The organism is Salinivibrio sp. KP-1 (assembly GCF_000968645.1).
Classification (GTDB): Bacteria; Pseudomonadota; Gammaproteobacteria; order Enterobacterales; family Vibrionaceae; genus Salinivibrio; species Salinivibrio siamensis.
The window spans coordinates 921298-965640 of the sequence record NZ_LAQR01000001.1 but is presented as its reverse complement, the minus strand read 5'-3'; the positions used below and the strand labels follow the sequence as shown (position 1 = coordinate 965640).

The 44343-nt window shown below is 50.5% G+C and carries 44 protein-coding genes, 2 tRNA genes and 2 rRNA genes (1 of these 48 only partly in view); 29 read left to right on the top strand and 19 right to left on the bottom strand.

Annotated elements, in window-relative coordinates; all coding sequences use genetic code 11:
• From WN56_RS04420 to WN56_RS04405, 4 genes are all read left to right on the top strand, one after another.
• A 23S ribosomal RNA gene (locus WN56_RS04420) occupies positions 1-297 on the top strand; the annotation flags it as partial.
• Positions 298-461: 164 nt separating this feature from the next.
• Positions 462-577: ribosomal RNA gene (gene rrf / locus WN56_RS04415) — 5S ribosomal RNA — on the top strand.
• Positions 578-737: 160 nt separating this feature from the next.
• A tRNA-Asp gene (locus WN56_RS04410) sits at positions 738-814 on the top strand.
• A gap of 8 nt (positions 815-822) precedes the next feature.
• Positions 823-899 (top strand) — tRNA-Trp (locus WN56_RS04405).
• 56 nt (positions 900-955) lie between these two features.
• Here the strand turns inward: WN56_RS04405 and WN56_RS04400 are convergent.
• Positions 956-1354: a gamma-glutamylcyclotransferase family protein gene (locus WN56_RS04400; protein WP_046073782.1), complete on the bottom strand. Its 399-nt coding sequence runs from the start codon at positions 1352-1354 to the stop codon at positions 956-958.
• A 184-nt stretch (positions 1355-1538) separates the two neighbouring features.
• Here WN56_RS04400 and WN56_RS04395 point away from each other — a divergent pair, with 184 nt between their 5' ends.
• Positions 1539-2381 (top strand): endonuclease/exonuclease/phosphatase family protein, encoded by an 843-nt coding sequence (locus WN56_RS04395; protein ID WP_046073781.1) that lies wholly within the window; start codon positions 1539-1541, stop codon positions 2379-2381.
• A 33-nt stretch (positions 2382-2414) separates the two neighbouring features.
• On the opposite strand, the gene WN56_RS04390 is transcribed toward WN56_RS04395, so the two are convergent.
• The 3 genes from WN56_RS04390 to gloB form a co-directional block, all read right to left on the bottom strand.
• Positions 2415-3104, bottom strand: coding sequence for a YIP1 family protein (locus WN56_RS04390; protein ID WP_338012964.1), 690 nt, complete (start codon positions 3102-3104; stop codon positions 2415-2417).
• A complete protein-coding gene (locus WN56_RS04385; RefSeq protein ID WP_046073780.1) occupies positions 3101-4678 on the bottom strand; it encodes a LysM peptidoglycan-binding domain-containing protein in 1578 nt (525 codons plus the stop codon). The genes WN56_RS04390 and WN56_RS04385 overlap by 4 nt, the downstream gene beginning before the upstream one ends.
• 70 nt (positions 4679-4748) lie before the next feature.
• Entirely contained in the window at positions 4749-5507 is a 759-nt protein-coding gene (gene gloB, locus WN56_RS04380; protein WP_046073779.1) for a hydroxyacylglutathione hydrolase, read from the bottom strand.
• A 33-nt stretch (positions 5508-5540) separates the two neighbouring features.
• On the opposite strand from gloB, the gene WN56_RS04375 reads away from it, so the two are divergent.
• Positions 5541-6266 carry a methyltransferase domain-containing protein gene (locus WN56_RS04375; protein WP_046073778.1) on the top strand — a complete coding sequence of 242 codons (726 nt, stop codon included), beginning with the start codon at positions 5541-5543 and terminating at the stop codon, positions 6264-6266.
• Positions 6267-6274: 8 nt separating this feature from the next.
• Here WN56_RS04375 and rnhA read toward each other — a convergent pair whose 3' ends face one another.
• Positions 6275-6742: a ribonuclease HI gene (rnhA, locus tag WN56_RS04370; RefSeq protein ID WP_046073777.1), complete on the bottom strand. Its 468-nt coding sequence runs from the start codon at positions 6740-6742 to the stop codon at positions 6275-6277.
• Between the two features lie 51 nt (positions 6743-6793).
• Here rnhA and dnaQ point away from each other — a divergent pair, with 51 nt between their 5' ends.
• Together dnaQ and WN56_RS04360 are read left to right on the top strand one after the other, a co-directional pair.
• Positions 6794-7516, top strand: coding sequence for a DNA polymerase III subunit epsilon (gene dnaQ, locus WN56_RS04365; RefSeq protein WP_046073776.1), 723 nt, complete (start codon positions 6794-6796; stop codon positions 7514-7516).
• Between the two features lie 8 nt (positions 7517-7524).
• Positions 7525-8829, top strand: a complete 1305-nt coding sequence (locus WN56_RS04360) for a TIGR03503 family protein (RefSeq protein ID WP_046073775.1) — start codon at positions 7525-7527, stop codon at positions 8827-8829.
• Between the two features lie 94 nt (positions 8830-8923).
• On the opposite strand, the gene fadE is transcribed toward WN56_RS04360, so the two are convergent.
• On the bottom strand, positions 8924-11368 hold the full coding sequence (gene fadE / locus WN56_RS04355) for an acyl-CoA dehydrogenase FadE (RefSeq protein ID WP_046073774.1): 2445 nt from the start codon (positions 11366-11368) through the stop codon (positions 8924-8926).
• 310 nt (positions 11369-11678) lie between these two features.
• Between fadE and lpcA the strand changes: the two genes are divergently transcribed.
• Together lpcA and WN56_RS04345 are read left to right on the top strand one after the other, a co-directional pair.
• Positions 11679-12257, top strand: a complete 579-nt coding sequence (gene lpcA / locus WN56_RS04350; protein WP_046073773.1) for a D-sedoheptulose 7-phosphate isomerase — start codon at positions 11679-11681, stop codon at positions 12255-12257.
• A gap of 22 nt (positions 12258-12279) precedes the next feature.
• Complete coding sequence (locus WN56_RS04345; RefSeq protein WP_046073772.1) at positions 12280-13068, top strand: class II glutamine amidotransferase; 789 nt, start codon at positions 12280-12282, stop codon at positions 13066-13068.
• 54 nt (positions 13069-13122) lie between these two features.
• On the opposite strand, the gene purN is transcribed toward WN56_RS04345, so the two are convergent.
• A complete protein-coding gene (gene purN / locus WN56_RS04340) occupies positions 13123-13758 on the bottom strand; it encodes a phosphoribosylglycinamide formyltransferase (RefSeq protein ID WP_046073771.1) in 636 nt (211 codons plus the stop codon).
• Positions 13755-14798, bottom strand: coding sequence for a phosphoribosylformylglycinamidine cyclo-ligase (gene purM, locus WN56_RS04335; protein WP_046073770.1), 1044 nt, complete (start codon positions 14796-14798; stop codon positions 13755-13757). The genes purN and purM overlap by 4 nt, the downstream gene beginning before the upstream one ends.
• 184 nt (positions 14799-14982) lie before the next feature.
• On the opposite strand from purM, the gene upp reads away from it, so the two are divergent.
• A complete protein-coding gene (gene upp / locus WN56_RS04330; protein WP_046073769.1) occupies positions 14983-15609 on the top strand; it encodes a uracil phosphoribosyltransferase in 627 nt (208 codons plus the stop codon).
• A 141-nt stretch (positions 15610-15750) separates the two neighbouring features.
• Here the strand turns inward: upp and dxs are convergent, their stop codons facing one another.
• The 3 genes from dxs to xseB are packed head-to-tail and all read right to left on the bottom strand — an operon-like array spanning position 15751 to position 18790.
• Positions 15751-17625 (bottom strand): 1-deoxy-D-xylulose-5-phosphate synthase, encoded by a 1875-nt coding sequence (gene dxs, locus WN56_RS04325; protein ID WP_046073768.1) that lies wholly within the window; start codon positions 17623-17625, stop codon positions 15751-15753.
• A 27-nt stretch (positions 17626-17652) separates the two neighbouring features.
• Positions 17653-18552, bottom strand: coding sequence for a (2E,6E)-farnesyl diphosphate synthase (ispA, locus tag WN56_RS04320; protein WP_046073767.1), 900 nt, complete (start codon positions 18550-18552; stop codon positions 17653-17655).
• Positions 18545-18790, bottom strand: coding sequence for an exodeoxyribonuclease VII small subunit (xseB, locus tag WN56_RS04315; RefSeq protein WP_046073766.1), 246 nt, complete (start codon positions 18788-18790; stop codon positions 18545-18547). Before xseB ends, ispA begins: the two co-directional genes overlap by 8 nt.
• A 223-nt stretch (positions 18791-19013) precedes the next feature.
• Between xseB and pomA the strand changes: the two genes are divergently transcribed.
• From pomA to thiI, 3 genes are all read left to right on the top strand, one after another.
• A complete protein-coding gene (gene pomA / locus WN56_RS04310; RefSeq protein WP_046073765.1) occupies positions 19014-19775 on the top strand; it encodes a flagellar motor protein PomA in 762 nt (253 codons plus the stop codon).
• A gap of 46 nt (positions 19776-19821) precedes the next feature.
• Entirely contained in the window at positions 19822-20760 is a 939-nt protein-coding gene (locus WN56_RS04305; RefSeq protein ID WP_046073764.1) for a flagellar motor protein MotB, read from the top strand.
• Positions 20761-20908: 148 nt separating this feature from the next.
• Positions 20909-22357: a tRNA uracil 4-sulfurtransferase ThiI gene (thiI, locus tag WN56_RS04300; protein ID WP_046073763.1), complete on the top strand. Its 1449-nt coding sequence runs from the start codon at positions 20909-20911 to the stop codon at positions 22355-22357.
• Between the two features lie 69 nt (positions 22358-22426).
• Here the strand turns inward: thiI and WN56_RS04295 are convergent, their stop codons facing one another.
• From WN56_RS04295 to WN56_RS04265, 7 genes are all read right to left on the bottom strand, one after another.
• Positions 22427-23032 (bottom strand): DJ-1 family glyoxalase III, encoded by a 606-nt coding sequence (locus WN56_RS04295; protein WP_046073762.1) that lies wholly within the window; start codon positions 23030-23032, stop codon positions 22427-22429.
• Entirely contained in the window at positions 23029-23919 is an 891-nt protein-coding gene (locus WN56_RS04290; protein WP_046073761.1) for a 2-dehydropantoate 2-reductase, read from the bottom strand. Before WN56_RS04290 ends, WN56_RS04295 begins: the two co-directional genes overlap by 4 nt.
• Before the next feature lie 88 nt (positions 23920-24007).
• Positions 24008-24823, bottom strand: a complete 816-nt coding sequence (locus WN56_RS04285; protein ID WP_046073870.1) for an outer membrane protein OmpK — start codon at positions 24821-24823, stop codon at positions 24008-24010.
• Between the two features lie 221 nt (positions 24824-25044).
• Positions 25045-26439 carry an MFS transporter gene (locus WN56_RS04280; RefSeq protein WP_046073760.1) on the bottom strand — a complete coding sequence of 465 codons (1395 nt, stop codon included), beginning with the start codon at positions 26437-26439 and terminating at the stop codon, positions 25045-25047.
• Positions 26440-26460: 21 nt separating this feature from the next.
• A complete protein-coding gene (locus WN56_RS04275; protein WP_046073759.1) occupies positions 26461-27021 on the bottom strand; it encodes a peptidylprolyl isomerase in 561 nt (186 codons plus the stop codon).
• Positions 27022-27023: 2 nt separating this feature from the next.
• On the bottom strand, positions 27024-27593 hold the full coding sequence (locus WN56_RS04270; RefSeq protein ID WP_046073758.1) for a YajG family lipoprotein: 570 nt from the start codon (positions 27591-27593) through the stop codon (positions 27024-27026).
• A gap of 19 nt (positions 27594-27612) precedes the next feature.
• The gene (locus tag WN56_RS04265) at positions 27613-28755 is read right to left on the bottom strand and encodes a methyltransferase (RefSeq protein ID WP_046073757.1); all 1143 of its coding nucleotides are present in this window, start codon (positions 28753-28755) and stop codon (positions 27613-27615) included.
• Positions 28756-28930: 175 nt separating this feature from the next.
• Between WN56_RS04265 and bolA the strand changes: the two genes are divergently transcribed.
• From bolA to dinB, 10 genes are all read left to right on the top strand, one after another.
• Positions 28931-29242 carry a transcriptional regulator BolA gene (gene bolA / locus WN56_RS04260; protein WP_046073756.1) on the top strand — a complete coding sequence of 104 codons (312 nt, stop codon included), beginning with the start codon at positions 28931-28933 and terminating at the stop codon, positions 29240-29242.
• Positions 29243-29661: 419 nt separating this feature from the next.
• A complete protein-coding gene (locus tag WN56_RS16865; protein WP_046073869.1) occupies positions 29662-31002 on the top strand; it encodes a Na(+)-translocating NADH-quinone reductase subunit A in 1341 nt (446 codons plus the stop codon).
• Between the two features lie 3 nt (positions 31003-31005).
• Positions 31006-32247 (top strand): NADH:ubiquinone reductase (Na(+)-transporting) subunit B, encoded by a 1242-nt coding sequence (locus WN56_RS16860; protein WP_046073755.1) that lies wholly within the window; start codon positions 31006-31008, stop codon positions 32245-32247.
• A complete protein-coding gene (locus WN56_RS04245) occupies positions 32237-33040 on the top strand; it encodes a Na(+)-translocating NADH-quinone reductase subunit C (protein WP_046073754.1) in 804 nt (267 codons plus the stop codon). Before WN56_RS16860 ends, WN56_RS04245 begins: the two co-directional genes overlap by 11 nt.
• The gene (locus tag WN56_RS04240) at positions 33033-33665 is read left to right on the top strand and encodes an NADH:ubiquinone reductase (Na(+)-transporting) subunit D (RefSeq protein WP_046073753.1); all 633 of its coding nucleotides are present in this window, start codon (positions 33033-33035) and stop codon (positions 33663-33665) included. Before WN56_RS04245 ends, WN56_RS04240 begins: the two co-directional genes overlap by 8 nt.
• Before the next feature lie 6 nt (positions 33666-33671).
• Positions 33672-34268 (top strand): NADH:ubiquinone reductase (Na(+)-transporting) subunit E, encoded by a 597-nt coding sequence (nqrE, locus tag WN56_RS04235; protein ID WP_046073752.1) that lies wholly within the window; start codon positions 33672-33674, stop codon positions 34266-34268.
• Positions 34269-34299: 31 nt separating this feature from the next.
• Positions 34300-35523, top strand: a complete 1224-nt coding sequence (gene nqrF / locus WN56_RS04230) for an NADH:ubiquinone reductase (Na(+)-transporting) subunit F (protein ID WP_046073751.1) — start codon at positions 34300-34302, stop codon at positions 35521-35523.
• Between the two features lie 84 nt (positions 35524-35607).
• The gene (locus tag WN56_RS04225) at positions 35608-36624 is read left to right on the top strand and encodes an FAD:protein FMN transferase (protein ID WP_046073750.1); all 1017 of its coding nucleotides are present in this window, start codon (positions 35608-35610) and stop codon (positions 36622-36624) included.
• A gap of 98 nt (positions 36625-36722) precedes the next feature.
• Complete coding sequence (nqrM, locus tag WN56_RS04220) at positions 36723-36944, top strand: (Na+)-NQR maturation NqrM (protein ID WP_046073749.1); 222 nt, start codon at positions 36723-36725, stop codon at positions 36942-36944.
• Between the two features lie 54 nt (positions 36945-36998).
• Positions 36999-38075: a DNA polymerase IV gene (gene dinB, locus WN56_RS04215; RefSeq protein ID WP_082084416.1), complete on the top strand. Its 1077-nt coding sequence runs from the start codon at positions 36999-37001 to the stop codon at positions 38073-38075.
• On the opposite strand, the gene WN56_RS04210 is transcribed toward dinB, so the two are convergent.
• A complete protein-coding gene (locus tag WN56_RS04210; protein WP_197075731.1) occupies positions 38072-39547 on the bottom strand; it encodes an aminoacyl-histidine dipeptidase in 1476 nt (491 codons plus the stop codon). The two genes, dinB and WN56_RS04210, sit on opposite strands and share 4 nt — an antisense overlap.
• A gap of 704 nt (positions 39548-40251) precedes the next feature.
• Between WN56_RS04210 and WN56_RS04205 the strand changes: the two genes are divergently transcribed.
• The 5 genes from WN56_RS04205 to proB all read left to right on the top strand — a co-directional run.
• Complete coding sequence (locus tag WN56_RS04205; RefSeq protein ID WP_046073747.1) at positions 40252-41544, top strand: NCS2 family permease; 1293 nt, start codon at positions 40252-40254, stop codon at positions 41542-41544.
• A gap of 56 nt (positions 41545-41600) precedes the next feature.
• Positions 41601-42056 (top strand): xanthine phosphoribosyltransferase, encoded by a 456-nt coding sequence (gene gpt / locus WN56_RS04200; RefSeq protein WP_046073746.1) that lies wholly within the window; start codon positions 41601-41603, stop codon positions 42054-42056.
• Between the two features lie 165 nt (positions 42057-42221).
• Positions 42222-43475 (top strand): esterase FrsA, encoded by a 1254-nt coding sequence (gene frsA, locus WN56_RS04195; RefSeq protein WP_046073745.1) that lies wholly within the window; start codon positions 42222-42224, stop codon positions 43473-43475.
• 157 nt (positions 43476-43632) lie between these two features.
• Positions 43633-44034: a sigma factor-binding protein Crl gene (gene crl, locus WN56_RS04190; protein ID WP_046073744.1), complete on the top strand. Its 402-nt coding sequence runs from the start codon at positions 43633-43635 to the stop codon at positions 44032-44034.
• A gap of 85 nt (positions 44035-44119) precedes the next feature.
• On the top strand, positions 44120-44343 hold the 5' end (the start) of the coding sequence (gene proB, locus WN56_RS04185; protein WP_046073743.1) for a glutamate 5-kinase. Its footprint extends 931 nt past the window's final position; 224 of the gene's 1155 nt are visible here — the first part of the coding sequence; the start codon lies at positions 44120-44122; its stop codon lies beyond the right edge, outside the window.

Here is a 44343-nt window from a genome sequence, read left to right as displayed (position 1 = left end):
GTCCCTATCTGCCGTGGGCGTTGGATGATTGAGGGGAGCTGCTCCTAGTACGAGAGGACCGGAGTGGACGAACCGCTGGTGTTCGGGTTGTGTCGCCAGACGCATTGCCCGGTAGCTAAGTTCGGCACAGATAAGCGCTGAAAGCATCTAAGCGCGAAGCTGGCCCCGAGATGAGTCATCCCTAGAGCTTCGAGCTCTCTAAAGGGTTGTTCTAGACTAGAACGTTGATAGGCAGGGTGTGTAAGCGCTGTGAGGCGTTGAGCTAACCTGTACTAATTGCCCGTGAGGCTTAACCATACAACACCCAAGAGGTTTTGGGTTGGACTCGAATAAAGCCAGTTGATTGTGGCGAGAACGAACAGCTTTCTAGATTTAGGAACGAATTTATCAAATACATCCTTGTATTTGACCCTGACGGGCCGCACTGAAGTGCGTTAAATTTTGTTCCAGACAAAATTTTGCTTGGCGACCATAGCGCTTTGGACCCACCTGACTCCATGCCGAACTCAGTAGTGAAACGAAGCAGCGCCGATGGTAGTGTGGGGTCTCCCCATGTGAGAGTAGGACATCGCCAGGCTTTGATTATAAATTGCGCCTATTGCTTGCGATTTTTGATAGCTGCGATGCTCATGTATTGGCATACACTGTGCGTCTCGCTTCAAAACTCACTGCGCATAGCTCGCAATTTAAGCATCAAAGCTGATATGCGTAAGACTTTGATGAGACAGAATTGGTGCGGAGTGGTAGTTCAGTTGGTTAGAATACCGGCCTGTCACGCCGGGGGTCGCGGGTTCGAGTCCCGTCCACTCCGCCACTACTTATAGGGGTATAGCTCCAATTGGCAGAGCAGCGGATTCCAAATCCGCGTGTTGGGGGTTCGAATCCCTCTACCCCTGCCACTCGAAAAGCACTGACATCCGTCAGTGCTTTTTTTTGATCTATTCAAACAAGTCTTCTAATAGTTTTTGGCCACAAATTGGCTTGGACCTGTTGCATCGGGCTGGTGACTGAAACAAAGCTCATAAGCAAATGCCGTGGTATGCATTGACTCTGTTCGGCTCTCACTGTGATATTCGACTTCCACAATCACTCTCTGATACCCCGACCCCTCAAATGCATCAAGTTTAGGTAGAAAATGGGATAAGTCCTCTGCTTTTAAAAGCCAACCCTCAACGCGATCATTGACAGAATCGCTGAGCTCAATGCCGGGATAACCTGAGGCCGATCCCCAACCACGGTCGGTGCGTATTGCTTGTATACTCGCAGGGAACCACTGACCATGGACGTCCGCGAGCACATGGTGATTTGTGCCTTCTGGACACAGGGTTCCGTATACGAAGAGGTTGTTAAGCATAGGCGTCGCTCCATGAATGCACTTTGTTATTATTTCTTTTCTATCCTATCTCTGAGTTGAAGCAAGCAGCAAGTAATAAGTCAGTGCAACCACTTGTATTTCAGCCTTCATGATCGCAAAATCGGCGCCCATTCTAGTAACAACCTATACTCACACTGGCAAGCGTTATGGTGGTGATCAAGCAATGAAAAAACGTATTGGCAAGGTAGTGGCATGGGGCAGTGCTATTTTTGTCCCTGCTGCGGTGATTGGTGTCAATGGCTACTTCACCGTGCCTGACAGCACCCAGCTCCATACAGTGTCTGGTATACATCGCCAGTGCGTTGATTACACACATTCTTCGCCGCTTGACGAACAAGGCCGTTTTTCTTTGTTGGTGTGGAATATCTATAAACAGCAGCGCCCTCAGTGGGACACGGCGTTAAACCAGTATCATCAACCTCACCGTTTGATGTTGTTGCAAGAGGCAAGCTTTGGTCCACAATTGGCGCGTTGGATCACGCAAGCATCATTGCACTATGACCAAGCTTATGCGTTTGCGATGCAAGATGCTGTTGCAGGGGTGATGAACCTTTCCAAAGTGAACCCTTTGCACAGTTGTGCGTATACTGCGGTCGAGCCTTACCTGCGCCTTCCTAAAAGTGCTTTGTATAGTGAGTACCAGCTCTCCAATGGACAGCGCCTTGCGGTGGTGAATATTCATAGCATTAACTTTACTTATGCAATGGCCGCTTATAAGAAACAGTTGGCGGCATTGGAGCAAGCTTTGGCGCGTGTCGAAGGGCCTATTATTTTAGCCGGTGATTTTAATACTTGGTCTCAACGGCGGTTAGACGCGGTGAGAGCGATGGTTACGCGCTTGTCATTACAAGAAATGAGTTATCACCCCGATGAGCGAATGACTAAATTTGGGTTGCCGTTGGATCATGTTTTCTACCGTGGGTTATCGGTAGAAAAGGCAAGTGCGATAGATAATGGTGCCTCCGATCACGCAGCGATAGAGGCACAACTGAAAGTGACAGGATAGAGGCAACGAGGGGAGCCCCCTCGCTGAACTTTCCTAGCTTAGTGCTATAACGATGGCCCAACTGGCAAAAACGGCAACCCAAGGCAGGGTAGCGACGACAATCGCTTTGCCATGATTGAGAGGTGTCCAAGTGCCGATAACCGTAATGCTTAATACCCAGTACCACGGGAGCAGTAGTGGTAAGCTTGCTGCCCATGCACTCCATGAGGAGGCGAGCGGCAATTTTAGCAAGCCATTAAGACTATTTAAGTCCGCATGAGCCGGCAAAATAAAACCGGATGATAAAGTCATATTGGTATAGCTTGCTAAATCGCCTACGACGGCGGGCAAAAAGATAAAGCAAGAAGCCGCGAGCCAGTGACGATAGCCAAAGTTAGGGGCTTCTTGTTTGGTGGCTAACCGAAACCACAATGCCAAGGCAAAAATGACCGCCGCTCGGCCAAACCAATCTCCGAGCACTTCAGAGGCAAGAAGTGTTTCACGTTGTAACCACTTTTCAGCGTCTGCAGGTGGCATCGATAATTGTTGCGCGAGTGCTTGCTGAAGCGCGGCAAGGTTGGTGTGATCAAAATAAGCACTCCAAAATGCAATAGCGCTTAGGCACATGAGCAAATAAGCCAACCAACCCCATACCGGGCGCTGGCTTAATGCAGCAAAGCACGCACTGGGACGAAGGACGATGTCTCTTAAGGCGAACAATGGATTGGCTGAAGCTTGCATCATGAGCCGCTACTCCGAGAAATGTCGATATGCAGTGTTAGCTTTTGACCTGGTTGGATATACGCGTTTTGGCGTAACTGGTTCCATTTAACCAGCTCGGCGACTGATACATTGTAGCGTTGTGCAATACTGCTCAACGAATCACCTTGTCGAATTCGGTAGGTAATCGTGCGGATGCGACGTGCATCCCCCTCTTTATCCCAAACGACCAACTTCTGGCCAATGCTGAGGGTGTCGCGAGGACTCATGCCGTTCCACTTAGCGAGCTGACGATAATCAACGTTATAACGACGGGCGATTGTCCAAAAGCTGTCGCCTTGGCGAACTGTGTGGGTGCGCTTGTGGCCGTCTCGCTCCGCCGCTTGCAATGCTGCGAGGCGCTGTGGTGCGCTTAGCGTATATTGTGATTCATCTTTCAGCGAAACAGGGATCATCAGGCGCTGACCCACGCGAATACGTGAGGAGTGGAGTTGGTTAGCACGTTTTAATACTTTGACGGTGGTGTTGTACTCAGCCGCGATTTCACTCAGGCTATCACCTGACTTCACCGCATAACGTTCCACACGAAGCCCTTGGTTGTCATTTTTAGCCAACTCAGTATTAAAGCGTTCCACATTTTCGTTGGGCAACAATAAGTGGGTGGGGCCTGATGGTGACGTTGCCCAATGGTTATACGCAGGGTTAAGGCTTTGTAGCTCAGAAACACTTAAACCGGCATAGTTAGCCGCGAGAGCGAGATCCATTTGCATCTTAGGATCGACCAAGGTCAGTGCTGGCTGGTTAGGGATCGCAGGGACCTCTAAGCCATATTGATCTTGATGGCGTAGTACATCGCCAAGTGCAATCAGCTTAGGCACATAACTGCTGGTTTCTTTGGGGAGATCCAAATGCCAAAAATCGGTGGGTTGGCCGCGTTGCTTGTTGCGATGAATAGCACGAGCCACGCGTCCCTCGCCGGAGTTATATGCAGCGATTGCGTGTAACCAATTACCATCAAACATGCCATGCAAGTACTCGAGGTAATCGAGCGCTGCATCGGTTGATTGCACCACATCACGTCGGCCGTCGTACCACCAATTTTGTTCCAGGCCAAAACGGCGGCCGGTTGCTGGGACAAATTGCCAAAGGCCAGCAGCCCGGCCATGCGAGTAAGCAAATTGATCAAACGAGCTTTCTACGACTGGAAGCAATGCCAGCTCGAGTGGCATGTTGCGTGCTTCGACTTTCTCTACGATCAGGTGCAAAAATGGCGTGGCGCGCTCAGCGACCGTGGCAAGGTGATTAGGGTACTTTAAGTACCAATTACGATAACGGCGCACCGAGGCGTTATCAGGTACTGGAAGCGAAAGCTGCATACTGATGCGTTGCCACACATCACTCTGTTTTTGCGGGGAAAGTACCGTAGGCGTCGCGGGGGTGGCTTTCTTGGGCGTCTCTGTGGCTTTATCAGGCGAGCGCGTTGTTTCTTTTGCGACAACGGGCGGTGCCTCGGAGGCGATATCCGTATTTTGAGCGTCGCCGATAGACTGACAGCCGCTCAGCAACAGCGTGCTCAATATAATAAAACGGTACTTCATTGCATAAAACCTTCGTCCAAAATAGCCGATGATGATAGGGGCTGGCCTCATTGATGACAAGAGACTCAGCTCAAAATTCGTCCTTCCACTGACGCAGCGCACGGAAAACGGCAAGCTCATCGTCGGCAGTGGTGCGACCTACGACCGCTTGAATGACCGTCGGCTCTTGAGTGCGCAAAAATGGATTAATGCGCTTTTCTCGCTCTATGGTACTGGGGAGCGTTTGCTTACCTTGGGCGCGTAAGCGGTTCACTTCTTCCCGGTATAGATGTAATGCATCGTTTTCAGGCTCCACAGTCAGCGCAAACGCGACATTGGCGGCGGTATACTCATGGGCACAATACACTTGGGTTTCGATGGGGAGCGATGCCAGTTTTTTCAATGAGTTGAGTGATTGTTCAGCGGTGCCACCGAGTAAACGGCCACAACCGGCTGAAAACAATGCATCGCCACAGAACAGCTTACCATCGCCGACAAATGCAATGTGATCGTCGGTGTGGCCTTCGACACCGACGACCAAAAAGCGATGGTCAAAGACATCAATTTGGTCACCGTCACCAACCGCCATTGAACGTTGAGGTATCGGGTGAACATCTGGGCCGATCACTTTGGCGCTTGGGGCATAGCGTACAAGATCGTCAATGCCATTGGTGTGATCCCAATGGTGGTGTGTGATAAGAATGCACGATAAAGTCAATGAATTCGCTTTGAGGTAGTCAATAACCTGACTTGCCTCACCCGGATCGACCACGGCGCAGCGATTATCTTCACTAATAATGAGCCATATGTAATTATCGTTAAATGCAGGTATGCTTTTTACATGAAGCATTGGGTTCTCCAGCGATAGAATGAGCCTTAATCAATGAAACCAGCGCGCATAGAACATCAGTTTGACTATCCCTATACGTGGGACCAAGTTGCTTACGGTGATTGGGCGCGCACCCAATTGCAAACTCGGCTGGATGAATGGTTGCCGACCTTATTTGGCTACCATTTGCTGAAATTGGGCGGCTTAAGCTGCGAGCTAGTCAGTGAACAGTGTAACATTCAACACCAAGTCTGTGTCGACCAACATAACCCAATGCGCAATGTGACCGCGACACATTATGCCTTGCCATTTATCGAGAAATCTTTTGATGCGTGTGTATTAGCGCACCAACTTGATTATAGCGATGATCCGCACCGTTTATTACGAGAGGTTGATCGTGTGATGATTGATGACGGTTGCTTGATCATATCGGGTGTTAACCCCGCAAGCTTTTTGGGCGTAAAAAAAGTGCTACGTGGCAGGCATCAACGGCTTCCGTGGGGGGGACGGATGTTTTCACCTCTTCGCGTTAAAGATTGGTTGAGTGTCATGAACTATGAGGTGGTTGAGGCGCACCAGATGGGACTGTGGCCGACTCATCGACCCAGTGCCCGCCATGCTTGGGTAGAGAGTAGCGCCAGTATGGTGACACCTGCGCTTGGGTCCATTTATTTGATCATTGCGCGTAAGCGTAGCTACCCACTAAAACCCATTAAGCCTCGTTGGAAACTCAAGCAAGCGGTCTCACCGCTGGGCGGCGTTGTTCCCAACGGCGGCTAGAAATAGGATTAGTCTGCAGGCTGATAGCCTTCATCGATCTCGGTAGGGTGGTTGGCAGCGTTGCGCGCGAGCTCGTCACAACGCTCATTTTCCGGGTGTCCAGCGTGGCCTTTCACCCAGTTCCAGGTGATTTGGTGCTTAGATGCCGCTTGATCAAGCTGTTGCCATAAATCGGCATTTTTCACCGGTTTCTTATCCGCCGTCTTCCATTGGCGTTTTTTCCAATTATGGATCCATTGGGTGATCCCTTGTCGAACGTATTGGCTGTCTGTAGTGAGAACCACGTTACAGCTTGTATTAAGCGCATTTAAGCCGACAATTGCCGCCATTAGTTCCATGCGATTGTTGGTGGTGAGGGTGAAACCGGCACTCAAGGTTTTTTCATGTTGTTTGTAGCGCATCACCACACCATACCCGCCCGGCCCCGGGTTGCCGAGACAAGAACCGTCTGTGAAAATTTCTACCTGCTTGGTCATCTTTGATACTATTGGCTATTCATCTGAGCCAAGTTTGACACAGTTATTGCCATGAAAGCGAATTACGATCGCCTCGTTGTGCTTGATACCGAAACCACCGGTATGAACCGCGAAGGGGGGCCACATTACCAAGGCCACAATATTATTGAAATCGGTGCGGTTGAGATTATCAACCGTAAGCTGACGGGGCGGCACTTTCATGCCTACATTCAGCCTACACGCGCGATCGATCCTGAGGCGATTTCGGTACACGGTATCACCGATGCCTTTTTGGCCGACAAGCCGCGATACGCGCAAATCCATCAAGCCTTTGTTGATTTTATTCAAGGGGCGGAGCTGATCGCCCATAACGCGCCCTTTGATGTGGGGTTTATGGATTATGAATTCAAAAACCTAGGTGTCTCGCTGCAAACCACTGAGCTTTGCACCATCACAGACACCTTAGCGATGGCGAAGAAAATCTTCCCTGGAAAGCGTAACAACCTTGATGTGTTGTGCGATCGCTACGGTATTGATAACTCTCGGCGAACGCTTCACGGCGCTTTGTTGGATGCGGAGATCCTTGCTGACGTATACCTATTAATGACCGGGGGACAAACTAACTTGTCATTTAATGCGGGTACTGAGACGGATAATGCGAGTCCAATGGCACCAAGAACCGTTAAGCGTCAGAAATCGCTAAAGGTTATTCCCGCATCGGCCGATGAAATGAGTGCGCACGAAGCGCGTTTAGACTTTATTGAGCAAAACGGTAGCTGTCTTTGGCGGCAGTAGGAGAAGGCATGAAGAAGCGATGGTGGGCGGTGTGTGTTTGTTTTCCCTTGTTGGCACACGCTAACGAGCAAGAAATTCGTCTGCTGGAAAATCGCTTCCGTGTTGATCCAACCATTGAACGTGCGGCCTTCGTGATTTATCGAGAAAAGCCAAGCATGCCAGTGGTGTTGGTACGCCCGGACGGCACCAAATATTATGCATGGCGCCACCCAGACAAAGTATCCTGGCATCAAGAATCAGACATGGACATCGTGTCGATTACCGACCCCATGCCAGGACCATGGCAAGCGATTGGCCGAGTGAGCCCTGACAACAAAGTCCGTGTTTTAAGTGACTTGCGTATGCAGGTTGAAGACTTACCCAGTCGTCTTTATCAAGGCGAGGCGGTGAAGTTTACCGCACAGCTCATGCTGGGCGATAAGCCCCTTAACTTGCGTGACTTCATTGAGCGTGTCGATTTGACCGTACACTTTACTGAGTTCATCGAAGATCCGGAGTCGCTTAATCCCGATCAGCGGCCACAGCCCAAAGCATTAGGGCAATTTAGTGACGACGGCTCGGGGCTTGATGAAGCACCCAATGACGGCGTTTTCACCGTGTCTTTGCCGATTAACGTCATGCCAGGAAAATACCGCGCACGCGTGACCTCGGGTAACGGTATTTTTTTCCGTACTTTAGAGCAACAAGTCTTAGTTTACCCGACACCGTTAATGGCCACATTTAAACAAAGCCAAGGAGAGGGCGAACCGCATCAATTGGTTGTTGAGTCCGAGCAGGCCAGTATTGAGCCAGGTAGCGTGTCTGTTCACGCCAAATTCACCGATACCGAAGGAAAAACGACGGTCTACCAAACAACCGCTGAGGAAGAGCAGCAAACGATTACGCTCGATATTCCTTATGCCAGTACACCTGGACAATACAAATGGCGGACAACCTTGTATGCGACGGATCAGTTATCGGGACGACCCTTGGTTTTTCCTCTTCCAGAACAAACCTTTGCGGTCACCGATTACGCGGCGCTGGAAGAAGCCGAAGCAGAGCGTGAAGCGCGTGAAAAAGCCATGATGGAAGCGGCGGAGGCGCGCCGCCAACAACGAGAGCGAGAAGAAGCACGAACCACTTCCCTGTTGATCATTGGATTAGGTAATTTACTGGTGATGCTGATAGGTGCCGCCACTTGGTTTGTCTTGCGAAAACGCAAAGCACGCAAATTGGCTGAAGCGGCGCAAGAGCTGGAAGCCCCTCCACTGGACAGCGACGGAGACGACCAAGCCAGTGAGCTTGACATGGATAGGCCGGATAAAAACGACTAGCACTGTGGTGCGGGTAAGCCCATCTATACGGGCAATAAAAAAGAGAGGGAAGCCCTCTCTTTTTTCGTTACGCCATTGATGCAAGAAAATACGGTTAAGCCGCGTTATGCATCTTGCTCTCCTTGACCGAGGCGGCGGGCAGCTCTGACGGGTCAAAGTCATCCACATTGATCGTTTCAAGGCGGCCTTGCTCGGCTTCTCGCAATAGTGCAGCTTCTTGCTCGGTAATTACGCCGGCGCTCAAGCCTTTATCCGCGACTTGGTCGAGGAACATAAACGGCAGCTTCTCACCGATGCCATCACACACTTTTTTATGAATAGGCTCGGCATTCAAAATGTCATGCAGTGCCTTTTCAATATTACCAATCGCATTACCTGGCTCGAAGTACTGACCTCGGCCGAGGCGATCACGCGTTGCACTGGGTGATTGTAAAATGACAGCCAGTTTGCCATCGAGGCGATCGCCAGGCTGACGGCGTCCTTTACCCAGCGGGAATACCAGTACGCGCACCAAGCCAGCAACCACTCGATTCGGGAAGTTAGCGATAAAGCCATCCAGTGCTTGTTCAGCTTGGTACATGGCGTCTTGCATGCCCCAATGCACCAGAGGGAGATCCTCTTTCTGATAGCCTTCATCGGCATAGCGTTTCATGGTGGCTGACGCAAGATAAAGCTGGCTCAGCACATCGCCAAGGCGCGCTGACAAGCGCTCTTTACGCTTGAGGTTGCCGCCTAATACTGCCATAGAGACATCGGCGAGTAGCGCGAGCGCGGCACTGTAGCGATTCATCTGCTGGTAATAACGACGTGTCGCGTCTTTGCGGGGAGCTTTAGACAAACGACCATCGGTAAGACCAAGCCAGAAAGCACGTGCAACATTGCTAAACACAAAGCCAACATGACCAAATAAGGCCTTATCAAACGCTGCGAGGGCGGCTTGCTGATCGCTATTTTCGCTGGCACGAATCTCATCCAACACGAATGGATGGCAACGAATCGCACCTTGACCGAAGATGATCATTGAACGCGTCAGGATGTTAGCGCCTTCCACCGTGATGGCGATCGGCGACCCTTGATAGTTGCGTCCCAGGAAGTTTTTTGGTCCCAGGCAGATGCCTTTACCGCCTACCACATCCATCGCATCAATCACACCTTGTTGACTGCGGTGGGTACAGTGATATTTAACGATGGCAGAAATGACCGAGGGCTTCTCGCCGATATCGATACCCGTCACCGTCAGCGCGCTGGCGGCATCCATCACGTAGGCGTTGCCAGCAATACGCGCGAGAGGCTCTTCAATCCCTTCCATTTTACCAATGGGGAGTTTGAACTGACGGCGAATGCGTGCGTAAGCCCCTGTTGCTAGGGCGGCTGACTTTAGTCCTCCCGTGGTATTGGAGGGTAGGGTAATGCCGCGACCAATTGACAGGCACTCCATCAGCATACGCCAGCCTTGGCCTGCCATTTTCTGGCCACCAATAATAAAGTCCATCGGTACGAAGACGTCGTTGCCTTGAGTTGGACCGTTTTGGAAAGGCACGTTAAGCGGGAAATGGCGACGGCCAATCTCAACCCCTTCGAGGTCCGTAGGGATCAACGCACAGGTAATGCCAAGTTCATCCTGATCGCCTAATAGGTGTTCAGGATCGCGTAGCTTAAACGCCAGACCCAACACAGTGGCAACTGGGGCGAGGGTAATATAACGTTTGTTCCAGGTGATTTTCATCCCCAGCACTTCTTTACCTTGCCACATACCTTTGGTGACCACACCATAATCAGGAATCGAGCCTGCATCAGAGCCCGCCTCTGGGCTGGTCAACGCAAAACAAGGGATTTCTTTACCTTGGGCCAAACGAGGGAGGTAATGGTCTTTTTGCTCTGTGGTGCCGTAATGTTGGAGCAATTCACCTGGGCCTAGTGAGTTAGGGACCCCCACGGTGGATGACAGCACACCAGAGACGCCTGACAATTTTTGCAGCACCAAGGATTGCGCGTAGGCAGAAAATTCCAAGCCACCATATTGCTTTTTGATGATCATGGCGAAGAATTTGTTGTCTTTCAAATATTGCCAAACATCCTCGGGCAGGTCAGCGAGTTCATGCGTGACTTGGTAGTCATCGACCATGCGGCAGACTTCGTTGACCGGTCCATCTAAAAATGCTTGCTCTTCCGCACTCAGCGTCGGGGCGGGAATGTCATGCAGTTTGTTCCAATCCGGCGCGCCGCGGAATAGATCGGCTTCCCACCAGACTGTTCCCGCATCAATCGCTTCTTTTTCCGTCGCTGACATTTCTGGCATCACGGATTTAAATGCTTTGAAAGCGGGCTTGCTGAGCCAGTTGCGACGAAACGTCACGATATTGAGGGGCAATGCGATCACGGCAAAGATCAACCAAGTGATCTCCCCGACGCTGCCCATGATTGTCCCTACAACTAGTCCGGCTGCGAGCACGGCAGTCGATACCAGCAGCTTAGCACGATGGTATGCGAGTACACCGGCCAGTATTAGCATGGCGGCGATATATAACCCTGTTGCCATCACGTCATCTCCTTAGGTTTTGGTTTGCCCTTACTGTCGTGGTAAGAGGTCGTACCACTCAATGTAAGCAAATAATTAACGAATTGTAAAATGATACGGTGTGACCTAGCTTGCAAGGTGAGAAAATCACCACTTGAGGATGAGGACAACTGGCAAGATAGGTTGCCATTCAAGCAAACGTGACCTGGCTCGCTTGTCGGAAGGGCGCGGCAGTCGACAGCCCTAAAACGATGCGGGTACACTGGCAGTCATGTGACGTTATGCCTGTCAGGTGAGAACGTCAGATATTTGTTAACAGTGGGAAGGTGCCATGTACCAAGATATTATTCGCGGTGAGCTGACAGAAGCTGCCGATGTGTTAACAGCGTTTTTAAGTGATGACAATAACATTCAGCAAATCGAGAAAGCCGCGAAACTGTTGGCCGATAGTTTTAAGGCCAGTGGCAAGGTGCTCTCTTGTGGCAATGGCGGCTCGCATTGTGATGCCATGCATTTTGCTGAAGAATTGACCGGTCGCTACCGAGAAAACCGTCCTGGTTATCCCGCGATTGCCATTTCAGATCCAAGCCATATTTCGTGCGTGTCGAATGACTTTGGCTACGAGTATGTTTTCTCGCGTTATCTTGAGGCGGTGGGCATGAAAGGCGACGTGTTGTTTGGGCTATCTACATCGGGCAATTCGGGGAATATCCTCAATGCCATTGATGTCGCCAAACAAAAAGGCATGAAGACCATTATGCTTACGGGAAAAGACGGCGGCAAAATGGCAGGTCTCGCTGATATTGAAATCCGTGTGCCTCACTTTGGTTATGCGGATCGTATTCAGGAAGTCCATATCAAAATTATCCATATTCTTATCCAGCTAGTGGAAAAGGAAATGGCAGCGTAACCCCGCGGAGGTAGATGAAAGAATGTGCGAGCTGCTTGGCATGAGTGCCAACGTCCCAACCGATATTTGTTTTAGCTTTACTGGCTTGATTCAGCGCGGCGGTAAAACGGGCCCGCATCGCGATGGCTGGGGGATCACCTTTTATGAAGGCAAAGGGTTTCGCACCTTTAAAGATCCGGCACCCAGTAGCCAATCCAAGGTCGCAGAGCTGGTCACCAGTTATCCGATAAAAAGCTGTGCGGTGGTTAGCCATATTCGCCAAGCAAATCGAGGTGGGATCAGCTTAGAAAACACACATCCTTTCACTCGTGAGATCTGGGGGCGTTATTGGACGTTTGCTCACAATGGGCAGTTATCTGGGTTTGAGAGCCTGGATACTGGCCACTTTAAGCCTGTCGGGGAAACGGACAGTGAGAAAGCGTTTTGTTGGTTATTGAATGAGTTGTTTAAGCACTATCCGCAACAGCCAGACAATATGTGTGAGGTGTTTGACTTTATCGCTTCACGCTGTGATCGCCTGCGCGCGTTGGGTGTCTACAACATGCTGTTTAGCGATGGCGACTATGTCATGGCGTATTGTACCAATAACCTCCATTGGATCACGCGTCGCGCTCCGTTTGGAAAAGCTAGCCTGATCGACCAAGAGATGACGGTCGATTTTCATGAGCAAACCACGCCTAACGATGTGGTGACCGTGATTGCCACGCAACCTCTTACCAACAACGAGCGCTGGCATAAAATGGCTGAAGGGGAATATTGTGTGTTTCACTTTGGCGAGGTGTATTGCGCCAATCACACATCGGTATCTTAGCGAATAAAAAAGGCGCGAATGCGCCTTATTTTATGTTGTTAGTGTCTATACGGGCTACGCGTCTGCGGCATAGCCGGCGGGGCCGAGTGCCTGACCATCAAGCCAAGCGTGATCTTCCATCATCTTCAGGCGGCCATCGACAAACCACTTGACCACCAGTGGGTAGATCCTGTGCTCTTGTTGTTGGACGCGCGCGGCGACAGACTCTGCGTCGTCGTCCTCAAAAATAGGTACACGAGCTTGGAGTATCACGGGGCCACCGTCGAGCTCTTCAGTGACAAAATGCACCGATGTACCATGCTCGGTATCGCCAGCATCAATCGCACGCTGGTGGGTATGCAGTCCTGTGTACTTGGGGAGCAGGGAGGGGTGAATGTTGAGCATTCGCCCCGCATAGTGGGCAACGAAACCTGGGGTTAAAATACGCATAAAACCCGCCAGTACGACGAGGTCGGGCTGATAGGCATCTAGCGCTCGAATAAGCGCCGCATCATACTCTTCTCGGCTAGCATAATCGGTGTTGGCAACCACTTGAGCCGGTATCCCGGCGTGCTCGGCACGCGTGAGCCCATAGGCGTCAGCTTTATTGGCAATCACGGCGACAATGTTCGCGTGCTGCGCGTGAATGTTATCAATCAATGCTTGCAAATTGGAACCGCTGCCGGAAATCAAGACGACAATGCGCTTCATGCTTTCAGCTCCACCTGTGCGTCTTCGCCCGTCGCGTGAGCAATATGGCCCAGTTGCCAGGCGGTTTCGCCCGCTTGATTTAACAGGGTAATCGCTTTGTCAGCTTCAGCCTGAGGGAGTGCAATCACAAGTCCCACACCACAGTTAAAGGTGCGTAGCATTTCATAGTCACTGACGTTGCCTTTTTCTTGCAACCAGTTAAATACAGGCGGCCATTGCCAACTGGTGTTGTCGATCACCGCCTTGGTTCCAGCGGGCAATACGCGGGGGATGTTCTCCCAAAAGCCGCCACCTGTGATATGAGAAATCGCATGGATGGGCGTTTGCTCAAGCAGGGCTAATACCGATTTGACGTAAATGCGGGTCGGGGCTAGCAAGTGATCGATGAGTGGTTGGCCTTCTAGGTCGTCACTCAGGTTTGCTTGACTGACTTCGAGGATCTTTCGGATCAGCGAGTAGCCGTTTGAATGCGGGCCACTAGACGCAAGGCCAATCAAGGCGTCGCCATCGCTGACTTGGCTCCCATCAATGATGGCAGACTTCTCGGCAACACCGACACAAAAACCAGCCACATCGTAATCATCGCCGCTGTACATGCCAGGCATTTCCGCGGTCTCGCCGCCGATAAGGGCGCAACCTGCTTGCTGACAGCCTTGGGCGATACCCGTCACAACGTCCGCCGCGACGTCAACATCCAACTTGCCTGTTGCATAGTAGTCGAGGAAAAAGAGAGGCTCAGCACCTTGCACGATCAGATCGTTAACGCACATTGCAACCAGATCGATGCCGATAGTATCGTGTTTATTCGCATCCAGCGCTAAGCGCAGCTTGGTACCCACGCCGTCTGTACCAGAGACCAATACCGGTTCTTTGTATTTGGTTGGCAATGAACAAAGCGCGCCAAAGCCTCCTAGGCCTCCCATGACTTCGGGCCGGTGCGTTTGTTTTACTACCCCTTTAATGCGGTCGACTAGTGCGTTACCAGCGTCAATATCGACACCAGCGTCCTTATAGCTAAGAGATGATTGTTTACCGCTCACTGCAATTCCTCGCCGGAGTTGGAAGTCAAAAGTCGGCGCTATTCTATCAGTGGATTCAGAGAAAGGAAAACGTTTGCGTAGGCTGTTTGGCGAGAATCTGGGCGATATGTCAAGCCCTAAGCCTACGCTAGCAAAAACCTTTCATGTATACTACCGAGAATTTGTTTTTTGTAAGGAGTCTAAGATGAAGGTCGTGGAAGTAAGGCACCCGTTAGTCAAACATAAAATCGGCTTGATGCGCGAGCGAGATATTAGCACCAAACGGTTTCGCGAGCTTGCGACCGAAGTGGGCAGTCTGCTGACTTATGAAGCGACGTCTGACTTCGATACAGAAACAGTAACGATTGATGGCTGGGATGGCCCAGTTAATGTCGATCAAATCAAAGGCAAAAAAGTCACCGTGGTGCCTATTTTGCGTGCAGGCTTGGGCATGATGGATGGGGTGCTTGAGCATGTCCCAGGTGCGCGCATCAGTGTCGTCGGTGTGTATCGCGATGAAGAAACCCTAGAGCCTGTCCCTTACTTTCATAAACTAGCCAGTAATATCGACGAGCGCATGGCCTTGGTTGTGGATCCGATGTTGGCCACGGGGGGGTCGATGATTGCGACTATCGATTTGCTCAAAGAGCAGGGGTGTCAGCAGATCAAAGTCTTGGTATTGGTCTCTGCCCCAGAAGGGATTGAGGCATTGAAAAAAGCGCATCCTGATATTGAGCTTTATACGGCGGCTATCGATGAAAAGCTGGATGACAAAGGGTACATTGTACCTGGGCTTGGTGATGCCGGTGATAAGATTTTTGGTACCAAGTAAGCGTGCGTGAGCGGGCTAAGCCACTGCGTCAATGTCCGCTGAAGCATAAAAAAACCCGCTCATTGGTAGCGGGTTTTTTCATACCAGAAGATAGCGCCTGACTCGTGGTGCAAAAACGACGCCTCTACGCAGTCAACGCCCCTATTCAGCCAACGTGGCCAAGTAACGCTGAATTTGAGCCTTAATGCCGGGGCCATCGAGCTCAAGCTCGGCGTGCACTTCTTGTTGGGTGCCTTGAGAGATAAAGCGATCGGGTAAACCGATTTGCCGTACAGGCTTGATAACCCCATGGCGCATCATCGCTTCAATCACCCCGGAGCCTGCACCACCTGCGATCGCATTTTCTTCCACGGTGACCAGGCAGTCATGCGTCTTGGCCATGTCGAGTAGCAGCGCTTCATCTAAAGGTTTGGCAAAGCGCATATCAACCAAGGTGGCATCCAGCTCGTCTGCTGCTTCCTGAGCATGCGGCAATAAGGTACCAAAGTTGAGGATGGCTAACCGTGTTCCCCGACGTTTGATCACGCCTTTGCCAATCGGCATCGCTTGCATCTTCTGTTCAATCTCTGCACCGATACCACTGCCGCGAGGATAGCGCACCGCCGCTGGTCCATTATGAATATGGCCGGTATACAGCATTTGGCGACACTCGTTTTCATCACTTGGCGTCATCACCACCAAGTTGGGGACACAGCGTAAATAGCTTAAATCAAAAGCGCCTTGGTGGGTTTGGCCATCTGCGCCAACAATCCCGCCACGGTCAATGGCAAACAGCACGGGTAAATTCATGATCGCGACATCGTGAATGACTTGATCATAGGCGCGCTGTAGGAAGGTCGAATAAATGGCCACCACAGGGTGGTAGGTACCGATTGCCATGCCTGCAGCCAGCGTCACTGAGTGCTGCTCAGCAATGGCGACATCAAAATATTTGTCTGGATGCGTTTTAGAAAAGCGCACCATGCCGGAGCCTTCGCGCATGGCTGGCGTAATCGCGAGTAACTTGTCATCTTGCGCCGCCATATCACATAGCCAGTCGCCGAACACATTAGAAAACGTTGGGCTCGCTGGCTTGGATTTAGGCAGCGTGTGTACACTGGGGTCAAACTTAGGCACGGCATGGTACCCAATCGGATCTTTTTCCGCCGGCTCGTACCCTTTGCCTTTTTTGGTCATGACGTGCAAAAACTGCGGCCCTTTTAAATGGCGCATGTTTTTGAGGGTTTTGACTAACTCTTCGACATCGTGGCCATCAATTGGGCCAATGTAGTTAAAGCCCAGCTCTTCAAACATGGTGCCTGGGACAACCATGCCTTTAAGGTGCTCTTCCGCGCGGCGCACTAACTCTTTAATTGGTGGCGCGCCCGACAATACTTTCTTACCGCCTTCACGAATACTGGTATAGACATTGCCAGAGAGGAGTTGGGCAAAGTGATTATTCAGCGCGCCGACGTTTTCAGAAATGGACATCTCGTTGTCGTTGAGTACCACGAGCATATCGGGTTTGATATCGCCGGCATGGTTCATGGCTTCAAATGCCATCCCAGCGGTGATTGCGCCATCGCCTATCACACTGACTACACGTCGATTCTGCCCCTCTTTTTGCGCACTAATGGCCATACCGAGCGCGGCACTGATGGACGTTGAGGAATGACCAACCGACAGCACATCGTAGGGGCTTTCTCCGCGCCACGGAAAGGGGTGCAAACCGTCTTTTTTCCGGATAGTTTGCATGCGCTCACGTCGTCCAGTCAGGATCTTGTGCGGATAGGCTTGGTGTCCTACGTCCCAAACGAGGTGATCGAAGGGCGTGTTATACACATAGTGCAGCGCCACAGTCAGCTCCACGGTACCTAGCCCAGAGGCAAAGTGGCCACTTGAGTGACTGACCGTGTTGAGTAAATAGGTACGTAACTCTTCACAAAGCTGCGGCAGATGATCGCGTGGCAGGGTACGCAACTCTTCCGGCGTATCAGCAAGAGCGAGAGTGGGGTATTTTGATATATCCAGTGTCATAATGGTTCGGCGCTTTTATTAATCATGCTAGTTGTTGCGCTCGATGATATATCGGGCAAAAACTTCCAATTGTTCGGTATTGTAGGGGATTGCCTCCAAGGCGTGTAGTGCCTCTCGGTAAAGTTGTTCGGCTTTTTCTTGTGCACCGGCCAGCCCCAGCAATGCCGGGTAGGTACTTTTATCTGCGTTTACGTCTGACCCTTGTGGCTTACCCAGTGTTTGGGTATCGCTGGTAATGTCCAAAATGTCGTCTTGAACTTGAAACGCGAGACCGATGGCGTCAGCAAAGCGATCAAGCGCACTTAAATGGCGCACGCCGGACTCGCCAGCGGCATAAGCACCGAGCCTCACCGCCCCTTTGATCAATGCACCGGTTTTATTGTGGTGAATGCGTTTGAGTGCTTCAAGATCAACAGCACGTCCCTCCGCGGCTAAATCCAATGATTGTCCTAGGCACATACCCGCCGCACCGCTGGCCGTAGCCAAGGTTTTCACCATATGTATACGGTAAGGTTCGGCCGCTGGATTGAGTTCGCCTTCAGCCAGCACGGTAAAGGCCAGTGTTTGTAACGCGTCACCGGCCAAAATCGCGGTCGCTTCATCAAAGGCGACATGACAGGTTGGCTGCCCGCGTCGCAAGCTGTCGTTATCCATGGCAGGCAAATCATCATGAATCAACGAGTAGGCGTGAATACACTCCACGGCGACAGCCGGTGTATCAATTTGCGCAAGTGGCACACCAAACAACTGCCCCGTGGCATAGGTTAGAAAGGGGCGAATGCGTTTACCACCCAAGAGCAAACCATGGCGCATTGCCTGGATAAGCGGTTGATCTTGAGAGGATAAGGTATCAAGCCACGCTTCGAGTTGTTGATTACTTCGGGTTTGCGTTTCGCGCAGCGCATCGTGTACAACAGTGTTAATCATCGTCTTGAGGAGAAAACTCAGTCAGTGGCCCATCATCTTCTTGCGAAAGCAAGATCTCGACGCGTTGCTCTGCGTCTGCAAGGGTTTTTTGTCCTTGACGCGTCAGTGCAATGCCGCGTTCAAAACGTTTCATCGCGGTATCGAGGGGGAGTTCGCCGGACTCTAGCGCACCGACAATGCTATCTAACTCTTTGAGCGTGTCCTCAAAGGTCATATTTTCTGGTTTCTTCACAGCCATGATGCCATAAAATTAGAAAAGAGAGGCTAGACGGTAACTCAGTGGTTAAGGGCGGTCAAACCACTCGGCGTGTTTTTGTGTGCTTGGCGCCACCGTAGTAAAAGGCATGTTATCCTTGTTGGTATCGGCGTATTTACGCTAAACCTATAGGGTTGGTTGCCGATATAATCAATACCCTAAAAAATGAAAAACAATGACTTGATGTAATTTAAGGGAGACTGACGTGGATATAGCGACGCTCATCGGCATTATCGGCTCGTTCGCATTCGTAATAATGGCGATGCTGTTGGGCGGCACCATGAACATGTATTTTGATGTGCCATCGGTGCTTATCGTCATTGGCGGGAGTTTATTTGTTGTTCTCACCAAATACACCGTAGGACAGTTTTTTGCCTGTTTTAAAATTGCAGGCAAGGCGTTCATGTTCAAATCTGATGACCCCGAGGATCTGATTGCCAAAATCATTGAGATGGCTGACGCCGCCCGTAAGGGTGGCTTCCTCGCGCTCGAAGAGATGGAGGTCAGTAACTCGTTTATGCAAAAAGGCGTGGACTTGCTCGTCGATGGTCATGATGCCGACGTGGTTCGCGCCACGCTTCACAAAGATATTAACCTTACCGAGGAGCGCCACGATCATGGCATCGGTTTTTACAGTGCCTTGGCTGATGTGGCGCCAGCGATGGGGATGATAGGGACCTTGATAGGGCTGGTGGCCATGCTATCGAACATGGATGATCCGAAGGCGATTGGCCCTGCAATGGCGGTTGCTTTGTTGACCACCATGTACGGTGCGATGTTGGCCAACATGGTGGCGACCCCCATCGCCAATAAACTTGCCTTGCGCAAGGAGCAAGAGAAACTGAATCGACGCTTGATTATGGACGGCTTACTTGCGATTCAAGATGGACAAAACCCGCGTGTCATTGATGGCTTTTTGAAAAACTATCTCAATGAGGGTAAGCGTGAGGTTGATGTCGATAATTAATCGGACTGAGGTTTTGGCTTCAGCGATCGCCAATTAAGGAGTCTTCATGGCACAACAACAAGAAGAAGAGGAATGTAAATGTCCGCCTCCCGGCTTACCGCCGTGGATGGGGACGTTTGCGGACTTGATGTCGCTTCTTATGTGCTTTTTCGTCCTTCTGTTGTCATTTTCAGAGATGGATGTGCTTAAGTTTAAGCAAATTGCCGGTTCGATGAAGTTCGCTTTCGGGGTACAAAATGTCCTTGAGGTGAAAGACATTCCCAAAGGAACCAGTGTGATTGCCCAAGAGTTCCGTCCGGGACGCCCAGAGCCGACACCGATTGAAGTCATCATGCAGCAAACCATTGATATGACGCAGCGCACCTTGGACTTTCAAGAGGGCGAAGATGATCGGTCGGGCGGCTCCCAACGCAATACATCAGATAAGGAAGGCGGCACCAGCGCCCAAGTGGCGTCACAATTGGAGCAGCAGCGAATGCAGCAGCAACTTGAGCAGCTGCAAAAGGCGTTGATGCAGGCGTTGCAACGCGAAATCGATGAAGGCGCGGTTGAAGTAGAGAATTTAGGGCAACAGTTGGTGATAAGGATCCGCGAAAAAGGGGCGTTTCCACAAAACTCGGCGTTTCTGCAGCCTAAGTTCCGCCCCATGGTGCGTCAAATCGCGCAACTGGTAAAAGACGTGCCGGGGGAAATAAAAGTCTCAGGACATACCGACAGCACACCTTTGGAGTCAGAGCTGTACCGATCCAATTGGGATCTCTCCGCACAGCGTGCGGTGTCAGTGGCACAAGAGATGGAGAAAGTGCCTGGTTTTAACCATTTAAGGATGAAAGTGGAAGGCCTGGCGGATACCAAGCCGCGTGCCCCGAACAACTCACCGGAAAACCGTGCATCTAACCGACGCGTGGAAATTGCTGTGATCCAAGGAAAACCCACCTATTCGGATGAAATCTCTACCGAGAACGCGGCTCCCAATGCCCCCTAGCGGCCTATCCCGGTGATAACTGACTGTCTGATAAGGCAAGTTATCACCGGTCACTCCCACTTTTTAGCGACGCAAAAATACCCGGTTTCAGCGGCAGCCTGGTTATTGTATAATCCGCGGCCTTGTTTCCAGCTGTATCGAACCGGTTATGAAGTTTATCGTTAAAATTCACCCTGAGGTGATCGTCAAAAGTGAGTCAGTCAGAAAGCGTTTTACAAAAATCCTCGAGTGCAATATTCGTAATATTTTAAAGCGTCGGACTGATAATACGGCGGTATATAACCGTCGGGATCACATTGAGGTGACGTTAAAACAACCTAACGAGCGCCAATTGGTTTTGGATGTGCTGACCAACACACCAGGCGTGCAAACCGTGCTTGAGGTTGAGCAAACCCTGTTTAACGATTTACATCATATCTATGAGCTCACTTTGGCGGGCGTACGTCATCAAATCGAAGGCAAAACCTTTTGTGTGCGCGCTAAGCGTCGTGGGCAGCATGACTTTACCTCTATCGATCTTGAGCGCTATGTCGGTGGCGGATTAAACCAAGCCGTCCCGTCGGCCAGCGTGCAACTGAAAAAACCGGATATCACCGTGATGATGGAAGTGGACCACGACAAGCTCAACGTAGTGAAACATCGTCACGCAGGCTTGGGGGGCTTTCCGCTCGGTACACAGGAAGATGTATTGAGCTTGATCTCTGGCGGATTCGATTCAGGCGTTTCCAGTTATTTGCACATTAAACGCGGCAGTAAAGTGCACTACTGTTTCTTTAATCTAGGCGGAAAATCGCATGAAACGGGTGTGCAGCAGGTGTCTCATTACCTATGGAATAAATTTGGCTCGTCGGCCAAAGTGAAGTTTATTTCGATTGATTTTGAGCCAGTTGTTAACAACATCCTGGAAAATATCGATAACGCGCAAATGGGCGTGGTGCTTAAGCGTATGTTTATGCGTGCGGCGGCCATGGTGGCCAAACGGTTTGGTATTCAGGCACTGGTGACCGGTGAGGCGTTAGGACAGGTGTCGAGCCAAACACTGACCAACCTTCGCATGATTGATAATGTCACCGATAGCTTGATTTTGCGTCCACTGATTAATTGGGACAAAGAAGACATTATTCAAACGGCGCGTAAAATTGGTACGGAAGATTTCGCCAAGACCATGCCTGAGTATTGTGGCGTGATTTCCAAAAAGCCAACGGTGAAAGCCGAAAAAGCTAAGCTGGAACACGAAGAAACCAAATTTGATTTTAGCTTGCTAGAACAAGTGGTTGATAACGCCACTGTGATGGATATCCGTGATATCGAAGCATTGAGCCAAGAAAAAGCGCCGGAAGCGGAGCTGGTTAATGAGGTAGAGAACGGCGCGGTAGTGCTTGATATTCGCAGCCGTGAAGAGCAAGAAGATAAGCCTCTTGAGCTTGAAGGCGTCGATGTCGTGCATATTCCCTTCTTTAAACTGGCGACCCAGTTTGGCGACCTTGACCAAACGAAAACCTATTTGCTCTATTGCGAGCGAGGCGTGATGAGTCGCTTGCAGGCGCTGTATCTTAAAGATATGGGCTTTGAGAATGTCAAAGTGTATCGGGTGTAACGCAGGTTTTGCCGCAATAAAAACAGGCAGCCATTTGGCTGCCTGTTTACGTTTGAGCCTTGCATGAGCCTAGCCTTCTGTAAACTTTTTCTCATAATGCAGTTGAGGCAGAGGTATCATCGGCTCCGCGACTTGCCATGCCAAGGCTTTGCCGCCGAGCACGTGAACGATTTCAATCGCGAACTCCATTGCCGAGCCTGGCCCCTGACTGGTAATTAAACGGTGGTCATAATCGGTCATCACGCGGCGGCGGCTTAGCCATTGCTCTGGGATCTGATCGCTAACGCTCGGGTGACAACTCATGTGTGACTGTGGGAATAGCTGGTGGCGTTGTAGCACCAAAGCTGGTGCGGCACAAATGGCTGCCACCCACGCATTGTCGCTCTGTTGTTGTTTAACCATTTCAGTCACAAGGTTGCTATCCCCCAAACACTGCGCGCCTTCAACCCCTCCGGGTAAGATCACACAGTCAAATGGTTGATCGGCCACCATCGCCAACGTGGCGTCGCAAACTAGCTTCACGCCACGCGAGCAGGTTAGCGTCAGCGCGCCATCCGGATCAGCACTGGCGACAGTGACGTTAAAGCCGGCGCGCTTCATGACATCAATGGCGGTCACGGCTTCCATTTCTTCAGTGCCGTTAGCAATACAAATCAGGATGCGTTTGTCACTCATGATGATTCCTTATTCCTTTGTGCTTGTTGCATGGCTTGATAAAGCTGCTGGTGATGTGGGGTTGAGATCTGGTGTGCCTGTGCGCGTTGTAACACATAGCCTGTAATGTATTCCAGCTCTGTGGAACGCTGATAAAACACATCCCGATTCATTGAAGAGTAGTTGTCTGCGGTTGCCTTGGCGACCGTTTCCACGCGTTGACGCACTTCGGTGGCAGAGGCAAGGATCCGCTCTGCTCGCATTACCGTGGCCAACTCTTGGCACAGCGCATCAATGATTGGCTCATAATCAAGCTTGAGCAACTCACCATTTTTTATCCCGTGTAAAGCGGTGAGCGGGTTGATGACGCTATTGACTGCCAGTTTATACCATAGCGATTCAATGATATTGGTTTGCCAGGTTGCTGTCGGCAAGGCATGATCCAACACATCGGCGAAAAACTGGCAGGCTTCACCGGCTTTGTTACCTGCCCCGAGCGCCGTGGGGCCATTGCCCGTATGTTGATACTCGCCTGTTTCAGCACGAAATACACCTTGTGAGGTGGTTGCGAGTAGCAGCGGTTGGCTGGCTGGTAGAGAATCAATGAGCCATTGATGCGGTCCCATGCCGTTATGCATCAACATCACCATGGTCTCCGGCTCAAGATGAGTAAAACACGGGGTTAAGGCTGCTTGCACGTCATAGGCTTTGGTGCATACCAGCCAAAGATCACTGTATCGAAGTACGTCTGGTTGATTGGCGGGCAAGGTAAGGGAGGCGCCGTCCAGGTTGAGCTCTCGCTGATGAGCGCTATCGCGGGTGATAAGATGAACGTGATGACCCGCTTGGCTTAATTTTACCGCCCATAAGGTGCCGATCGCACCAGCGCCTATCAAGGTGATCCGCATGACACTTGCCTATCGATGAAAAGGCCAGTGTATCACAGACAATATAGAGCAGGGAGCAACGCGCCGGCAGGGACCGGCGCTGGATAGATTAGAACTTGTAGGTCGCGCTAAGGTAGTGAGAAATACCCGAGCTTTCAGTTGTACCGGCATCTTCAATTAAGTAGACGTCATTGTACGCTTTTAGGCCGTAACCAAGGGCGTAGTTATCTGAGTGCCAGTACAGGCCGTTAAACATCGCACCGCCATGGGTCGCCTGACTGCTGCCTTTAAAGGTATCGTCGGCACCGAATTGGTAATCGATATAACCTTGGTACGACAGGAAGCTGCCATTGTCGAAAAAGTGGAAAGGTTTAAACCAGTTAGTCGAGAACTGATAGCCATTCCAATCTTTTTTATTGATGTCATACAAGCCATAAAGGTTCATGCCCACTTTGCCAAACCAAGGTAGCTCAACATCGGCACCGATACCCCAGAATGAATTATTTGTGTCTGACTTACCGCCCCCCCAGTTAAACAAGGTCGAGAAGTAGACTTCTTGTACAGGGCCAAACGACAAGTCTTGTCCGGTGATGCCATCAATCGAGAAGCGTGGCGCCAATTTCATGAAGGACTTAGCGGCGTCTTTCTTATTGTTGTTGTCGCTGTCGCTTTCTGCCAAGTCAAAAATATCCACATAACCATAGAGATCGACCACGCCTTTACGGCCGCCAAACTCCATTTCTAGATAGTTGTGGTCTTTATCGGTGTCATCACCAAATTGCGGCTTTTCGTTAATGGCATACATGGCATTAAACTGAAGCCATTTATGATCATTTTTGTAAATGTCATCCGAGTAATCGGCGGCGTTGGCAACGGATACACCGCTGGCGGCGATAACGGCGAGTGCGAGTAGGGATTTTTTCATAGTGACTGCCTCTGCTGGGTCTTGTTGTTGCGCAGTGCGCATTGGACAGAGGCAGTATATTGATTAAGTTCACTATAAAGAATGTAATAAACATAGACACAAAAAAAGGCTGTGATCCGCGGCAAGTTGTAAAGCGTTGCATGACAGTTTTATGTGATCTTTGTTACTAAAACAATCACAGCGTCGCACAAAATTTTGCACTCCACTGTGATATGTCAGGGTTAGTCGCGACGGGAATCTAGGCAGTGTCCAGCACGCTTATCATTTTGTGACGGAGGTTGGCGAAAGTGCCTGCCAATATAGATCAGCATGACCAGTCCCGGGATCACCATTAACGCAGTTATTACGAAAAATGTTGACCAGCTATCGAGCCAGTCGACCATCATGCCACTGAATGACGCGACTGTGGTGCGGCCTAAATTCCCCAAGGACGCGAGCAGCGCATATTGGGTGGCTGAGAACGCGCGACCGGTTAAGAAGGTTAAAAAGGAGACAAACGCAATGGTGGCAAACGCTGAGGTAAAGTTGTCTACCAAAATCGCCCCCAGTAGCAGATGCTCGTTGGGGCCGACCATCGCAATCCACGCGAACATTAAGTTGCTGGATGCCATGGCGACACCGCCAATAAATAGGCCTTTAATCACGCCAAAACGCAGATTAATGTAGCTGCCAATCAGGGTGTAGACCACGGTGAGTCCCCAGCCGACCAGCTTGGAGTAATAGCCAATTTGCTCATTAGTAAAGCCGACATCTTTGTAAAACACAATCGACATACGGCCGAGAAAGGCTTCGCCCAATTTGAATAAAAACACAAACAACAACAGCGTGAGGGCTACATTGATACCGTTGCGACGAAAGAACTCGGCAAAAGGTTCCACGACGGTGACGGCAAACCAAGCTTGGAAGCCACTATAGCCTTGATTGAGGTAATGTTTGGTGGCCTTGTCTTGGCGCTGTTCGCGATCACTGACAGGCTCTTTGACATACAGGGTAGCCAAGATCATTAAGCCGACAAAGCCGGCCATAATCACATAAACTTGGTTCCACCCCATGACATCGGCATTAATAAAACCGATATAGCCAGGCACGGAATAACCTGTCCACCAACCAATGACCGACATGGCCGAGGCGAGCGGAAACTTCTCGGTTTCGTGCTCGGCGAAGTTATCGATACGGAAGGCATCAATGGCGATATCTTGCGTGGCTGATGCGAGGGCGATGGAAAAAATCAATGACGAAAGAACCAGAGTGGTGACCCATGGGTCGATCGCTTGCAGGCCTTGCATGTTAACGCGAGACAAGGCCAAGGTGGCTAAAAGCATCAATGATTGTGTCACCACAATCCAGCTGCGGCGATGGCCGAGCTTCTCATTCAATACCGGGATCTTAAGCCTATCGAGCAGGGGGGCCCACAAAAAGTTGACGGCGTAAAGGACAAACACAGAGCCAAAAAGGCCAATGGCCGTGCGCGATAACCCCTCATCGGCGAGCCAACCATTTAAGTTGGAGCCAATTAATACCCAAGGGAAACCACTGCAGCACCCCATTAAAAAAACAAAGAGCAGGCGACGGTCGGCGTAGGCCGCCAAGGTCGTTTTTAGCTTGGATGACTGCATAGCAAAGGGCCTACATGAATACTAGGGTGACGACACACGGTCGATAGCGGTAATAATAATCGGTTGTTGAGGGACGTCCTGCATCCGTTTGCTGGGGATAGTAACGGTTGGCTGCTCGGTCATGGTCAAGATAGTGTTAAATCCTTCCACCACGCGGCCAAACACGGCATACCCCAGCTTGTTGGGGGGTGCATCTAAAAAGCCATTATCACTGACATTGATGTAAAACTGGCGGGTGGCAGAGTCCGGATCTTGGGTTCTGGCCATCGCGATAGTCGCGCGACGGTTACGCAGGCCATTACGCGACTCATTATCGACTGGCTCATAGGATGGACGGCGATTGAGGTCTTTATCAAATCCGCCTCCTTGTACGACAAAACGTGGGATCACCCGATGAAATTGGGTGCCGATGTAACTGCCATCCTCGACATAGCGTAAAAAGTTGCTGACCGTCTTGGGGGCTTTGTCCTCATTAAGTTGCAAGACAAAGTCTCCTTGGGTTGTTTCAACGGCTACCATCACATTGGCTTGCACTGGCGCAACCGCCAGTGCAAGTACCCATAAAAGTGCGCGTACCTTCATGATTAAAAGTGCGCTTTCATGTGATCAAGCAGTTGCTCATCATTGGCGATGTCTTGTAAGACAGCTTCCAGCAGGTTGTTTAATGCCATTTCGATATCATCAGGCGAGGCGCTGCTAACGCCGCTTTGGGTTGATTTGCCGGTATAACGTTTTACAAAGCGGCCATCGGGCGATTCAGCGACCAGTTGCAGCTGTACGGACGCTTCCATATCGTGCTTAAACACCGTGTGTTTTACACGAACTAACGCGTCGAGAATATCTAAACGTAGCATGCCAGGGCCGTTCGCCACGACGCGGAACCCTTGTGCAGAAAGCTGGCGTGAAAGTGTGTCTTCAAGAACCACGCGCAAGTTTTGGCTGGCATGTAAAGGTTTGACATTGGAGCGACCGCTATCAATCACCGCGACGAACTGAGCCGTCCGTAAGTCCTTACTCTTTACCACCACAGGAAGATTGTTGACCTGTTGCTGATTGGATGACGCTGGAGACGGTGCAATCGTTAGTTGTGGCTCGCGAGGTGTTGAGCAGCCCGCTAGGACTAGCACAGCGGCGGCAATAATCAGTTTCTTCATGGGGTTCAGCATCCTTTTGTTAAAATTGGGCGTTGACTGCCTTGAGAATAACGAATTTTTTATTTGACGCAACGACAGTCACGTTACCAAAAAGACGTTTTAGCTTAGTATGATAGCCAAGATGACGATTGCCAATGACTAAAAGCGTACCATTCGTGGTCAGAACACGTTTTGCGTCACAAAACATTTGCCAAGCAATGTGATCAGTGATGGTTTGTTGCTGGTGAAAGGGTGGGTTACATAACACTAGGTCAATATCTGTGGGTTCAAAACCGGTAAGGCAATCTCGTGCTTCACATTGGAAACGGCGCGCGTCAATACCATGGCTTTCAAGGTTGTGTTTTGCGCTGGCGACGGCCATATGGCTTTCATCGACCGCATAAATGTATGCCTGTGGGTTGGTACGTGCCGCCTGCAGGGCAAGCACACCATTACCACAGCCTAAATCCACTATTTTTCTTTCGTCGCGCGAACTTGGGATTTGCGGAAGCATTAAGTAAGCCGCGATATCCAGCTTTTTGGCGGAAAAAACATTGGGCCAATTAGCCAAGCGCATCGAAAACTCAGGCACATCGACATAGCTAAGTGGCTCGGTTGGCTTTTGAGTCTGGGCGTTAGCGGTAACAAAAATCAAGCGCGCTTTTTTCTTTGCCAACGAGGTGGTGGTTGCCCCAAGCCAGTGCTCAAACTGATTCAGCGTAGAGGTATGGATCTCTTTTGCCTTGGCACCGGCGAGGATGCGTGTGGCCGGTGTCGTCACAGAAGCCAGTTGCTGAAGTTGCCATGCCAACATTTTACTGCTTTTAGGCACCCGCATGAGCACCGCATCAAACCGTTTAGGCAGTGGTTCCGTACTCTTTACCAGCTCAATGTCTGGAAGCTGGTTTTGGCGAAGATTCTCGAGGGTTGCTTGTTGTGACACCACGGAGTCGCTGACGGAGACCACGTCACAACCCAGCGCGCTTGCCCAACAACTCAACGCGCCAAATTGATCATTGAGAATTAAAACCCGATCGCCGGCCTCAAGTTGCCAGGTGCTAGCGTGCTCAATGATATATTCATCTGCCGCATCAAAGGCCTGGAGCGTTTCATTTTTTCGGCGCGGGTAGCGGTGTAGTGTCAGGGGAGATTCGCCGCTTGGGGTTGCAAGTTCTGTTTTCATGGGAGCGTTTGCGTCGGAGGTCACAGACTGCGTATATTGTCGCACTCACACCACAACTGCAATTCAAACTCGGTGCGTATGCCATTAATGATGGCGTGATCAGGCTATTGAATTCGCAATTTTATAGATAACGACTAAGATCTGGGCAACTTGCCCTTAATCGGTTGGGGAAGCCATGAAAATTCAAACGCAAATTACAGAGAAACTGACCCAGGCTTTTGCGCCTGTTCATCTTGATGTCCGCAATGAAAGCTACATGCATAACGTACCTGAAGGGGCAGAGAGCCACTTTAAGGTTGTCGTGGTATCAGATGAGTTTGAAGGTAAGCGTTTAATACAGCGTCATCGTGCTATCAATACCACTTTGGCGGACGAGCTCGCTGATGATATTCATGCATTGGCCATTCACACTTACACCCCAGAAGAGTGGCAAGAGCAAGCACATGCGCCAGACTCACCCGCATGTCGCGGTGGTGGTTTGAAATAAGAGTTAGCCAATGTGCTTAGGCGTGTTGATTCTTCACGTTATGGCAACAAATTCTTACATAAAGTCGTCGTTGGCGTGCCTATCAATGCGTCGCTTGGCACACAACGCCAAGGGCTTGAGGTTGGGTATCCTAACCTTAAAGCGAGCAAAAAAACAACAGTAAAACTGTGAGCTTACAACGAGCATTGTTTGTACAGGTATGCATAATTGCCACGCCCTGGTGACAATACCCATAGAATCAATACTGGGGTTAGTGATAGAATGCCGTGCTTAAAGACTAACCTAGGCTACCTTTGTGTAACGTCATGGTTAGCAGGATGTTGCGACGGTGCGCCCTCAGGCCACCATACAGTCGAAAGTCGTGTCTTTAACTGCGCAATAACAGAATTCTTTTTCCCGTTAATGTAGTGCAAGTGCGTATGATTACAATAAAAAAGGGTTTGGATATCCCCATTGCTGGGACTCCTGCTCAGGTGATAAATGATGGCCCAGCCGTCAAGAAAGTCGCCTTGCTTGGCGAAGAGTACGTTGGAATGCGCCCCACTATGCATGTGCGAGTGGGTGATGTGGTGAAAAAAGGCCAGGGCCTTTTCGAAGATAAGAAAAATCCTGGTGTTATATTTACTGCTCCCGCAGCCGGTAAAGTGGTTGAAGTCAACCGCGGTGCCAAACGTGTTCTTCAGTCTGTCGTCATTGAAGTCGATGGCAACGAGCAAGTGACATTCAACAAGTACGAAGCCTCGCAATTGGCCTCCATTGAGCGTCAAGCGGTGGTTGATCAATTGGTTGAGTCGGGTATGTGGACCGCGCTCCGTACACGTCCGTTCAGCCGTTCACCCGCTATTGATGCGGTGCCGGAAGCCATTTTTGTTAATGCGATGGACACTAATCCGCTCGCCGCGGATCCGAAAGTGATCATTGATGAGCAAAAAGAGGCCTTCATTGCAGGTCTTGATGTACTCTCCCGTTTAACTGACAAAAAAGTGTTTGTCTGTAAGGCGGATGTTGAGTTACCTACCAGTCAGCAACCTAACGTTGAACAACATGTCTTCGCTGGTCCTCACCCAGCAGGCTTAGTGGGCACCCATATCCACCACTTGCGCTCAGCAAGCATGGAGAAAAAGGTGTGGCATCTTAATTACCAAGATGTGATAGCGTTCGGCCACTTGTTCCTTACCGGTGAAATCAATACCGACCGAGTGGTCTCTTTGGCCGGTCCGATGGTTAACAAACCACGCTTGGTGCGCACGCAGTTAGGCGCGAACCTTGATGAGCTGACTGAAGGCGAGCTAATGGCGGGTGAAAGCCGTGTTATCTCTGGCTCTGTGCTGTCGGGGACAAAAGCGTCTGGCCCACATGCTTATTTGGGTCGCTTCCACTTGCAAGTCTCTGTATTGCGCGAAGGCAATGAGAAAGAGCTGTTTGGTTGGTTGTCGCCAGGTAAAAACCGTTTCTCAGTGACGCGTGCTTACCTTGGTCACCTATTCAAAGGCCAACTTTTCAATTTGACCACCTCGACCAATGGCAGTGATCGTTCCATGGTACCAATCGGTAATTATGAGCGAGTAATGCCACTAGATATCGAGCCAACAATGCTGCTGCGTGATATCTGTGCTGGCGATACAGATAGCATGCAACAGCTGGGCGCGCTGGAGTTAGATCCTGAGGATTTGGCCCTTTGTACCTTTGTCTGTCCAGGCAAGTACGAATACGGACCAATGCTCCGCGAAAGCCTAGAAAAGATTGAGAAGGAAGGGTAACTGATGAGCCTTAAAAATTTTCTAGAGCAAATCGAGCCACACTTTGAGCCAGGTGGCAAACATGAAAAATGGTTTGCCCTGTACGAAGCGGTTGCCACCATTTTGTACACCCCGGGTATGGTGACTAAAGCCGGCGCGCACGTGCGTGACAGCATCGATTTGAAACGCATCATGATCATGGTGTGGTTTGCGGTGTTCCCCGCGATGTTCTGGGGCATGTATAACACAGGTAACCAAGCCATCATGGGATTGATGGACTTGTATTCTGGTGATCAACTGGCACAGGTGATCAGTGGTAACTGGCATTATTGGCTCACCGAGTCGATTGCGGGGCCGCTAACCGCCGCGGGGTGGGGAACCAAAACCATTCTAGGCGCCACCTACTTCCTGCCTATTTATGCCACCGTATTTATTGTAGGTGGTTTTTGGGAAGTCCTGTTCTGCATCGTGCGTAAGCATGAAGTCAACGAAGGTTTCTTCGTTACCTCGATTCTCTTTGCGCTGATCGTGCCGCCAACCTTGCCATTGTGGCAGGCTGCACTGGGTATTACCTTTGGTGTGGTGGTTGCAAAAGAAATCTTCGGGGGAACTGGGCGTAACTTCTTGAACCCGGCGCTTGCCGGACGAGCGTTCTTGTTCTTTGCTTATCCCGCGCAGATCTCTGGCGATTTGGTGTGGACAGCTGCAGACGGCTACTCAGGCGCAACGGCACTGAGCCAATGGTATTCAGGTGGTGAAGAAGCACTGCAACACAATGTCACTGGACAAACGATGTCTTGGATGGATGCCTTTATCGGTAATATCCCAGGCTCTATCGGTGAAGTGTCAACCTTGGCTATCTTGATTGGTGGTGCGGCCTTGGTATATATGCGCATTGCCTCATGGCGCATCATCTTAGGTACCTTCTTGGGTATGGCCGTTGCGGCAACCCTGTTTAACCTGATTGGTTCCGACACTAACCCGATGTTTAGCATGCCTTTTTACTGGCACTTGGTACTTGGTGGCTTTGCATTCGGCATGATGTTTATGGCAACGGATCCCGTTTCAGCCGCGTTTACTAACAAAGCGAAGTGGTGGTACGGCGCATTGATCGGTGCCATGGCTGTGATCATTCGCGTGGTCAACCCAGCATACCCTGAAGGCATGATGCTGGCGATCCTGTTCGCTAACCTGTTTGCACCCTTGTTCGATAACTTGGTGATTCAGGGCAACATCAAACGGAGACTGGCTCGTAATGGCAAGTAGTAACGATAGTATTAAGAAAACGCTGATCGTTGTTATCGCGTTGAGCTTGGTGTGCTCAATCGTGGTGTCCGGTGCAGCGGTAGCGCTACGTCCTTTGCAGCAGATGAACGCAAAGCTAGACGTACAAAAGAACATTCTTTCGGTCGCCGGCATTGATGTGTCGGGCGGTAAGAGTGCGATCAACGATGCGTACAACAAGTACATTGAGCCGCGCCTAGTTAGCCTAGAAAAAGGCGACTTTGTTAGCGCTGATGCGGTGAATGTTGAGGAAGTCGCTGACTATGATCAGCGTGAAGCCGCCAAAGACCCTGAATTGTCAAGAAAACTGAGTGGTGAGGAAAACATTGCGGGTTTTGGCCGTCGTGCTGATATTGCAAAGATCTACTTAGTGAAAAACGACGCAGGTGATTTGCAACGTCTCATCTTGCCAGTTAAAGGCTCGGGTCTTTGGAGCATGATGTATGCGTTTGTTGCGGTCGAGCCCGATGGCAATACGGTGGCAGACATCGTCTATTACGAGCAAGGTGAAACGCCGGGCTTGGGTGGCGAAGTTGAAAACCCGAAATGGCGCGCGAAGTGGGATGGCAAAAAGCTGTTTAACGACCAAGGCGAGCCTGCTATCAAGGTGGTTAAAGGCGGTGCACCGAGTGATAGTGAACACGGTATTGATGCGCTATCGGGTGCAACCCTGACCAGTAACGGTGTGGAGAAACAATTTGATTTCTGGCTAGGTGATTTGGGCTTTGGTCCATTCCTAGCAAAAGTTCGTGAGGGAGGCCTGACCAATGGCTGAAGCGAAAGAACTGAAGAAAAATCTGCTATCGCCGGTGTTAGACAATAACCCGATTGCCCTTCAGGTTCTCGGTGTATGTTCGGCACTGGCGGTGACGACGCAGATGCAAACGGCGTTTGTTATGACTTTGGCGGTGATGTTCGTGACTGCCATGTCTAACTTGTTCGTATCGCTGATCCGCAACCACATTCCTAACAGTGTACGTATCATTGTACAAATGGCGATCATCGCGTCATTGGTTATCGTGGTTGACCAGACACTCAAAGCCTTTGTCTACGATATTTCTAAGCAGCTATCGGTATTTGTTGGCCTTATCATTACCAACTGTATCGTGATGGGCCGCGCGGAAGCGTATGCGATGAAATCGTCGCCGCTGCCGTCATTTATCGATGGTTTGGGTAACGCACTAGGTTATGGTTTCGTTCTGATGACGGTTGCCTTCTTCCGCGAGCTTCTGGGCTCAGGCTCTGTCTTTGGCGTGTCTATCCTGCCTGTAGTCAGTGAAGGGGGTTGGTATCAGCCAAACGGCATGATGCTATTGGCCCCATCTGCATTCTTCCTAATCGGCTTTTTGATTTGGATTGTGCGTACCTTCAAACCAGAACAAGTTGAAGCGAAGGAGTAACAGCACATGGAACATTATTTGAGCCTGCTGGTGCGCTCAATCTTTATTGAGAACATGGCGCTGGCATTCTTCCTCGGCATGTGTACGTTCTTGGCGGTATCTAAGAAAGTCAAAACAGCGTTTGGCCTTGGTGTCGCCGTGGTGGTGGTATTGACTATCGCAGTACCGGTTAACAATTTGGTCTACAACCTGATCCTGCGTGAAGACGCGTTGGTGAAGGGGATCGATCTAAGCTTTCTAAACTTTGTGACCTTTATCGGTGTTATCGCCGCATTGGTCCAGATCTTGGAAATGGTATTAGACCGCTTCTTCCCGCCACTTTACAACGCGTTAGGTATCTTCCTGCCGTTGATCACGGTGAACTGCGCCATCTTTGGTGGCGTATCATTCATGGTGCAGCGTGATTACAACTTCGCAGAGTCAGTCGTATATGGCTTCGGCTCTGGGGTGGGCTGGATGTTAGCCATCGTCGCCCTTGCGGGTATCCGTGAGAAAATGAAGTATTCAGACGTGCCGCCAGCACTGCGGGGATTGGGGATCACCTTTATCTCTGTTGGCCTGATGGCATTGGGCTTTATGTCTTTCTCTGGTGTGCAACTGTAAGCCGGGTAAACTGCGAGAAAAGGAATAGTCAATGGACATTATTCTTGGTGTAGTGATGTTTACTCTGATTGTGCTGGCATTGGTATTGGTGATCTTGTTCGCCAAATCCAAGCTGGTACCAACCGGAGACGTCACAATTGATATCAATGACGATCCTGAAAAAGCGATCGTTACTCAGCCAGGCGGTAAACTGCTTGGCGCACTGGCCGGTGCTGGTGTGTTTGTATCGTCTGCCTGTGGTGGCGGTGGTTCATGTGGTCAGTGCCGCGTGAAGATCAAAGAAGGTGGTGGTGATATTCTGCCGACCGAGCTTGACCACATCACCAAAGGTGAAGCACGTGAAGGTGAGCGTCTTTCATGTCAGGTTGCCGTCAAGCAAGACATGAAAATCGAGCTTCCCGAAGAAATCTTTGGGGTGAAAAAATGGGAATGTGAAGTTATCTCCAACGATAACAAAGCGACCTTTATCAAAGAGCTCAAACTGCGTATCCCTGATGGCGAGTCGGTACCCTTCCGAGCTGGCGGTTATATTCAAATTGAAGCGCCACCGCACCACATCAAATACTCAGACTTTGATATTCCAGAGGAATATCTTGAAGACTGGGAGAAGTTTAATCTTTTCCGCTATGAGTCGAAGGTGGATGAAGAGATCATCCGTGCGTACTCGATGGCAAACTACCCAGAAGAGGAAGGCATTATCATGCTGAACGTGCGTGTGGCAACGCCACCACCACGTAATCCTGATGTGCCACCAGGTCAGATGTCGTCCTATATTTGGTCACTCAAGCCAGGTGACAAGTGTACAATCTCTGGGCCATTCGGTGAGTTCTTTGCTAAAGACACCGATGCGGAGATGGTATTTGTGGGTGGTGGTGCCGGTATGGCGCCAATGCGCTCACACATCTTTGACCAGCTTAAGCGTCTGAACACCGATCGTAAGATCACCTTCTGGTATGGTGCGCGCTCTAAGCGAGAAATGTTCTATGTCGAAGACTTCGATATGCTCCAAGAGCAAAACGATAACTTCGAGTGGTATTGTGCGCTATCGGATCCGCTTCCAGAAGATAACTGGGAAGGGGACACGGGCTTTATTCACAATGTCCTTTATGAAAACTACTTGAAAGATCATGAAGCGCCAGAAGATTGTGAATATTACATGTGTGGGCCGCCGATGATGAACGCCGCCGTGATTGGTTTGCTTAAAGACCTGGGTGTCGAAGACGAAAACATTCTTCTGGATGATTTCGGCGGGTAAACACCGACAGTCTGTCTTACCTCTTAATGGCTGGCCTATGGGTCAGCCATTTTACGTATGAAACTGATGTCGAAGGACACCACTATGAAGACGTTATGGTTACGCTGTGCATGGGTATTTGCGCTAGCTGTCGGATTGCTCGGTTGCGACCGTGCTCCTGAGCTGGTGCATCTGACCGGTGAGACCATGGGAACATACTACTCGGTGAAATATATCGCCACCGACAACGCGCCATCACAGGATGTGATTCAAGCTGAAATTGATAAGCGCTTGGAACGTGTCAACGATCAGATGTCGACGTATCGTACCGATTCTGAACTCAGCCAGTTCAATCAGCGGAAAGCGGATACACCAATGGACGTATCGCCAGCAACCGCGACCGTGGTGAAAGAAGCGATTCGGCTGAATGAGTTCACTCAAGGGGCGCTCGATGTCACTGTAGGCCCGTTGGTGAACTTATGGAGCTTTGGCCCCGAGAAACGCCCAGAGAATATTCCGAGCGACAAAGACATCGCCTCACGCATGGAAAGGATTGGGTTGGAGCATTTACAGGTTGAAGGCAACACCCTCACCAAAACCCATCCTGATCTGTATGTCGATTTGTCGACGATTGCCAAAGGGTATGGGGTAGATGTGGTCGCCAATTATCTCGCCACGCTTGGTCTCGATAATTATTTGGTTGAGATTGGCGGTGAGTTACAATTAAAGGGTGTCAACCAAGATCAAAACCCGTGGCGGATTGCCATCGAAAAACCCAGTGCTGGCGCGCAATCTGTGCAAGAGATCATTCAGCCCGGTGATATGGCCGTCGCTACGTCTGGCGATTACCGTAACTATTTTGAGCAAGATGGTGTACGTTATTCGCACATTATCGACCCCAAAACAGGACGACCCATTAATCATCACCTCGTGTCCGTCACTGTGCTTGATCCGTCTTGCATGACCGCCGATGGTTTAGCGACGGGCTTTATGGTGTTGGGGCCGGAAAAGGCCATGGCGCTGGCCAACCAAGCGGATATTCCCGCGTTTATGGTGGTCAAAACCGATGACGGGTTTACAGAAATGGCGTCAGAGGCCTTTAAACCATACCTAAACCGTTAGTGCGTCACGCGCACTGGCGGCTATTACACGCATTAGGCGTGGAACTAGCGTTCAGCGTTATGTTGCTGAGCGTGACGACTAAAAGTAGGTGAGCAATTATGTCAGTTTTTCTTATCACCTTTGCTGTCTTTGTACTCGTCATTGCCGGCATGGCAATTGGTTACATCGTGCAGCAGAAAACGATCAGTGGTAGCTGTGGTGGCTTAGGGGCCGTCGGTATCGAGAAAGAGTGCGACTGCCCAGAGCCATGTGATGCGCGGAAAAAGCGAGAAGATCGCGCGGAAAAAACGCGTGAATGGAAGAAAAACCAAATCATCTAAAGAGAATGCCCACCGTGGTGACCGCCACGGTTGGGCTGTTAGCGACGCAGCATAATGACGAGCTCAAAAACCCGCCGAGCGAGCAAGAAAATTATCCATATCGACATGGACTGTTTTTATGCGGCCGTCGAAATGCGGGATAATCCTGCGTTACAAACCATTCCCTTAGCGATTGGTGGGTCTGCGGATGGGCGAGGTGTGATCGCGACCTGTAATTATCCGGCGCGCCGATTTGGGATCCGCTCGGCAATGGCGACCGCCCAAGCTCTTAAACTGTGCCCTGGGTTAACCGTGATGCGCGGCGATATGGGCAAATACCGCCGAGTGTCTCAGCAGCTTCATGCTATCTTTCATCGCTACACCGATCTCATCGAGCCGTTATCTTTGGATGAAGCTTACCTCGATGTCACCGACACTGTTTGTCTACAAAACTCTGCGACGCGGATAGCTCAAGCGATTCGGCGCGATATTTATCAAGAGCTTGGTCTCACCGCATCAGCCGGTGTAGCACCGGTGAAGTTTGTCGCTAAAGTCGCCTCAGACAAAAACAAACCGGATGGCATTTGTGTGGTGGGGCCTGGGCAGGTGGATGACTTTGTCCGTGACCTCCCTTTGCAGTCAATTCCTGGTGTGGGTCGAGTCACATTGACGAAACTACATGAATGGAACCTTTTTACCTGCGCAGATATCCAGGCCTGCGATCAAACCGATTTGATACAGCGGATGGGGAAATTTGGTGCCGTGCTATGGCAGCGGGCGCACGGTATTGACCCACGAGAGGTTGAAGTTGAGCGAGTTCGCAAATCCGTGGGTGTGGAACGGACCCTCTCGGAGGATATTGACCAGCTCGAGGCCTGTTTACCCTGGATAGAGCATCTTTATCAAGCGTTATTGGTTCGCTTAGAAAAAGCCGATGCTAGTGGCCGAATTTGTCGGCAGGGGATAAAAATCAAGTTCAATGATTTTCAAACCACCACGGTGGCGCATCGATGCGAGTCACTTGACCGCGCGTTGTTTGATACCTTGCTGCATGAGGCGTTTTATCGTGGCGAGGGACGACACATACGACTGATTGGGCTATCGGTGGGATTGGGGGACGATAATGCCCCCCAACTTAGCTTACTGGGTTAGGCTGATTTAGTGGGGATCGCCTTTAAAATCGCCTGCATTTGCTGCCAGTAATGGCCCACACTGTCGATATGCACTTTTTCATCGGGTGAATGTGGGAACTTGATGGTCGGGCCGAAGGAGATCATATCCATCGTTGGATACGGCTTCTTAAACAAGCCACATTCAAGGCCAGCATGAATCACCATAATGTCAGGCTTACGCTGATAAATACCTTCATAGGTGTCACGGAAAATATGCATGATTTGTGAGTCAGGATCGGGCTTCCAGCCTGGATATGCGCCTGAAAACTCGACCGTGACATTGGCGAGGCTTGCCAAAGATTGCAGCATCCCCTGCATCATTTCTCTGCCTGAATCGATTAACGAGCGGATCAGAAATAGCACAGTAATGCGATCCTCTTCGGTGTTGATAACCCCTAAATTCAGTGACGTTTCGACCACGCCCGGAACATCATCACTCATTCTGACAACGCCGTTTGGTGCGGCATTCAAGGCCGCCAATAAACGGGATTGCACGGCGCGTGTCAGCGGTGCAATGGGGTTATCACACGGCTCTAGAATGACAGTGACTTGCTGTTCAAGCTGGCCAAGTTCGTCTTTCATCAGCATGGCAAAATCATCGACAGCCGCCGCCAGCGCTTGCTGCTGGCCTTTAGGGATGGCGATATCGGCAAACGCCTCTCGCGGGATGGCATTACGCAAGGTGCCGCCCCGCAATGCGAGTAGGCGTGTATCCGTTTCTCCAAGATGATGACTGAGCAAACGGGCCAGTAATTTATTGGCATTGGCGCGTCCGGTGTGGATGTCGACTCCTGAGTGACCACCTTTTAGCCCTTTGATCCCCACGGTAAAGCGCGCAAGCCCTTCGTCGTTGATTTGTCGCTCAATCGGAAAATGCATGCTGGCATCGACGCCACCGGCACACCCCATATAGACTTCGCCTTCTTGCTCCGAATCCGTGTTGAGCAAAACGTCGCCTTCTAGCCATCCTGCTTCCAAGCCAAATGCGCCATCCATTCCGGCTTCTTCATTGGTGGTAAGTAGCACCTCTAGCGGGCCATGCTCAATGTCATCAGCGTCTAGTACCGCAAGGCATGAAGCCATGCCAATGCCATTGTCCGCGCCTAATGTCGTGCCATCAGCGGTCACCCAGTCACCATCGACATAAGGACGAATAGGATCGCGAGTGAAATCGTGATCGGTATGCTCGTTTTTCTGCGGCACCATATCCAAGTGGGCTTGGAGTACGACCCCTTTACGATTTTCCATTCCGGGCGTTGCCGGTTTACGAATAAATACGTTCCCCGTTTGATCCTGACGGACGTCTAGGCCGCGCCCTTTAGCCCAGTCGATAATAAATTGAGCAAGTTGCGACTCATGATAAGAGGGATGAGGAATAGCACAGATCTGGTCGAAGAATGCCCAAACGGGGCGGGGTGATAATTGGCTGATTTCAGACACGGTAGACTCCATTTTATTTTATCTATGGCCTTTTTCGTAGCAGGCCTCTCTGGAATGGAAAAACAAACCCAAGGATATCACTGTCTCTATGTCGACAACAGTCACGGAGAGAAACCACTTATGCCGGCATTACTAGGCGTTTTTATTGTAATTAAATTACACATATGAACTTTTTGTGACTATGGTCACCATTATACTTGTAAATAAATTACCATTGGGGTATTATCTAGACATTGGCAACCAAGCTTGCCAGTTGTTCATGGAGTGAACCCGAGTATTCGCCTCCAAGGAACCGAGATAAATGTGAACAACATTGGTTTAAACTTGAGAGAGGTTAAAAATGGAAGGCATGGTATCAAGCTACTACTGGAACCAGCAGTCAGTCTATACACAAGGTTTTACGTATCCGGCACCGTTCGGGTATAGCAAGTAAGTTTTACGATTCCCCCGCTCTTACAGAGACATTTCTGATCCAGAAGCAAACGCTTTAATTCTGGCGCCTCACAATGTGTGGCGTTTTTTTTTTGCCTGTTTGCTACCGAATAATGACGATTTTGACAGTTATCTGTTCGAGTCGGCGATATTTACCCTTGTTCCGGTCTTTTTACGCTGGAAATTTCCGCCATCGATCGGTAAGATTTGCGCCAAATTTTACCACGCAAACGTTTTCCTTTTGGTATCTAGCGATACACCACTTTTAGTTTGGGACATAACCGATGTTAGAGCGTTTATTTAAACTCAAGGCCCATGGCACAGATCTTCGCACGGAAGTGATTGCTGGGTTTACCACTTTCTTAACCATGGCGTACATCATATTCGTCAACCCATCGATTTTAGCCGAAACGGGCATGGACAAAGGCGCTGTCTTTGTCGCCACCTGTCTCGCTGCCGCAATTGGTTGTTTGGTGATGGGTATTGTTGCCAACTATCCGGTGGCGCAGGCGCCGGGGATGGGCTTGAATGCTTTCTTCACCTACACGGTGGTATTGCAAATGGGACACTCGTGGCAAGTTGCGCTAGCGGCGGTCTTTATCTCGGGCCTATGTTTTATCTTGCTGAGTGTATTGCGCGTGCGAGAGTGGATTATTAACTCCATTCCTATGTCATTGAGGACGGGGATCTCCGCTGGTATTGGTCTTTTCTTGGCACTGATTGCCTTACAAAATGCGGGGATTGTGGTTGATCATCCAGCCACCATGGTGGCACTGGGCGATGTGACCGCGTTCGCCCCCGCGATGGCGGCACTCGGGTTCTTCCTGACCATTGGCCTTGTGCATCGTGGTTTGAAAGGGGCGGTCATGATTGCGATTTTAGCGGTCACCGTGATTGGTGTGATTGCCGGAGATGTGGCTTATGGGGGCGTGATGTCAGCACCACCGAGCTTAGCACCGACGTTTATGCAGCTAGATTTTTCTGGCGCATTGGAAGTGGGGTTGGTGTCGATTGTGTTCGCATTTTTGTTTGTTGACCTTTTTGATACCGCAGGAACCTTAGTGGGTGTGGCACAGCGCGCGGAACTTCTCGACAAAGATGGTAAACTACCGCGTTTAAATCGTGCTTTACTGGCAGACAGTACCGCGACCTCCGTCGGGGCGCTTTTAGGCACGTCAAACACGACTTCTTACATTGAGAGTGTCTCCGGGGTCGCCGCGGGCGGGCGCACAGGCCTAACGGCGGTCGTTGTCGGCATCTTGTTTTTGCTCGCGCTCTTTTTTGCGCCGCTCGCAGGGATGGTGCCAGCTTATGCGACCGCCGGCGCATTGTTTTATGTGGCGATCTTGATGATGTCTGGCTTAGTCGGTATCAATTGGCGAGATCTCACAGAAGCGGCCCCTGTGGTGGTTGTCTGTTTGCTGATGCCGCTGACGTATTCGATTGCAAGCGGTATCGGGCTTGGCTTTATTGCGTTTTGTGCCGTAAAGACCTTTGCGGGCAAAGGGCGAGAAGTCCCTGTCAGTATTTGGATTTTGGCGGGGTTGTTCTTACTCAAGTTCGTTTTCTTGGTGTAAAACAGCTGCCCACATTGATGTTATAACAAGGCGAGAGTCGCCACGAGGTTTTCACCATGAGCAATAAGTTTATTATCACTTGGGACAATATGCAGATGTACACCCGTCAGTTGGCGGAGAAATTGCTGCCCGCAGAACAATGGAAGGGGATTATTGCCGTGAGCCGCGGAGGTCTCGTGCCCGCTGCCATACTGGCTCGTGAATTGGGTATTCGTCATGTCGATACTGTGTGTATTTCAAGCTATGACCATGACCATCAACGCGATATGCGAGTGGTGAAGCGAGCCCCAGGTGATGGTGAAGGCTTTATCGTGGTGGATGATCTGGTCGATACCGGGGGTACCGCAGAAATGGTCCGCCAGTTATACCCGAAAGCGCGCTTCGTCACCGTCAGTGCTAAGCCTGCAGGGAAACCTTTGGTTGATGACTATGTGGTCGATATTGCCCAAGACACCTGGATTGAGCAGCCTTGGGATATGGCGGTCAGTTATATTGATCCCATCGCCAAGTAAGTCATTCATACTCCCACCCCAAAAAACGTCGCGTTGTTACGCGGCGTTTTTGGTTTCTGGGGTGACGCTTTTGGCTGGTATGGCTGATTAGTGCGGAAAATCATGGCCTTGATATGTGTATGGTTTAAACTAACAGCACGTTACATAAAAAGCCTAGGAGCGGGTGTGTCGGACAACGAATCACAAAACCTATCGGTCAAACTGTTTGCTAAACACAAGCATGCCACCGAGACATCGACCCTGTTCGGTGCCGTTCAGCAAACCCAACAGTCAGATTACTCGGCATTTGATGGTGACAGTGAGTCGAGTTGGTATCGAATGCGCCGTCGTGGTCAGTGGACGTGGCAAGGGGTTGAGCCATTGGAAATGGAGGCCATCTTTGCCCGTATCGCTCACTCAGACAACTCGCGTTCGGTAGAAACATTGCTCGATACCGTTGAAGGCTACCGCTCGGGAAACTGGAATTATGAATGGACAGCGGTTGGCATGCAGCATCAAAAAGCCGCCCAAGCCTTGATGGATGAGGGAAAAGCCAAACAAGCGGGGGAGCAATGGCTACAAGCTTGCACATATTTTGGTATTGCCGCTTACCCACACTTGAAAGAGGACAGCTTGGCGCTACAGTCGGAAACCTTGGCATTTAAGGCGTTCGAAAGTGCGATTGCGCAACTGCCGTTCACAGTGAAAACGGTGGAGACGCGGCTAGATGGGAAATCACTGAAAGGGTATCTCTATTTACCTCGCACCGATGCCACGCTACCGGTGGTTATCTTAAGCGGCAGTTTAGATAGCTTACAAACTGACTTGTGGCGCTTGTTTGTTGACTATTTTGCCCCCGCCGACATTGCGGTGTTGACCCTAGATATGCCTTCCGTGGGGCATAGCTGCCATTGGCATCTCAATGAAGATACCAGCCGTTTGCACACCGCGATGTTGGATAAGTTGGTCGATGTCCCTTGGGTGGATCATCACCGTGTGGGCACCATGGGCATTCGCTTTGGTGCCAATCCGGCAGTGAGAATGGCGTTTCTCGAGCCGCATCGCGTGAAAGCCAGTGCGTCACTCGGTGGTATTGTTCATGCGTTACTGACAGACGCCTCTTTAATGAAAAAAATGCCGCCTATGTACTTGGATACCCTCGGATCACGCTTGGGGCGTCGTATTCCTATCGACACATTAAAAACGCGCTTACAGGCTTGGTCGCTAAAAAACCAAGGGTTGCTTACTGGCCGACGCACTGAGGTGCCGATCTTAGCGCTTAGCCTAAAAGATGATCCCGTTTGTCCGGAGTCAGACAATCAAATGATCGCCAGGTACAGTCGCGGTGGCAAAGCCATGACGTTACCCAATACCCCACTGCACGATGGTTATCACCGTGCCTTGACCGAAACCGTTAAGTGGTTCGAGGATGTGCTCTAATCGGGATACCGCGGCACGGATAGCATAGGCGCTACCCTTGAGAGGGATAAAAATGAAGATGTGATCCACCGCTGAAAGCGGGATATTGTCGTTCACCTGATGGCTAAGCCCATGATATACCATGAACAAGGACGTCACAGTGCCATTGGAGGACACGATGAGCGATAAATTACCGCTTTCACATGGACGATTAAAAACACGCTTTACTGCATTGGGCCCGTACTTTCGAGAAGGAAAGTCAGACACCGAGCGCTACTTTTTCGATAGCCTTTCTGTCTGTGTGGATGCTAAAAAAGATCCTGACGCACGTGAGTTCTGGGGCTGGTGGTTTGAAATGACCCCGGAGGGGGAAGGTTTTACCTATCGTTATGGGTTTGGTTTATATGATAAAAAAGGGGATTGGGTCGCCAAGTCGATTCCGCGTGAAGCGCAAGCGGCCGTAGATAAAACCTTGACTAACTTTTATGCCAAATTGAGTGCGTTGCTGGACGATGAGCTAGGCCTGTCTCTTTCACCAAGCCAAGCACTGACTGAGCCGGAACTGGCCTGCTCTGAATAACCCGCCATTTGCCTGATCCCACCCCTTGTTAAATAGGTGAGGGATTGATAAAAGAGAGACATACGCTTTTGTGGATCAGGCAACCATGACAATTCAAGATGTATTTCAAGACGGTGACCTCGCGGCCAGCGTCTCTCCCCAAACGCTTGTGGTAAAACTCGGCACCAGTGTGTTGACGGGCGGTTCTGCGCGCTTAGATCAGGCACACATGGTTGAGCTGGTGCGTCAATGTGCCCGTTTACGGCAGCAAGGTCATCAGGTGATCATCGTATCATCAGCCGCGATTGCCGCGGGCAGAGAGCACCTCGG

Excerpts from the sequence above, each read along its gene's own strand:
- WN56_RS04360 (WP_046073775.1), top strand. The coding sequence starts at position 7,525 with ATGAAGAAGCGATGGTGGGCGGTGTGTGTTTGTTTTCCCTTGTTGGCA.
- purN (WP_046073771.1), bottom strand. The coding sequence starts at position 13,758 with ATGAAGCGCATTGTCGTCTTGATTTCCGGCAGCGGTTCCAATTTGCAA.
- WN56_RS16860 (WP_046073755.1), top strand. The coding sequence starts at position 31,006 with ATGAGCCTTAAAAATTTTCTAGAGCAAATCGAGCCACACTTTGAGCCA.
- bolA (WP_046073756.1), top strand. The coding sequence starts at position 28,931 with ATGAAAATTCAAACGCAAATTACAGAGAAACTGACCCAGGCTTTTGCG.
- WN56_RS04265 (WP_046073757.1), bottom strand. The coding sequence starts at position 28,755 with ATGAAAACAGAACTTGCAACCCCAAGCGGCGAATCTCCCCTGACACTA.
- gpt (WP_046073746.1), top strand. The coding sequence starts at position 41,601 with ATGAGCAATAAGTTTATTATCACTTGGGACAATATGCAGATGTACACC.
- WN56_RS04385 (WP_046073780.1), bottom strand. The coding sequence starts at position 4,678 with ATGAAGTACCGTTTTATTATATTGAGCACGCTGTTGCTGAGCGGCTGT.
- WN56_RS04240 (WP_046073753.1), top strand. The coding sequence starts at position 33,033 with ATGGCTGAAGCGAAAGAACTGAAGAAAAATCTGCTATCGCCGGTGTTA.
- WN56_RS04270 (WP_046073758.1), bottom strand. The coding sequence starts at position 27,593 with ATGAAGAAACTGATTATTGCCGCCGCTGTGCTAGTCCTAGCGGGCTGC.
- WN56_RS04400 (WP_046073782.1), bottom strand. The coding sequence starts at position 1,354 with ATGCTTAACAACCTCTTCGTATACGGAACCCTGTGTCCAGAAGGCACA.
- nqrE (WP_046073752.1), top strand. The coding sequence starts at position 33,672 with ATGGAACATTATTTGAGCCTGCTGGTGCGCTCAATCTTTATTGAGAAC.
- xseB (WP_046073766.1), bottom strand. The coding sequence starts at position 18,790 with ATGGCTGTGAAGAAACCAGAAAATATGACCTTTGAGGACACGCTCAAA.
- WN56_RS04375 (WP_046073778.1), top strand. The coding sequence starts at position 5,541 with ATGAAACCAGCGCGCATAGAACATCAGTTTGACTATCCCTATACGTGG.
- WN56_RS04285 (WP_046073870.1), bottom strand. The coding sequence starts at position 24,823 with ATGAAAAAATCCCTACTCGCACTCGCCGTTATCGCCGCCAGCGGTGTA.
- WN56_RS04245 (WP_046073754.1), top strand. The coding sequence starts at position 32,237 with ATGGCAAGTAGTAACGATAGTATTAAGAAAACGCTGATCGTTGTTATC.
- dxs (WP_046073768.1), bottom strand. The coding sequence starts at position 17,625 with ATGACACTGGATATATCAAAATACCCCACTCTCGCTCTTGCTGATACG.
- WN56_RS04280 (WP_046073760.1), bottom strand. The coding sequence starts at position 26,439 with ATGCAGTCATCCAAGCTAAAAACGACCTTGGCGGCCTACGCCGACCGT.
- WN56_RS04210 (WP_197075731.1), bottom strand. The coding sequence starts at position 39,547 with ATGGAGTCTACCGTGTCTGAAATCAGCCAATTATCACCCCGCCCCGTT.
- ispA (WP_046073767.1), bottom strand. The coding sequence starts at position 18,552 with ATGATTAACACTGTTGTACACGATGCGCTGCGCGAAACGCAAACCCGA.
- WN56_RS04290 (WP_046073761.1), bottom strand. The coding sequence starts at position 23,919 with ATGCGGATCACCTTGATAGGCGCTGGTGCGATCGGCACCTTATGGGCG.
- WN56_RS04395 (WP_046073781.1), top strand. The coding sequence starts at position 1,539 with ATGAAAAAACGTATTGGCAAGGTAGTGGCATGGGGCAGTGCTATTTTT.
- WN56_RS04225 (WP_046073750.1), top strand. The coding sequence starts at position 35,608 with ATGAAGACGTTATGGTTACGCTGTGCATGGGTATTTGCGCTAGCTGTC.
- upp (WP_046073769.1), top strand. The coding sequence starts at position 14,983 with ATGAAGGTCGTGGAAGTAAGGCACCCGTTAGTCAAACATAAAATCGGC.
- dnaQ (WP_046073776.1), top strand. The coding sequence starts at position 6,794 with ATGAAAGCGAATTACGATCGCCTCGTTGTGCTTGATACCGAAACCACC.
- lpcA (WP_046073773.1), top strand. The coding sequence starts at position 11,679 with ATGTACCAAGATATTATTCGCGGTGAGCTGACAGAAGCTGCCGATGTG.
- WN56_RS04205 (WP_046073747.1), top strand. The coding sequence starts at position 40,252 with ATGTTAGAGCGTTTATTTAAACTCAAGGCCCATGGCACAGATCTTCGC.
- nqrM (WP_046073749.1), top strand. The coding sequence starts at position 36,723 with ATGTCAGTTTTTCTTATCACCTTTGCTGTCTTTGTACTCGTCATTGCC.
- crl (WP_046073744.1), top strand. The coding sequence starts at position 43,633 with ATGAGCGATAAATTACCGCTTTCACATGGACGATTAAAAACACGCTTT.
- nqrF (WP_046073751.1), top strand. The coding sequence starts at position 34,300 with ATGGACATTATTCTTGGTGTAGTGATGTTTACTCTGATTGTGCTGGCA.
- WN56_RS04295 (WP_046073762.1), bottom strand. The coding sequence starts at position 23,032 with ATGAGTGACAAACGCATCCTGATTTGTATTGCTAACGGCACTGAAGAA.
- rnhA (WP_046073777.1), bottom strand. The coding sequence starts at position 6,742 with ATGACCAAGCAGGTAGAAATTTTCACAGACGGTTCTTGTCTCGGCAAC.
- WN56_RS04345 (WP_046073772.1), top strand. The coding sequence starts at position 12,280 with ATGTGCGAGCTGCTTGGCATGAGTGCCAACGTCCCAACCGATATTTGT.
- WN56_RS04390 (WP_338012964.1), bottom strand. The coding sequence starts at position 3,104 with ATGATGCAAGCTTCAGCCAATCCATTGTTCGCCTTAAGAGACATCGTC.
- WN56_RS04305 (WP_046073764.1), top strand. The coding sequence starts at position 19,822 with ATGGCACAACAACAAGAAGAAGAGGAATGTAAATGTCCGCCTCCCGGC.
- WN56_RS16865 (WP_046073869.1), top strand. The coding sequence starts at position 29,662 with ATGATTACAATAAAAAAGGGTTTGGATATCCCCATTGCTGGGACTCCT.
- WN56_RS04275 (WP_046073759.1), bottom strand. The coding sequence starts at position 27,021 with ATGAAGGTACGCGCACTTTTATGGGTACTTGCACTGGCGGTTGCGCCA.
- gloB (WP_046073779.1), bottom strand. The coding sequence starts at position 5,507 with ATGCTTCATGTAAAAAGCATACCTGCATTTAACGATAATTACATATGG.
- fadE (WP_046073774.1), bottom strand. The coding sequence starts at position 11,368 with ATGGCAACAGGGTTATATATCGCCGCCATGCTAATACTGGCCGGTGTA.
- thiI (WP_046073763.1), top strand. The coding sequence starts at position 20,909 with ATGAAGTTTATCGTTAAAATTCACCCTGAGGTGATCGTCAAAAGTGAG.
- dinB (WP_082084416.1), top strand. The coding sequence starts at position 36,999 with ATGACGAGCTCAAAAACCCGCCGAGCGAGCAAGAAAATTATCCATATC.